Consider the following 56,846-nt stretch of genomic DNA (forward strand, 5'->3'; position numbering starts at 1 on the left):
TTGCGGAACGCGCGTTCCGCGCTTGCAGCCCCGCCAGATCAGAGCCGCCGATGTCCTCGAACGCCCGCACGGCCCGTCGTCTTCGCCACCTTCGCACCCTGCGCCGTTCGCGCGCGGTCTGGTTGTCGAGGCGGGTCTGGCGTCCACGCCTGATCTTCTGGGCCGGTGCGATCGCCATCGGTCTCGTCAGCGTCATCTTCGCCAAAGCGTCCGACGAGGCGCAGCGCGCCTTCACGGCCCTGGCGGGCGCGCCGGACGGGGGGGGCCTCATGCTGCGCGCGCTGCTGCCGCCGCTCGGCTTCGCGCTCTCGGCCTATTTGGCCGTTCGCTTCTTTCCCTTCACGCAAGGCAGCGGCATTCCCCAGGCGATCGCCGCACGGCACATGGAGCGGGACGACGAGCGCGGCCTCTTGCTGTCGCTGAAGGGCGCGGTCGGCAAGATCCTCTTGACCATCTTCGCGCTGTTCGTCGGCGGATCGGTCGGGCGCGAAGGGCCGACGGTTCAGGTCGGGGCGGCCATCATGCTGGCCGCCGGCCGCATCGGCGGCATGGCCCATGCGCGCGGCTTGATCCTCGCGGGCTCGGCCGCCGGCATCGCCGCCGCCTTCAATACGCCGCTGGCGGGCGTCGTCTTCGCCATCGAGGAAATGGGCCGTGGCTACGAGGCGCGCACCAATGCCCTCGTCATGTCGGCCGTCATCCTCGCGGGCCTCGCCTCGCTGGCTCTCACCGGCGACTATTCCTATTTCGGCGAGTTCACCGGCTCTGTGCAGGATGCGCGCGACTGGTTTCTGGTGCTGCTGTGCGGCGTGGTGGGCGGCGCGTTCGGGGCGCTGTTCAGCAAGGCGGCGCTCGGCCTCATGCGGCGGTTTCGCTTTTGGGCGCGGGGGCAACTGTGGCGTCTAGTGGCGGTGGCGGGCGCCTGCGGCCTCGGCGTCGCTCTGGTCGGCTTGCTGTCGGGCGGCACGACCTATGGCACGGGCTACGAGATCGCACGCGGCGCGATCGAAGGGCAGGGCGCCGATCCGTTCTACTTCGTGTGGAAGTTTCTCGCGACGCTCCTGTCCATGGCCTCCAGCATTCCGGGCGGCCTCTTCGCGCCCTCGCTGTCGGTTGGAGCCGGGCTCGGCGCTTCGCTCGGCCTGCTCGTCGGGACCAGCAGCATGGGGCTAGCGGCGACGCTCGGCATGGCCGGCTATTTCGCCGGCGTGGTGCAGGCACCCATGACGGCCTTCGTCATCATTCTGGAGATGACGGCGACGCGCGACAACGTCATGCCGCTTCTGGTGGCCTCCATGATCGGATTCGGCACGGCCCGCCTCATTTCCGGCGAACCGCTCTATCACACCCTGTCTCGCAACTTCGTCGCCGAGATCCTGCGGCGAAGCCGCGCCGCCGAGCAGGAGGCGGGGCAGGCAAAGAACGGCCGTGCAGGGTGAGATCAGAACGCGGCGGCACGGGAAATCGCCCAGCCGCCGTCTTGTTTCGTTCACAACTTGTTAACCATCTTCGCGCCAGTCTGACGCCCTATCTGCTCTCGGACGCGTTGCGCAGCATACGCCGTCGGTCGGGAAAGGACGCGAGATATGGTGAAGACGAGACTCTGGGTCGCGGCCGCTCTGGCGCTGGCGGGCCTGTGCGCGTCCCATGCTCCGGCCAACGCGCAGCAGGGCTATGGCGCTCAATACGAGGATTACGGGCCCGGCACCGAAAGCTTCGTGGACGAGAACGGCAATATCGTCACCGTGGATTCCTACGGCCGCGTCATCGCGGTGGAGCGCCCCCGCAGCGTGGAGCGCCGCCGCGACCGCGCCCCGCCGGGCGTCGAATATCAGGTGCCGCGCGGCAACGGTCTCCAGGCAGATCCCTATGCCGGTAATGGCAACGAATATGCCCGCGCCGAAGATCCCTATGCGCGGGGCGGCAACAATGGCTGGAACGACGGCCCGGTCGAGTTCGCGCCGCTGCCCGCGCCGGGCACGGACGGCTACGCGCCGCCGGACCAATCCATAAACGGCTCTCTCGCGCCCGATGGTAGCGGCTACGGCAACGTGCCGCCCGGCTCCGGCCTCGGGCACGAGGGCTCCACCATGATCGAGCGCCATCCCGCGCCCAAGGTGGTCGGCCCCAAGGGCAAGAACGCCAAGGCCGAGATCGCCGCGCTTCAGGTTCTGCTGAGCCGCGCCGGCATTTCGCCGGGCGTGATCGATGGTCGCCTCGGCTCCAACGTGGATAAGGCCGTCGCCGCCTATACCGAGAAGACCGGCCGCACGATCGACGCGACCGACGCGCGCGCCTTGATGGAAGAGCTGATGGAGACGGGCGGCCCGGCCGTCACCTCCTATACGATCACCAACGAGGACGTGGCAGGCCCCTATCTCGCCTCGATCCCCGAGGACTACGCGCACAAGGCCGCATTGCCGGCCATGTCCTATACGCGGGTCACGGAAATGCTCGGCGAGCGCTTCCACATGGACGAGGACTATCTGAAGGAGATCAATCCGGGCGCGGACTTCAACCGGCCGGGCACGATAATCAAGGTCATGGCCGTGGGTCCCGGCGTGACGGGCGAGGTGACGCGCATCATCGCCGACAAGGGCCGTGAGCAGGTCCGCGCCTATGACGCGAGCGGTCATCTCGTCGCCGCCTATCCCTCGTCGATCGGCTCGACCTCGACGCCTTCGCCCTCGGGCACGGTGGAGGTCAAGCGCATCGCCTTCAATCCGAACTACACCTACAATCCGAAGATCAACTTCAAGCAGGGCAACAACGACAAGATCCTGACCATTCCCCCCGGCCCCAACGGCCCGGTCGGCACGATCTGGATCGCCCTGTCGAAGCCGACCTACGGCATTCACGGCACGCCCGAGCCCTCCAAGATCGGCAAGACCAACAGCCATGGCTGCGTGCGACTGACGAACTGGGACGCGACGGAACTCGCCAAGATGGTGAAGCCCGGAACGGTGGTCGAGTTCATCGACTGACCGCAATGCCCTCGAAGACGATCCGAAGCCCCGCCCGAACAGGCGTGGCTTTTTCGTTTGCGGGATCGCGCGAACCCTCCTTTCGCTGGAACCCCGGCGTGGCCGCGCTCGTTGGAGGCGCGAGGTGGAGGGGGATTCCATGGGACTGACGATCATGCGGGCCGAGGCGCGCGGATGGGCCTTCGTGCGGACTCTTCGCGGGCTGGCTCTGGCGTTGGCGGCGGGTTCGATGCTGGGTGCTGCACCGGCGGCTCGGGCACAGGAAAAGCCGCCCGTTCCGTCGGCCGCCCCGGCTCGGGCGGGCACGCCGGCAACGATGAACTCGGGGAGCGCTGCGACGGGCGACCCGCGCGGCGATGCAGCGGCTCCCGCCGAGCCGAACCCCGCCACCGTGCCTATCCCGGAAGCCAGACCCGAACCCGCGCCGGCCGATACGGCTCCGACGGGTTCCGAGACGCCCGCGCCACAAGCGCCTGTGCCGGAGATCAGGCCCGACGCGCCGCCTTCCGAAAAAGCCAAGCCTGCCGAGCCCGGTGAAAAGACGCAGACTCCCGCCGAGGGCGCAAAACCCGCGCCTGGTGCCGACAAGCCTGCTGACCCCACAAAGGAGGCGCCCGCTGCGGAGCCGCAGCCTCAGCCGGCCTATGTGCCGCCGGACAAGGCGCGCACCGAGCCCGAGCCCGGCGCGCCCGCCGTTCCCGACATGGCGGTGACGCCGGCGCAGACCGTGGAGGCCGCCGCCGCTGTCGAGGATGCCGTCGCCTGCGAGAAGGAGTTGAAGGCGCGGGGCGCCGAGTTCACCGTGGGCGAGACGATCGCCGAGGGCGAATGCGGCGTCCTGCGTCCGGTTTCGCTGACAAAGCTCTCGTCGGGTGTCAAAGTCTCGCCGGGCACGACCTTTCTGTGCCGCACGGCGCTCGCGCTTGATATCTGGGTGAGCGAGGGCGTGGTGCCGGCCGCGAAGGAAGAGTTCGACGGGGCCAAGGTGAAGGCACTGGGCCACGCCTCGACCTATAGCTGCCGCGCGCGGGCGAGCGAGTCCCGCATCTCGGAGCACTCACGCGGCAGCGCCATCGACATCGCTACCTTCGAACTCGGCAACGGCAAGAGCGTGCCGGTGGAGGCGACGGAGCCCGGCACGGCGGAGGATCGCTTCGCCGCCAAGATCCGCCGCGCCGCCTGCGGCCCGTTCCGCACGGTGCTGGGGCCGGGAACGGACAATGACCACGGCACGCATCTTCATCTCGACATCGCCGCGCGGTCGCACGATTCGACCTACTGCCGATAGGATCTGGGGAAAGAAGGATCGGCAGCTGGCGCAACGATCGGTCTCGCACCCGGCTTTCCAGAATCCCTGTCGCCCTTATAGTCCCGCGCGGGGCTTGGCGCTCGAATCAGCCTGCGGGCGGAGCGCGGCGAGCCCAAGGGAAGGAAGCCAGTCATGACCTATATCGCGGACGAGAAGCGCTACGGCGCGATGAGTTACCGGCGCTGCGGCCGGTCGGGGATCGATCTGCCGGCCGTCTCGCTCGGCCTCTGGCAGAATTTCGGCGGGACGGATGTCTACGAGACGGGCCGCGCCATCCTGCGCCGCGCCTTCGACCGGGGCGTGACGCATTTCGACCTCGCCAACAATTACGGCCCGCCCTATGGCTCGGCGGAAGAGAATTTCGGTCGCTGGATGGAGCAGGACTTCCGGCCCTATCGCGACGAACTCATCATCTCGTCCAAGGCCGGCTGGGACATGTGGCCCGGCCCCTACGGCAATTTCGGCTCGCGCAAATATCTGATCGCCAGCCTCGACCAGAGCCTTAAGCGGATGGGGCTCGACTATGTCGATATCTTCTATCACCACCGTCCCGACCCCAAGACCCCGCTCGAAGAAACGATGGGCGCGCTCGACCAGATCGTGCGCTCGGGCAAGGCGCTTTATGTCGGCGTGTCCTCCTATTCGCCGGAGCTGACGCGCCGCGCCCATGCCATCCTAAAGGAGATGGGCACCCCGATGCTCATCCATCAGCCCTCCTATTCCATGCTCAACCGCTGGACCGAGGATGGGCTGCTCGACACGCTGACGGAGCTCGGCGTCGGCTGCATTGCCTTCTCGCCGCTGGCGCAGGGCTTGCTGACCAACAAATATCTGAACGGCGTGCCGCAGGATTCGCGCGCCGCCAAGGAAGGCTCCTTCTCCACCGGCCTTGTGACGGAAGAGAATATCGGGCGCATCCGCGCGCTGCACGCCATCGCCGAGCGGCGCGGGCAATCGCTGGCGCAGATGGCGATCGCCTGGGTCCTGCGCAACGAGCGCGTGACCTCGGCTTTGATCGGCGCGCGCACGGTGCAGCAGCTCGATTCCTCGCTCGACGCGCTCGCCAACACGAGCTTCTCGGCCGAAGAGCTGTCCGAGATCGACCGTCACGCGACGGAAGGCGGCATCGACCTCTGGCGCTCGCAATCCTCGATCAAGCCTCAGGAATAGGCGGCCGATCGCCTGAAACGAGAAAGGGCGGAGCCTCGCGGCTCCGCCCTTTTTTGATGCGCCGATGGAAGAGGTGTCAGCGGCCGGCGACGTGCATCTCAGCGGCGCTGTCCTTCAGGATGTTCTCGATGCGCTGGCGCTCCTTGGTGAAGGCCTCCAGCTGCTCGCCCGACAATTGCCGCCCATTGGGCAGGCGAATGCGCATGGGATCGACGCGCGTTCCGTTGACGCTCACTTCGTAATGGAGATGGTTGCCGGTGGAGAGACCGGTGGAGCCGACATAGCCGATGATCTGGCCCTGGCGCACCCGCGCCCCGGCGACCACCCCCTTGGCGATCTGGCTCTGGTGCGAATAGGAGGTCTCGTAGCCATTGGCGTGCTTGATGACGGTCTGCTGGCCGTTGCCGGTGGACCAGCCGGCGCGCACAACCGTTCCCGAGCCCGAGGCCAGAATGGGCGTGCCGCGCGGCGCGGCCCAGTCGACGCCCCAGTGCATGCGCGAATAGCCCAGAATGGGATGCCGGCGTGAGCCGAAGGGGGAGGTGAAGCGCCCGTTCGGGACGGGGTTGCGGAGCAAGAACTGTTTCGAGGAGCGGCCGTCCTCGTCGTAGTAGTCGGCCTGTCCGTCGTCGGGCGTGAAGAATCGATAGAAGCGCTTGGTGTCGCCGCCGAACTTGGCCTCGACATAGAGAATCTGGGAATCGGCCGTCGCGGTCTGCTTGCCCTCTTCGAGCGAATAGAGAATCGTCAGCCTGTCGTCTCGTTCGAGCCGCGCCTGGTAATCCACATCGGCGGCCAGAATGCGGATCAGCTTCTGGCAGAGCCGGTTGTCGAGCCCGTAGGCGAGACCGGCCTGATAGATGCCGTCATAGACGGTCGGCATGTTCTGGCGCAGCGGCGCTTCGGTGGCGTTCTCGTCGAAGGCCTCGGCCACCGATCGGCTGAGCGCCGGCTCGGGCGCCTGCCGGAACGCGCCATGATCGTCCAGCCCGACGGTCGCCAGATGTTTCGTGCCGCGATAGGCCGACAGGCGCACAATGCGCGAGCCGTCACCATCGGGCTCCAGCCCCAGGCGCAGCACCTCGCCGGCATCCAGCGCATGGCGACCGAGCAATTGCCCGAGGCTGGCGGCGGCTTCGTCCGCCTCTTCGTGGCCGCTGTCGTCCAGCGCGTCCTGGATGGAGCGCTCCTCGCGGAAGGGGACGATCTCCTCGAAATAGCGCGCGGAGCGCTCGCCCGCGCCCTCCGAGGCCGAGACAGAGACGTTCTCGCGAATGACGCGGAAGGCCGAGCCCGGCACATATTCGTCGGCATCCGACATGCCGCCGCCAAAGCGGCTGGCGTCGAAGGGCTGGATGGCCGCGACCTGCACCGGGGCGGCATTGCGCTTGGGCGCTGCGGCGCGCACCAGAAGCTCGGCTTCCTTGGTGCCGATATCGGCGAATTTGTCGGCCGGGGCGGCGAAGTCGAAGGCCTGCATGGAGACGTCCACGTCCGCCTCGACCTTGGCCTCGTAGATCTGGCCCGTCTCGGGCGGCGGGGCCGTGTCGGGCTCGTCGTCGTCGGCCAGTACCTTCATCGCGTCGAAGGCGGGATAGGAGCCGGTGGTGGGATGGCGCGCGCCCAGAAGCATGGAGGCATAGGCGAAGGGCATGGTGCGCAGCACTTCGCGCTTGCCGTCGCGGATCAAGGTCGGCACCTCGATCGTGGAGCGGTTGCGGTCGATCGGGATCGGGGTCGCGAAGACGCGCTCGCCCTTTTCCGAGAGATCGCTGACGGCAGCGGCCGCCACGCTCACCACGGCCGGGCGCACCAGAATATGGTGCCCGTCATGGGCGGCCGAGAGGGCGATGCCCATGAGCGCGGTGGAGGTGATGCCGGTCAGTAGCGTTCCCGCCAACCAGCGGGCCGAGACCTGACGGCGATCGGGCTTGCGCCTGCGGTCGGCGACCAGCGGCGGCTCATTGCCGAAGTCCGGTTTGGCGTAACGTTCGTGGTGCATTCACGTCCCGTCTGAACTGCGACCGGCTTCGAACCCGACTGAGGCGGTTTCGCGACGGCAAGAGCGCGCGGCTCATACCGGCTCTTTACTGTCGCATCCGGGCCACAGGTCCCCTGACGGTTGCAGATAGAGCGGATGGGGTCGGCTTCTGTCAACCTTTCGGCAAGGTTTGTGCGAACCGTCCACACGAGAAGACGCGAGCGAGCGCGTCGCGGAATTGTCGTGGAAGGGATTGGGAGCTAAACAAGTTGGCAGAGAATCCGGCGCGTTCTGCCGAAACTTCGTGCCATCCGCCTTGCGCCTGCGCATCCTGGACGACACATCAGAGACACAGCGCCGTTTTCGACTCACACCAACTTCGACGAATGGAACATCCGATGGCATCCAAGCTCGACCAACTTCGTGAGATGACCACCGTCGTCGCCGACACGGGCGACATTGAGGCGGTTCGCGAGCTTCGGCCGGTGGACTGCACGACCAATCCGACCATCGTTCTGAAGGCGCTCGGCACGCCCATGTTCGACGACGCCTTCGCCGAGGCGCTGAGCTGGGGCCAGTCCAAGGGCGGCGACGGCCGCTCCGTCGCCAATGCCGTGGCCGATCGCCTCGCGGTGTCCGTCGGCGCGGCTCTGGCCGAACTCGTGCCCGGCCGCGTTTCGACCGAAGTCGATGCCGATCTGTCCTTCGACGTGGAAGGCTCGGTGAACCGCGCCCGCCACATCATCGCCGACTACAAGGAGCGCGGCGTCGACCGGGAGAAAATCCTGATCAAGCTCGCCGCCACCTGGGAAGGCATCCGCGCCGCCGAAGTCCTTCAGAAGGAAGGCATCGACACCAATCTGACGCTGATCTTCTCGAAGGCCCAGGCTATTGCCTGCGCCGATGCCGGCGTCTTCCTGATCTCGCCCTTCGTCGGCCGCATCATGGACTGGTACGCCAAGTCCACCGGCAAGACCTACGGGCCTGAGGAAGATCCGGGCGTCCTGTCGGTCCGCTCGATCTACGACTACTACAAGTCCAACGGCATCAAGACCGTCGTCATGGGCGCTTCGTTCCGCAATGTCGGCGAGATCGAGGCTCTGGCGGGCTGCGACCGCCTGACCATCTCGCCGGCGCTGCTCAAGGAACTCGCGAACGACCAGGGCACGCTGGAGCGCAAGCTTTCGCCCGAGACGTTCAACAAGGTCGATCCGATCACGATGGACGAGCGCACCTTCCGTTGGGCGCTGAACGAGGACGCTATGGCGACCGAAAAGCTCGCCGAGGGCATCCGCTCCTTCGCCAAGGATCTGCGCGAGCTACGCAGCATCGTCGGCAAGCGCCTCGAAGGCGGCCCGGCGGCCGTCGCCGCGCAGTAAGCGCGACGTCTTCATCACGTGTCGAGCGGCGGCCTTCAGGCCGCCGTTTTCGTTTCCGGCGCAGGGATCAGAGGCAGAGCGTCAGGCCGAGGATCGGCCCGTAATTGACGATCGTCACCACCACGGCCGCCCAGGTCGCATGGAGCGCGGCCCAGCCGAGAAAAGCGTCGGCCTCGCCCGCTTTCTGCGCTCGCATTCGGCATAGCCACCAGAGGGCGCCGAGCGCTGCGAGATGCGCGAGCCAGAGCGCGATGAGAACTGCGCGAAGGGCGCTGACCGGACCTAGAGAAGCAGTGTCCCATCCAAAGGCGCAGCCGACCGACAGCGCGCCATAAAGCACGACAAAGGCCGAACTCCAGATCACGAAGCCCGCGACCAGCAGAATCAGCGAGGGAAGCCGCAGGGCAAGTTTCACAGCGCGGCCTCCCGCAGCGGCAGGAGGAAGGCCAGCGCCGCGATGAGCAGACAGGCCAGAAGCGTGGTTGCCGCCGTGTAGTCGTGCCAGAGCGCGCCGATGCGAAGGTCCCCGCTGCGCCGGGCCGAGACATAGCCGGCCTTGACGCGCCAGAACCCGAAGCCGGCGAAGACCACGCCGAGCCCGGCATGAACAGCGACATAGAAGAGCAAGGCCGAAACGCTGGCATAGGCCGCGTGGCTCGTCGGCGCGGGCAGGCTTTGCGCGATGGTCGCCAGCGCCAACCCGGCTGCGATGGCTTGGGCGGCGAGCGCCAGCGCCAGAAGCGCGAGAGAAGGCGCGCCGGTACGCGGGAGCGGGCGCAGCGCCAGCCGGCTGGCGGCGCTGGCGCCCAGCGCGGCGAGAGCGATCAAGGCGAGCCGCATGAATGGCGCGTCGAAGCCGCCAGCCGGCGGCCAGCCCGGCGCGACCAGCCAGAGAAACAGCGTGCCGAAGGCGAGCGAGGCGAAGATCGTGCCATTGGCCAGAAGCAGGAAGACCATGGCCCACCAGGACAAGGGCCGTTCGATTTCGGCCTGCGTCGGTAGCGACAGGCCGCGCCCGGCCGGGAGGGCACCGAGATCGGCCTTCGCGCCCGAAGCCGGCGTCCAGCCAAGGAACAGGCCGAGCACCAGAAGCGGCAGAAGGAGGGAAGCCCAGTAGAGCTTGAACAGAAGCGACAGGACGAACAGTCCGATCGCCGCCGCCGTCGCAAGCGGCAGGAATGTCGGCCTCGGCAGAATGGCGATGGCTTCGGGCCTGCCGGAATTCGTCGAGACCACCAGCGTTTCCTGCCACCCATTGCGGGGCGTCGCGAGATAACCTTGCCCGGCGGCGAGTTCCCGCCCGAGATCGGGCGCGTCGTGCAACGGGTCGCGCGAGGCGACCTCGGGCAAGGCGGCGAAGGCGTAGGAGGGCGGGGGTGTCGCGGTCGCCCATTCCAGCGTGCCGGCGCGCCAGGGGTTGCGCGGCGCGACACGCCCGAGGCGGAACTGGAACAGCATGTCCACCGCGAAGAGCGCGAAGCCCATGGTCATGACGAAGCCGCCCATCGAGGACACGAGATTGGGCAGGTCCCAGCCATAGCCGGTGTCGTAAGTGTAATAGCGCCGGGGCATCCCGTAGAGCCCGGTCAGGTGCATGATCAGGAAGGTCGCGTTGAAGCCGAGGAAGATCAGCCAGAAGGCGACGACGCCGACCTTGTAGACCGGCTCGCGCCCGGTGAAATGCGGCAGCCAGTAATAGGCGGCGGCGAGCATGGGGAAGATGAAGCCGCCGACCAGCACGTAATGCATATGGGCGACGACGAATTGCGTGTCGTGCACCTGCCAGTCGAAGGGCACGATGGCGAGCATGACGCCGGTCAGCCCGCCGCAGACGAAGACGAAGAAGAAGCCGAGAAGGTATAGCATCGGCACGGTGAGTTTCGGCCGGCCGGCCATCATCGTGCCGATCCAGAGAAAGATCTGAATGCCGGTCGGCACGGCGACGAGGACGCTCGCGGCCGAGAAGAAGCCCTGCGCCAGATGCGGAATGCCCACCGTGAACATGTGGTGGACCCAGAGGCCGAAGGAGAGAAAGCCCATGGCCGTGATCGACACGACGATCCAGGAATAGCCGAGGATCGCGCGGCCGACGAGAACCGGCAGGATGGTCGAGATGACGCCCGCCGCCGGCAGGAAGATGATGTAGACCTCCGGGTGACCGAAGAGCCAGAAGAGATGCTGCCAGAGAAGCGCATCGCCCCCGCGCGTCGGGTCGAAGAAGGGCAGGTCGAAGGCGCGCTCGGCCTCCAGCAGGATCGAGCCGAGAATCAGCGGCGGGAAGCCCACCAGCATCATGCCGGCGGTGACGAGAATGTACCAGGCAAAGAGCGGCATTCGGGCCAGACTCATGCCCGGCGCGCGCAGCTTCAGGATCGAGACGGTCAGCTCGATCGCCGCGCCCATGGCCGAAATCTCGACGAAGGTGATGCCGAGCAGCCAGACATCGACGTTGATGCCCGGCGAATAGGTGCCGGACGAGAGCGGCGTGTACATGAACCAGCCGGAATTGGGCGCATAGCCCGCCAGCATGGCGAGGATCAGGATCGATCCGCCGAAGACATAGCAATAGAAACCGAAGGCCGAGAGGCGGGGAAAGGCCATGTCCCGCGCGCCCAGCATCTTGGGCAAAAAATACATGGCCACGCCCTCGAACATCGGGATGGCGAAGAGAAACATCATCACCGTGCCATGCATGGTGAAGATCTGGCTGTAGAGTTCGGGGCCGACGAAGCCGCTATGGGCGGTGGCGAGCTGCGCGCGAATCAGCATGGCGAGCACGCCGCCAATGGCGAAGAAGGTGAAGGCCGCGATGATGAAGCGGCGGCCGATCACCGTGTGATTGACGGCTGAGAGCCGCCCCCATCCGGGCGGCGTGTGCCAGATGCGCTCCAGGGCGAGATGCAGCGCGGCCGGCGACAGCGGCGTGGCGGGGGCTTGCGTCGGCGTCGGGATCTCGCTCAAGGCGCGGGCTCCTGCGAGAGGGAGGGTGCGGGGGCCGCAGCGAGCGCCTGATCGAGCGCCGCTTCGAAATTTTCGGGCGGATGGGCGATCACGGAAAAGCTCATCTCGGCATGGCCCGTGCCGCAGAACTCGGCGCAGACGCCGCCATAGGTGCCCGGCCGGTCGGCCTGGAGGCGGATCACGTTCACATGGCCGGGAATGGCGTCGATCTTGCCGCCCAGACGCGGCACCCAGAAGGCGTGGATCACGTCCGTGCCGATCACCGCGACGTCGATCGGCTGGCCGGCCGGCACATGCAGCACAGTCTCCGTCGCGCCCTCGCGGCCGGGATAGCGGAACTCCCAGCGCCATTGATACGGCCGGGCTTCGACGCGCACGAGGCCGGGCGCGCCGGGATGGGCCAGAAGCCGCTCGCCCGTTGCGAGCGCGAAGACGAGAAGCGCGGTCAGAACGACGCCGGGAAAGGCGAGCCCGCCCCAGACGAGCCAGCGCTTGGGCGGGATGTCGCGGCCCCAGCCGGGCTTCAGGAAGGCGAAGGCGACGAGCGCCAGCACGAGAGCGAGAATGGCACTCGCGCCCGCGAGCATGACCCACCAGAGCGTCGCGGTGGACTGCGCGGCCGGCCCGGCCGGATCGAGAATGGACAGCTTGCCGGCGCAGCCCGAAAGCCCAAGTGAAAGGGCGAGGGGCGCGATCAAGCGTGCCGGCAGAGGCAGGATCGAGGAAACAATATGTCCGAGGCGAATTCGTCCACTCGATCCGGCGTCAGCCCCGTTATCAGCAAAGTGGCGGAAAAGGACATTTCGTCGGCCATCGCGGTCGCCGGGCATCCGGTTCACGCAATGGCCGTGCATTTTCCGATCGCGCTCGCCATCGCGACGCTCGGCAGCGACGTGTTCTACTGGTGGTCGGCCGATCCCTTCTGGGTTCGCTGCGGCCTCTGGGCGGCGGGCTTCGCCTTTCTGACGGGCATCGGCGCGGGGCTGGTCGGCACGATGGAGTTGATCTTCGTGCCCGGCATCCGCGCTCGGGCGGCCAGCTGGACCCACGCCATCGCGGCCATGACGCTGATTTCCGTGATGGGCATGAACTGGGGTCTCAGGTTGACGCAGCCGGACGCCGTTCTGCCGCTCGGTCTGTTCCTCTCGGTTCTGGGCGGCGCGCTGACCGGGCTGGCGGGCTGGCATGGGGGCAAGCTGATCCTGCATCATGGCGTTGGTATCATGGTGTCAGACGACGAATGAGATCGCGCCCGAACTCGCCCAGCGCGCCCGGCCGATGAAACAGATCGGGCACGAGGGCGAGATCGACGGCCGGCTTTGCAAGCACCAGCCAGAGAATGGCGAGCAACGTCACCGACAGGACGACGAGCGCGGACACCATGCGCCAGGCCCGAAAATGCTTCTCGTCTTCGAAAAGCGAGAGAATCACCAGTCCCGTCCAGACATGGAGCCCGGTTAGCACGCCGACGAACAGAAGCTTCAGCGCGAACCAGGCGGTGAAGACCTCGCGCAGGAGGATCAGCGCCGTGCCCGACGCGATGGCGAGAAACGCCGCCGGAGAGATCACGACGATATAGGCAAAGCGCGTGAAGGCGTGGAGCCGATGAAGCGGCGGCCCGTGACCCGCCGCCTCGCGCTGGTTCAACAGGACGGGCAGAAGCAGCAGCCCGCCGCACCAGATCACCAGCGCCGCGATATGAAGGCTCTTGGTCCAGACGAGGATCACGCCGCGCGCTCCTCGGTCCTTAAGTGCGTGGCGAGCGCCAGAAGCGCGGCGAGGAGATAGGGCAGGTTGGCGGGCACCCACATCAGGAGCCCGGCCAATTGCTGGTCCTCCAGCGCCGAAAGGCCATAGGGCAGGGTCGACAGGAAATGCAGGGCGTAGAGCGGGGCGGGCGCGAAGGTGATAAGCGCGCCGAGAAGGCCCATCTGCGCGACGATGCCGAGATGGATCAGGAGAACCCGCATCAAAGGCGCGCAGGGCGCCAGCAACCCGCGCCAGAGCCAAACGGCCGAGCCGAGCAGCGAGAGTTCCATCAGCCAGTAGATCGCGTCATGGCTGAGCGCGAGAGCATAGGGCGCGGGAGCGTGCCAGAGCCAGACCAGCACGACATGGACCAGCGCCAGCACGGAAAGGCCGGCCAGCGGAAAGGCTCGCCTTTGCGGCCAAGCAAGCGCCAGAAGCGGGGCGGCCAGCGAGATGAGCAGGAGGTGATGGACGACCCGCACCGAGAACAGCGCGGAGGACAGCGCGCAGAGCGGCGAGACGAAGGCGAGAAACAGCGAGGCGATCGCCAGACGATGCCAGAGACGGGCGGGACCGGAGCGCCCGCGTAATCGCCATTCGCCGCCGAAGTGCGCTGCGGCCAGAAGCGCCAGAACGATGGGGTCGAGATTCCAGGCCGACAGGAGATCGGCTGGCGCGGGCGGCGCGCCGCAATAGGGAATGGTCACGTCGGATGGTCCGGCCTTCGAGGGATCACTTCGCCAAGAGGGGCGGGGCTCAGTCTTTTCAAAGGGTAAGGCGCTGCACGCTCGCGGCAATGTCTGCCGACCCTTCGCAGTGCGCCTCGCGAAGCCGTGATCGAAGAGCGGGGTGTGGAAGCCGCAGCCGTTTGGCGCTGTGGGCGTGCAACGGAAGGTGCGGATTACCTTGTGAATGCAAAAGGCCGAGCCGCGTCGCGCTCAGCCTGTGGTGAACGGTGTCTCATCCCTCAGCCGCGCAGGCGTCTCGCACCGTTCTATGAAGTCGCACCGACGAACTGGCCGCGCTCGCCGGCTGCTCCGTGCCTTCTGGCTTCGCGGGAAGCGAGCGTTGCGACCACGTAGATTCGATGGCTTGGCCGGTTGCAGCGGCCAGCCCTGACAAGACGCGGGGCGGCTTCGGCACCGCCCCTTGCCTCATGCGGTGCGAGCGCGCCCGAGCGGGAAGGGCATGTAGCCGACGAAGCCCGTCAGCTTCCACTGACCATTGATGCGGCTCGCGAAATAGAGCGTCTGCCAGCTGAGGACCTCGACGCCGCCGCCTTCCAGCGCCAAAGTGCCGTCGAACTTCTTGTGCGCGACGGCACGGTCGCCCGAAATGTCGATGTCGCGCAGGTTCGTGGCGCGGAACAAGGCCTCGCGCACGGGCTCGGCATAGCGGGTGAGCTTGGCGGCCTCGGCCTGGCGCAGCCACTCGTCGCGGTAGGATTCCAGCGTCGGAAAGGCGAGACGCCAGGAATCGGGGATTTCGGACTTGTGCGCATGGAGGCCGAAGAAGCGGTCATGCGCGAAATCGCCATCCACCAGGGACCAGTCGGCGGCCAAAAACGCGTCGATGTCCCGCTCCACCAGCATCTGCCAAAGCGTGTGGCGGTCGGCATCGCCGGGCGGAAAGGGGTTCTCGGTCGAGAGCATCAAAGGTTCCTTGTCAGATGGGGGCGTCCGCGAAGGCGGCTGCGCGTCTTCACGAGGACACGGGCGGCATGGAGATCAATCTCCGATCGGCAGCGCCGGATCGGGCGCGGCATGGGCGTTGAGGTTCTGCCGGATGCGCCGCAGCCCTTCGAACATGCGGGGGCCGATCGCCTCGGCGGTGGAAAGGGCGAGAATGTCCACCAGCGCCAGAAGCGCGTAGCGGCTGGAACTCGGCTTGTAGAGATTGCCGTCCTCGACATTCTCGAAGGGCAGGAGCATGTCGCAGCCGCGCGCCAGCGGCGAGCCGGGGGCGGTGATGGCGAGGATCTCCGCGCCATAGGAGCGCGCGATGGCGCTGGCCTCCACGATGCTGCGCCCATGGCCGGAGACCGAGAGCGCCAGAACCGCCGTGCCGGGGCCGGCGACGCTGGCGAGCATCCGCTGCATCTGCCCGTCCGCCTCGGCCCGGATGTCGAGCCCCAGCCGGAACAGGCGGTTTTCCAGTTCCTTGGCCAGCATGGAGGAGGTGCCGCCCGAGCCGAGCGCCAGGATGCGCCGACTATTGGCAAGGCGCAGCGCCATGCGGGCCACCATGTCCCGATCAAGGGAGGCGCGGATACGCGAGAGGGCGGCCGAAGCCCCGTCATAGACCGCGTCGGCCGCATGGCCGGGCTCGCCCTGCGGCGGGCTCGTGTCCGCGTCGAGATAGAGGCCGCCGACGGCCAGCGCCTGCGCCAGCCGGAACTTGAAATCCGCCGTTCCCCGGCAGCCGAGCGCGCGGGCAAAGCGCGTGACCGTTGGCTCCGACGTGCCGCAGCGCTCCGCGATCTCCGCAATCGAGCCTGTCGAGGCGAGGCGCGTGTTGGTGAGGACGAAGGCGGCCAGCCGACGCTCCGTCTTGGTGCCGCTTTCCGTCATCGCGCGCAGCCGGGCGATGATGTCGAAGCCGGGCGCATGGGCGCTCGCACTCGGGGCCGACGACGGCTCCCGCGCGCCTTCGCGTGGCCTCACGCGGCGAGCGCCCGTTCCACGCGACGCCCGCTAGAGGCTTCGAAGAGATGGCAGTCATCCGGCGCGACGGCGAGCGGCAGGATTTCGCCCGGCTGTGCCACCACGCGCTCGGACAGGACGACGCGCACGGCCGTTTCGCCGATCGTGCCATATACATGGGTTTCCGCCCCGGTCGGCTCCACCACGCCGACCTTCAGCGGCAAGCCGCCGTCGCCCGTGCGGCGGAAGCGTTCCGGCCGGATACCGACGAGGAAGTCAGTGCCCTCGGTGGCAGGCGCGACGAGCGGCAGGGCAGGGCCGCCTGCGCCGAAGGCCATGTCGGCCAGCGCCAGTACCCCGTCACCGCCCCGCCGCGCGGGCAGGAGGTTCATGGGCGGCGAGCCGAGAAAGCCGGCGACGAAGATGTTGGCGGGCCGATCGTAAAGCTCCAGCGGCGCGCCGACCTGCTCGATCCGGCCCGCATTCATCACCACGATCCGATCCGCCATGGTCATGGCCTCGATCTGATCGTGCGTGACATAGACGATGGTGGAGCCGAGCGTCTGGTGCAGGGCCTTGATCTCGGTGCGCATCTGCATCCGCAGCTTGGCGTCGAGATTGGAGAGCGGCTCGTCGAACAGGAACAGGTCGGGCTCGCGCATGATGGCGCGGCCCATGGCGACGCGCTGGCGCTGGCCCCCCGAAAGCTGGGCCGGCTTGCGGTCGAGATAGGGGCCGAGATTGAGGATGTCGGCGGCCTTTTTCAGCCGGCTCTCCGTCTTGGCCGGCTCGTCACCGCGCACCTTCGGCCCGTAGAGGATGTTGTCGCGCACGCTCATATGCGGAAACAGCGCGTAGGATTGAAACACCATGGCGATGTTGCGCTTCTGCGGCGGCAGGTCGTTGGCCCGCTTGCCGCCGATGCGAAGCTCGCCGGAGGACACGGTGTCGAGGCCCGCGATCATGCGCAGCAGGGTTGACTTGCCACAGCCGGACGGGCCGACCAGCACGATGAATTCGCCGTCCCGCACCTCCAGATCGAGCCCGTGCAGGATGTCGAGCGGTCCGTAGCGTTTCTGGAGCGCGTGAAGGCTGAGTTCGGCCATGACGGTCCTTTCAGGAAATCGCGTCGACAAAGGGCGGGTTGCCGGCCGACAGGCCCGCGTCCACGGGAAGCGCTACGCCGGTGATGCCGGAACTGGCGGGCGAGGCGAGGAAGAACACGGACTCGGCCACCTCCGCGGGGGTCACCATGCGGCGCATGGGATAGAGCGGCGCGATGCGGCCGAGGAGATCGGGCTTCTCGGCGAAGCGGTGGTCCCAAGCCTGCGTGCGCACCGAGCCGGGGCAGACCGCATTGGCGCGCACCCCGTCCGGCCCCGCTTCCACGGCGATGGCCCGCATATAGGCCAGAAGCCCGGCCTTGGCGGCGGAATAGGCGGGGTTGCCATAGTGCCCGAGCGCATTCACCGACGAGACGAAGACGAAAGCCCCGGAGCCTCGCTGGCGCATGGCCGACAGGAGGGGCGTTGCGAGATCGCGTGTGCCGGTGAGATTGATGGCGAGTTCCCGCCGCCACGCCTCGTCATCCGTCGTTTCCAGCGTCTCGGCGCGCGTCCAGCCGGCATTGGAGACGAAGACATCCGGCACGCCGGCTTCCGCCATCACGCGCCGTGCCGCCTCGCGGCAGGCGGCGGGGTCGGCCAGATCGAAGCCGAGGCGCAGGACTACTGCGGGATGCTGAACGCCGGCCAGCGCCTCCTCGCTCAAATCGCACAAGATCAGCCGAGCGCCGGAGGCGGCGAAGCGCTCCACCAGCGCGCCGCCGATGCCGCCGCAGGCGCCCGTGATCAGAACGAGGGGAGAGGAGGAATCCGGCATGGAGGCTCACGGCAGGAAGCGGAACGAACGCGATGCTGTTCGCCAAAATGAAAAAAAGCAACGGGAAAAACTCAACGAACTGCCTAACGAATGGGCTTGCGAAAATTTTTTACATGGAGAACCATCACAGCGTTTCGTCATCGGCAGGGGAACCGAACGATCGGTCCGCGCCGCGAAGGAGGATCGGTTTCCCATGCGCATCGCATCTCGTTGGACCACGCGCGCCGCGCGCCTCGCTCTTTCCGGCGTCGCGCTTCTGGCCCTTTCGGCCGCAGCCGAGGCCGGCACCGTTCGCGTCACCGTGGCGGAATATTCCGCCAAGACCGGGCCCTATTTCGAGAAGGTCGCCAAAGACTTCGAAGCGGCCCATCCGGGCACCGACATCCAGATCGAGGTCGTGCCCTGGGACAGCCTCCAGCAGAAGCTGACCACCGACATTTCGGCCGGTACGAATTCCGACCTCTCCATCATCGGCACGCGCTGGCTGCTCGACTTCGTCAGCCAAGGCATTGCGGAGCCTCTCGACGGCTATATGGATCAGGCCTTCAAGGACCGGTTCATCCCGACCTTCCTCACTCCCTCGGTGATGGAGGGCAAGACCTACGGCCTGCCGATCGCGGCCTCCGCGCGCGCCATGTATTACAACAAGGACCTCTTCCAGAAGGCCGGCGTCGCCGAAGCGCCCAAGACTTGGGAACAGCTGGAAGACGCCGCCAAGAAAATCTCCGCGCTGGGCGACGGCGTCTATGGTTTCGGCCTGCAGGGCAAGGAGATCGAGACCGACGTCTATTACTATTACGGCATGTGGTCCTACGGATCGGAGATCGTGAAGGACGGCAAGTCCGGCCTGTCCTCGCCGCAAGCGGCCGAAGCCGCCAAGCTCTACAAGCGCATGATCGACGAGAAGGCGACCCAGCCGGGCGTCACCTCCTATTCGCGCGAGGACGTGCAGAACCTCTTCAAGCAGGGCAAGCTCGGCATGGTCATCACCGCGCCCTTCCTGTCCAACCAGATTCGCGACGAAGCGCCGAATCTGAAATACGGGGTCACCGCTATTCCCGCCGGCCCGACCGGCGACAAGGGCACCTATGGCGTGACCGATTCGATCATCATGTTCCAGAATTCCAAGAACAAGAAAGAGGCGTTCGAATTCCTCGACTACCTGTTCCAGACGCCGCAGCGCGTCGCCTTCACCGTCAACGAAGGCTTCCTGCCCGTCGAGAAGGAAGAAGCTGAGGATAAGCACTTCACCGACAGCGCCGATCTCAAGGTCTTCACCAGCCTCCTGCCGGACGCCCGCTTCGCGCCGGTCATCCCCGGCTGGGAAGAGATCGCCGACCTCACCACCAATGCCCTCCAGAGCATCTATCTCGGCAAGGAAGAGGTCAATCCCGCGCTGAAGGCCGCCGCCGAGAAGGCGGACGCGATCCTGAAGCAGTAGGCGTGTGAACGCGGGGGACGCCGTCCCCCGCACCCCCTACCAGGGGAAATGATTTCCCCTGGACCCCTCATTCTCTTGGCGCACATGTCCGAAGTTGGGGAGGGCCGCTGGTCCTCCCCAACTTCGGAAAAGAGGTTCCAAAAGAAAGGAAGGGTCCGGGAACTCGTTCCCGGGCGGGGCACGGGGCGGCAGCCCCGCCACTTTCATGCCCACAGCCTCAAGGATCGCCCATGACCGCCGAGCGGCCTGTCTTGCCTTATCTGATGATCGCGCCGAGCCTTTTGCTGGCGCTGGCGATCGTGGTGTGGCCGATCGTGGAATTGTCGGAGATCGCGAGCCACAGCGTCAATCGCTTCGGGCAGTTGCGCGATTTCGTGGGCCTCGCGAATTTCGAGGCGCTGTGGAACGACCCGAACTTCATCGCGAGCCTGTGGCGGACGCTGGTCTGGACGGTCTGTGTGGTGGGCGGCGCGCTGTTGACGGCGATTCCGGTGTCGCTGGTCTTGAACGAGGATTTTTATGGGCGCGGGCTGGCGCGGGTGCTGGTGATGCTGCCTTGGGCAGTGTCGCTGACCATGACGGCCATCGTCTGGCGCTGGGCGCTGTCGGGCGAAAGCGGCATGTTGAATTCGGCGCTGATGGGCTTGGGGATCATCGGCACCAACATTCAGTGGCTGGCGGATGCCTCGACCGCTTTCCCCATGCAGATCTTCATCGCCATCATCGTGACCGTGCCCTTCACGGTCACGATCCTGCTGGGCGGATTGTCGGCGATCCCGGACGATCTCTACGAGGCGGCGGCGCTGGAAGGGGCGGGGCGCTGGACGATGTTCCGCACCATCACGCTGCCCTTGCTGAAACCCTTCCTCAATATCGCGATGATCCTGAACACGATCTACGTGTTCAACTCCTTCCCGATCATCTGGGCGACGACGCAGGGTGGGCCGGCGAACTCGACCGATATTCTCGTGACCTATCTCTACAAGATGGGCTTCCGGCTGGGAAAGCTGGGCGAGGCCTCGGCCGTGTCGCTGGTGATGTTCGCGATCCTGCTCGTGTTCACGCTGATCTATGTCCGGCTGTCGATGCGGCGGGAGGCGTGAGATGGGCTCGAAGCTGAAACGCAGCCTCGTCTGCTGGCTGATCCTCCTGCCCTTCGTGGTGGCGGGCCTCTTTCCCTTCGCGGTCATGATCATCACCGCGCTGAAGACGCCGGACGAGGTGCTGAACCCGACCTGGTGGCCCACGCGGCTCGCCTTCGAAAACTTCGTGACCATGTGGCAGGCGACGAATTTCGGACCGGCGCTGTTGAATTCGGTGATCGTGTCCGTGGTCTCGACGCTGGTGGCGCTGGTCGTTTCCATTCCGGCGGCTTATGCGCTCGGCCGTTTCCGCTTTCGCGGGCAGGGGGCGTTTCGCGTGTTCCTGATCGTGACGCAGATGCTGTCGCCCATCGTGCTCGTCATCGGCCTCTTCCGCTTGGTGGCCTGGGCCGGGCTGATCGATAAGGTGAGCGCCGTCGCCTTCGTCTATGGCGCGTTCAACATCGCCTTCACGGTCTGGATGCTCCAGAGCTATTTCGCGACCATCCCGCGCGATCTGGAAGAGGCCTCCTGGATGGAGGGGGCGAGCCGCTGGCGCACGCTGGTCTCGGTCTTTCTCCCGCTCGCCGTGCCGGCCATCGTGGTGACGGCGATCTTCGCCTTCATCAACGCCTGGAACGAGTTCGTCATCGCGCTCACCATGCTGCGCACGCAGGAGAGCTACACGCTGCCGATCCAGATCTTCTCGCTGGTGGCCGGGCGCTACACCGTGGAATGGCACCATGTGATGGCGGCGACCTTCGTCGCGACCATTCCCGTGGCCATCGCCTTCGCCTGGCTGCAACGCTATCTCGTGCGCGGCCTGTCGGTCGGCGCGGTGAAGTGAGGGGACGAGCATGAGCGAGGCGAGCACCACCACCTTCATGCGGCGCGAAACGGACGAGGCGGCCGAGGTCGTTGCGCGCCTTCTGGAGCGCGAGGGCCGGGCCATCGCCGATCTCGGCGCGCGACTTCGCATGATGCCACCGGCCGCCATCGTCACGTCCGCGCGCGGCTCGTCGGACCATGCGGCGAGCTATCTCAAATATGCCGTCGAGATTTCCCTGGGATTGCCCGTGGCCTCGATCGGCCCCTCGGTCGCCTCGGTCTATGGCGCGCAACTGCGCCTGCCGGGCGGTGTCGTCTTCAGCGTCTCGCAATCGGGCCAGAGCCCGGACATTCTCGCCCTTCAGGCCAATGCGCGGCGGGGCGGGGCGCTGGCCGTCGCGCTTCTCAACCGAACGGACTCGCCCCTGGCCGAAGGCGCCGACATCGTGATCCCGCTCCATGCGGGTGAGGAAAAGAGCGTCGCGGCCACCAAGAGCTTCGTCGCGTCCGTCGCGGCGGCGGCCGCCATCACGGCCGTCTGGACCGGCGACGAGGCGTTGGAGTGCGCCGTGCGCGACCTGCCGGCCGCGATTTTGCGCAGCGCGCGGATGGACTGGACGCCGGCACTGGAGCGGCTCGTGACGGCCCGCTCGCTGTTCACGGTCGGGCGCGGCCCGGCCTTTGCGATCGCGCTGGAAGCGGCGCTGAAATGCAAGGAAACGGCGGGGCTTCATGCCGAGGCCTTCTCGGCTGCCGAGGTCGCGCATGGGCCGATGCAGATCGTCGGGCCGGATGTGCCCATTCTGGCCTTCGTGCCGGCGGACGCGGCCGAAGCCTCGAGCCTCGCCGCATTGGAGCGCTTGCGCGCTTTCGGGGGCGCGGTTTTCGCGGTGGGCGAAGGACACGACCTGCCCTCTGCCGCCACGGGCCATGGGCTCACCGATTCGATCCCGATGATTGTCGCCTTCTACGTCATGGCCGAGGCGCTGGCGCGCCGGCGCGGGTACGACCCGGATCGCCCCGCCAAGCTGCGCAAGGTGACGGAAACGCTGTGAGCGAGGGCGAGCCTGCCCAGCCTGGGCGAGTTCGCGGCCTGTGGGCCGACCACTTGGCTGCGGACAAGGCGCCCAACCCGGCGCGCCGGCTCGAAGTCTGCGTGGACGATCCGGCCGGCTTGGACGCGGCGCTGCGCGGCGGAGCGGACCGCATCGAGCTGTGTTCGGCGCTGGCGCTGGGCGGCCTGACGCCTTCGCTTGGCTTCATGCAGATGGCCGGCGCGTTGGCGTTGCCTGTCTATGCGATGATCCGCCCGCGCGCCGGGGATTTCTATTTCTCGCCTGCCGAGGCGGATCTGATGGAGCGCGAAATCGCGGCCGCGCGGGAGGCGGGGCTGGCGGGTGTCGTGCTGGGCGCGGGCCTGCCGGATGGGCGGCTCGATATTAGATTGCTGGAGCGTCTCCTGCGCGCGGCTGACGGGCTCGGAACGACGCTGCACCGCGCCTTCGATCTCGCCGGGCCGGATTTCGACGCGGCCCTGGATCACGCGATCGGCCTCGGTTTCGAGCGGGTTCTCACCTCAGGCGGCGCGCGCACCGCGCCCGACGGCCTGCCCGTCCTCGCCCGCCTGATGGAGCGAGCCGAGGGGCGCATCACCGTCATGCCGGGCTCAGGCATCACGGCCGCAACGTTGCCCGGTCTGATAGCAAGCCTGCCGATCACCGAGGTTCACGCGTCCTGTTCCAAGCCGTTGCCGGTTCGCAGTCCCGCAGCCGAGCGGCTGGGTTTTGCGAGCCCTACGGAGCGGCGCACCGACGAAGGGGCGGTGCGTGCGCTGAAGGCGCTGCTCGCAGGTTGAGATACTACGGGGCGATGTTTGGCTCGCCCGGTCGCCTCAGTTCAAGCGAGCCCCACCTTCCGCCGCAAACAGATGCAGATGGTCGGTGGCAAGGCGGATCGGGATGCGGTCGCCGGCGCGCAGCCGGCTGACGCCCGGCGTGAAGGCCTTCATCGAGACGCCGCCGAGATCGCAATGGACGATCGTGCCCATGCCCGTCGGCTCCACCAGTTCCACCGGGCATTCGAGGCCTGAGCCTTCGGCGACCAGCACGTGCTCGGGCCGGATGCCGAGCGTCACGGGCGTGCCGTCGGTGGCCGCCGTGGAGGCGGGAAGGGGCACCCGGCGGTTCTCGCCGAGGTCCAGAAAGGTCTCGCCGCCCGCACGCCGCACGCGGCCGTCGAGGAAGTTCATGGCGGGCGATCCGATGAAGCCGGCGACGAAGCGGTTAGCCGGGCGCTCGTAGAGATCGAGCGGCGAGCCGATCTGCTGGATTTCGCCCCCTTCCATGGCGACGATCCGGTCGGCCAGGGTCATGGCCTCGATCTGGTCGTGCGTGACATAGATTGACGTGGCGTTGAGCGACTGGTGCAGTTTCTTGATCTCGGCGCGCATGTGCTCGCGCAGGCGCGCGTCGAGATTGGACAGGGGCTCGTCGAAGAGGAACGCCTGCGGCTGGCGCACGATGGCGCGGCCCATGGCGACGCGCTGGCGCTGCCCGCCCGAGAGCGCCTTGGGGCGGCGGTCGATCAGCTTGGTCAGGCCGAGCTTGTCGGCCGCACCGGACACGGCCGAGGCGATGCGCTCCTTCGGCGTCTTCTTCAGGCGCAGGGCGTAGCTCATGTTTCCGGCGACGCTCATATGCGGATAGAGCGCGTAGGACTGAAACACCATCGCCAGATTCCGGTCCTTGGGCGCGAGTTCGTTGACGCGCTGGCCGGCGATGGCGATCTCGCCGTCCGTCACCTCTTCCAGACCCGCGATCATGCGCAGCAGGGTGGACTTGCCGCAGCCGGAGGGGCCGACCAGAACGATGAACTCGCCCGAACGGATGGACAGATCGACCGAGCGCAGGATGGTGAGCGGGCCATAGGCCTTGTAGACGGAGCGGATGTCGATGGCAGCCATGACGAGACCTTTCAGCCCTTGACCGCGCCGGCCGTCAGGCCCTGCACGAGGAAACGCTGGATGAGAAGGAAGAACAGGACGGCGGGGATGAGCGCGAGCACGCCGGCCGCCATCATCTGCCCGAAATCGACGCCGAACTTCGATACGAAGGACAGAAGCCCGACCGGGAAGGTGGAGGCGTCCACTTTCGACACGAGCATCAGCGCGAAGAGCAACTCGCTCCAGGCGGCGGTGAAGACGAAGCCGAGCGTCGCGGCCATGCCGGGCAGGGTGAGCGGCACGATGATCTCGCGGAAGGCCTGAAACCGGCTGGCCCCGTCGATCTGCGCGGCCTCTTCCAGATCCTTCGGAATGCCGTCGAAGAAGCTCTGCATCAGGAAGATGGCGAAGGGTACGTTGAAGGCGGTGTAGACGACGATCAGGCCGGTCAGCGAATTGGTGAGGCCGAGCGGCGAAAGCATCTTGAAGATCGGCGCGATCAGCATCACCAGCGGGAACATCTGCGTCACCAGCAGAAGCCCGGTCATCCAGAGCTTGCCGCGGAACTCGAAGCGCGAGAACGCATAGCCGCCGAAGGCCGCGATGACAGTCACGATTGCCGCCGTCGAAAGCGACACGATCAGGCTGTTGCGGAAGAAGAGCGGGAAGTTCGAGTTCTTCAGGACGAAGCGGAAATGCTCGAAGCTCGTGCGCGAGGGCCATAGGCGGACCCCTTCCGAATACATGAGGTCGTTCGGCGTCACCGAGACCTTCACCAGCCAGAAGAGCGGAAACAGCGCGAAGACGATGAAGGCGAGGAGCGCGAGGCGATGGGCGACGGTACTGAGCGAGAAGGCGCGGCGCATGGGGTTCAGCCCTTCCGCAGGAGCATCTGGCGCAGCGACACCAGCGCGAGGGAATAAAGGAGGAGAAGCGCCAAGAGCACCAGCGAGATCGCCGAGGCATAGCCGAAATCGAGCTTTCGGAAGGCGGTGGTGAAGATGTAGCTCGCCACGATCTGCGTCCGGTCGGCCGGGCCGCCGCCCGTCATGACGACGATCAGATCGGCGAAATTGGCGACCCAGACGGTGCGCAGGAGAATGGTGATCGCCATGGTCGGTGCCAGAAACGGCAGCGTGATCGAAAAGAACTGCTGCACCGGATTGGCCCCATCGATCGACGCGGCTTCATAGATATCGCGCGGGATCGACTGGAGAGCCGCCAGCATGGTGATGGCGAAGAAGGGAATGCCCCACCAGACATTGGCGATGATCGGCCCGATCAGCGCGAGCTGGGGGTCGGCCAGGATGTTGGTCGGCGCGTCCATGATGCCCAGCGCCACCAGCCAATGCGGGATCGGGCCAACCACGGGGTTGAAAAGCCAGGCCCAGTTGAGGCCGGACAGAAAGGTCGGCACCGCCCAGGGCAAGAAGCAGAGCGCCTGCGCGAGACCCCGGCCGGGGAAGGGCCGGTTCAGAAGCAGCGCCAGCGTCAGCCCGAGCACGAACTGGAGCAGCACGGAGACGGACGTCCAGACCAGCGTGTTGTTGAGCGCCAGCCAGAAATTGCGGTCGGTCCAGAGCGTGTTGAAATGCTTCAGGCCCACGAAGCCGCCGCTGAACGGGTTGAGCAGGCGCATGTCGCGAAAGGCGTAGGACACGCCGATCGCGAGCGGCACCAGCATCACGGCCAGGATCAGGATCAGCGCCGGCGCGCTGTAGAGATAGGGCTCGGCCCGCTGCAGGAAGCGCTGGCCCGGCGTGCGGCGGTCCCTCGGGGGGGCGAGGCTGGCGGCGGTGTGGGTCAAGTCTGGTCATCCCTTGGGGAGGGGTGAAGGAGGCGCGGCGGCGCGATGGCCGCCGCCGCGCGAGAGAAGGGAAACGGTCAGTTCTTGTTGGCCAGGAACTTCTGCTGGGCCGTGGTGAGGTAGTCGGCCCATTCCTTCGCCATCTCTTCGGGCGTGATCTCGCCCAAAAGCGCGCGCTGCGAGGAGGCGGGCACGAGGCTATCCTTGAAGAAGGCGAACTCTTCGAGATAGCTCGGCAGCGAGGTCGGGACGGTGTTGGCGTCCTTCAACTCGTCGAACCAGCCCTTGAACTTGTCGCCGGCATAGAACGGGTCTTTTTCGGCCGACTTCAGCGCCGGCAGCGCGCCGGTCTTCTTGTTCCAGGCGACATTGCCTTCGGTGCCTTCCAGCGTCTCGATCAGCTTCCAGGCGAGATCCTTGTGCTCGGAGGCCTGGAACATCGACCAGCCGGCATAGCCGATGACCGGGAAAGCCTTGCCGGCTTCGCCCTTGGGCAGCGGCACAACGCCGTAATCCTCAGGCTTCATGCGCTCGGAAATCGCGATCAGCGCGTCCGGGTCCTGGTTCAGCATCGCGCAGGTGCCGGAATAGAAGCCGGCCACCGTCTCGTTGAAGCCCCAGGAGATAGAGTCCTTCGGCGCGAGACCCTTCTTGTAATAGTCGATGTACCAAGCGAGCCCCTTCACCTTGTCCGGGTCGGCGAAGGTCGAGGTGCCGTCGTCCTTGAAGAAGGTGTTGTTGCCGGCGATGGCGTTCATGAACACCGTCCAGTCGTTCAGGCCGCCGCGCGCGCCGCGCAGGCAGTAGCCGTACTTGCCCGGCAGTTTGGAAACCTTCTCGGAGGCCGCCTGGAACTCGGCGATGGTCTTGGGCGGGCCTTCGACGCCGGCCTCGGCGAAGAGCTTCTTGTTGTAGAACATGGCGCCGAGATAGAAGCCGTAGGGCAGCATATAGGCGGTCTTGCCGTCCACCTGACGGCCGAACTCCAGCGCGCGCTCGTTCAGATCGGCCGTGCCGCTCCACTTGGCGAGATAGGGCTCGAGGTTTTCCAGCGCGCCGTTGTTGGCATAGAGCGCGACCCAGGTGTCCGGCATTTCCATGACATCGGGCGTTTCGCCGGCCGAGACCATGGTCGCGAACTTCTCGAAGGCTTCGCCCCAGGGCAGCGAGGTGATCTCGACCTTGGTGCCGGGATTGGCCTTCTCGAACTGGGCGACGATCTCCTTCAGCGTCTCGGTGCGTGAAGGGCTGGTGATCACTTCGGTGAGCTTCAGCGTCGTGTCGGCCATCGCCGTTCCGGTCAGGAGAAAGGAGGCGAGGGACGCGGTGAGGATGGTGCGTTTCATGTCTGCGATGTCTCCTGAGATAGCGGTTTCGATAGGGATCAGGCGGCGAGAGCGGCGGCGACGGCCGCGTCGAGATCGGCCTTCAGCGCGCCTGCGCCTTCGAGGCCGACATGGAGGCGCACGGAGCGCGGCGAGATGCCGAAGGCATGGCCGGAATTCGGCCCCTGGTTCTGCGACAGGACGACCTGCCCCGGCACGCAAAGGCTCTCATGCCCGCCCCAGGACACGCCGAGCTTGAACAGCCTCAGCGTGTCGGCAAAGCGCGGCACGTTCACGCCGTCCTTGAAGGTGAAGGAGAAGAGGCCGGATGTGCCCGTGAGCCCCGCCGGCAGCGCATTGGCGAGCGCGGGATGCTGGACGGAGTCCACGCAATCCATCGCCTTCAGGTGATGGGCGACGCTGAGCGCGTCCGCCTCATGCGCCTTCATGCGGATCGGCAGGGTGCGCAGGCCCCGGATCAGGAGCCAGGCGTCGAAGGGCGAGAGCTTGCCCCCAAGATAGGGATAGGTCTGCGCTCGGATTTCGCGGATCATCGCCTTGGAGCCGGCGACGACGCCCGCCACGACGTCCGAGTGGCCGCCGAGATATTTCGAGGCGGAATGGATGACGAGATCGACGCCCAGCGAAATCGGCCGCTGGAAGACCGGCGTCGCCCAGGAATTGTCGATCATGGTGAGGACGCCGTGCGCCTTAGCGAGCGCCGCCAGCGCGCCGACATCATGGGCTTCCATCACCCAGCTCGTCGGGCTTTCCATGTAGAAGAGCTTGGCGCCCGGCAGCGCCTTGGCGACGGCCTCCTCGTCGCGCCCATCGACATAGGTCACCTCGATGCGCATCCGCTTCAAGAGGATTTCGAAAAGGCGATAGGCGTCCGGGTAGACATGGCGCACCGCGACGATCCGGTCTCCCGGCTGCGCGAAGGCCAGAACCGTCGAGGAGATGGCCGCCATGCCGCTGGCAAAGCCCATCGCGTCTTCCGCGCCTTCCATGGCGGCCAGCTTTTCCTCGAACAGGCGCACGGTCGGGTTGAGGCCGCGCGTGTAGGTCGGGCGCACGCGCTGGCCGAGATAGGTCTCTTCCATCTCGGCGAAGGAGTTGAAGGTGAAGAGCGAGGTCTGCGCGATCGGCGGCACCACGGCGTCGAAGGCGTGGCGCTCGTCATGGGCCGCGATCAGCGAGAATGGGTCGAGCCCGGCGGCATCGGTCATTGCGACATGTCCTTGATGTCCTCCTCGACGATGTCGAGAATGGCGAGGGTCTTTTCCCGCGCGACGCCGGGATCGCGCGCGGCGATCGCGTCGAACATCTCGCGGTGAAGCGGAAAGGAGCGGCCGGCGAAATCCGGCCGGTCGAAGGGCTTGGTGAAGAAGCGCTCGAAGGCCTCGCGCATCTGCTCCAGAAGCTGGCGGAAGAGCGGGTTCTGGGCCGCGTCGTAGATCGACAGGTGGAAGAGAAGGTCTTCCGGCCCGGCCGTGCCGTTGAGCCGATGGACGCGCTCCATCTCGACCAGACGCTCGCTCATGCGGGCGAGATCATCCGCCGTGTGCCGGATGGCGGCCAGCGCGCTGGCTTCCGCTTCCAGCCCGCGCCGGATGTCGAGCGTCTGAAGCAGGGCTTCGCGCAGACCCGTCGCGGTGATCGACAGCGGCATGTGGATGGTGGCGGCCGAGATCGGACGCAGGAGATAGGAGCCGCTTCCCTTGCGGGTTTCCACAACACCCAGCGCCTGAAGCTGGCGCGCGGCCTCGCGAATGGTGGAGCGCCCGACCCCCAGCGCCTGCATCAGTTCGCGCTCGGCCGGCAGACGGTCACCGGCTTTGAGGCCCGACCCTTCCACGAAGCGGCCGAGCGCATCCAGCGTGTCGCGCAGCCGATCCATCGGGGGGAGGGGAAGAAGACCGTCCAAATCAGCCGTCCAAACGGAGGGTAATTGGTCTGACATCTTACGGCTTGAACGGGTCTGGTCAATCCTTATTCAAGGTCAAAGTTTGTGCAATGCAAAACAAAAAACGCCCCGAACATAAGTTCGAGGCGCTGGAAAGAGGCAGACTGGAGAGAGCGCGGATCAGTCGATCCGAACCATGGCCTTGATAACGCCGGCTGCCGGATCGAGAAGCCCGGCGAAACGCTCCGGCACTTCGGACAGCGACATGCCATGCGTCAGCAGCGCGTCGGAGGGCACGTCGCCCGCGCGCAGCGCCGCGACCACGGTCTCGAAGTCTTCGGGCGTGGCGTTGCGGCTGCCGAGCAGCGTCGTTTCGCGCTTGTGAAATTCCGGGTCGTTGAAGCTGATGTCGCTGGCGACGATCGAGACCAGCACATAGGCCCCGCCATGGCCGACCAGGCTGAAGCCGCGTTCCATGGCCTTGGGGCTGCCCGTCGCGTCGAACACCACGTCGAAGAAATCGCCTGAGGTCAGCTCCGACAGGCGCTCGCGGTCGCCCTCACCGGCCTTCACGGTCTCGGCGACGCCGAGATTCGCCCTAGCGAAGGCCAGGCGATCCTCGCGCGTGTCGAGCATGATGACGCGCGCGCCGCGCAGGCGGGCGAAGATCGCCACGGCGATGCCGATCGGCCCTGCGCCGACGACGAGCACGGCCTGACCGTTTTCGACCGCGCCGCGCCGGACGGCATGAGCGCCGATGGCCAGAAACTCCACCATCGCCGCCTGATCCAGCGAAATGCCCTCGGCCTTGCAGACGAAGCGCTCCGGCAGGCTCAGATATTCCGTCATGCCGCCGTCGCGATGAACGCCGAGCACCTGGATGCGCGAGCAGCAATTGGTCTTGCCCTTGCGGCAGGCATGGCACTCGCCGCAGGACAGATAGGGGATGATGTAGACCGCATCCCCGGTGGAAAGCGTCGAACCTTCCGGTGCTTCCTCCACCGTGCCGGCCAGCTCATGGCCCATGACGCGGGGATAGGCGAGATAGGGCTGGTTGCCGGAGAAGATGTGAAGGTCGGTGCCGCACACGCCGATGCGACGCACCCGCACCAGAACCTCGCCCTCGGCCCGCGCGGGCTTCTCGCGGGTCTCGGTGATCAGGCGGCCGGGCGTTTCGCAGGTGATCGTCAGCATGGCGGCGGGCTCGTTCGGAATGCGGGGAAGGGGAGGCGAAACGGCGCGTTAAAGCATTTCCCGCGAAAGCCGAGTCGGCTTTCGCGCCCGGACAATGCGAAAACAAAAATCTTAGAGCCTGTCTGGCGAACCTATGTTCGACGGAAAGGCTCTAGGCCGCGAGACCGGGAAGCGGCGTGCCCTCGGCCACGAGGCCGCGTTCGCGCAGCGCCTGCCAGAAGGCGGCCGGGATGTCGGCTTCGAACCACTCGACATTGGAGCGGATCTGCCGCGCGTTGCGAGCGCCCGACACGCAGGACACGACGGCCGGATGGGCCATGCCGAACTGGAGGGCGGCGGCCTGGATCGCGACGCCGAATTCCTCGGCCACCGAGCGCAGCGTCTGCACGCGGGCGATGATCTCCGCCGGCGCATCGCCGTAGTTGAAATTGTTGGTGCCGGCCAGAACGCCCGAGTTGAACGCGCCGGCCACGACGATGCGGGCACCGCGATCGAGGCACTTCTGAAGGAGGCCAAGGCTTTCCTGCTCAAGCAGCGTGTAGCGCCCCGCCAGCATGGAGACGTCGAGGTCGCACTCGTCCAGCGCTTCGCTAACGGCTTCCCATTCGTTGACGCCGAGGCCGAAGCCGCCGATGCGCCCGTCCTGCCGAAGTTCGCTCAGCGCCTTGAAGCCGCCGCCCTTGGTCAGCTGGTTCCAATGATGCTCGTGCTTCTCGCCATGCGTCACGCGGCCGATATCGTGCACGTAGAGAATGTCGAAGCGCACCATGCCGAGCCGCTGCTGGCTCGCGTCGAAGGAGCGCAGGATCGCGTCGTAGCTGTAGTCGTAGACCTGATGGAACGGGCAAGGGTTGACGTAGCCCTCGGCCTCCGCGCCGACATCGGCGTCCGGCACCATGAGCCGGCCGACCTTGGTGCTGATGGTGAAGTCGGAGCGCTGGCGCTCGTCCAGGATCGCGCCGAGGCGGCGCTCGGAGCGCGTGAACCCGTAGAAGGGCGCGGTGTCGAAATAGCGGATACCGGCGTCCCACGCCGCGTCGGCGGTGTCGCGCGCGTCGGCGAAGGGCATGAGCTTCAGGAGGTTGCCCATCTGCGCGCAGCCCAGGCCGAGGGCGGTGAGGCTGACCTTGCCGTTCGGCAGTTCGCGGCGATCCGTCGTCTTCATCACGTCAGGCTTTCGATCGAAGAGAAGAAAGGGTCCGCCGGCGGCATGGGGAGCCGCCGGCGGGAGATCGGCTTAGTAAAGAACGTTCTTGGCTTCCGGCTTGTCGATGTTCTCCTTGGTCACGAGCACGACGCCCGTGTCCTGGAACTTCTCGACCTTCTCTTTCTTGAGAAGCTTGGCGATGGTCTGGGTGCCGAGTTCGCCCATCTGGAACGAGCCCTGAACCGCGATGGCGGCGAGCGTGCCGTCCTTGACGAACTTCTGAAGGTCCTCGTTGCCGTCGAAGCCGATGCCGACGACCTTGCCGGCCTTGCCGGACTGTTCGAGCGCGCGGGCCATGCCGATGGCGGTCGGCTCGTTGGCGCCGAAAATGCCCTTGAGGTCCGGGTTCGAGGCGAGAACGTCCGTCGTCTGGTTCAGCGCGGTCGCCATCTGCGACTGCGAATAGAACGGGCCGACGATCTGAAGCTTCGAATGGGCCTTGATGTAGTCGATGAAGCCGCCCACGCGGCCGATCTCGGAGCCCGCGCCCGCGACATAGGACATGACGGCGATCTTGCCTTCGGTGCCGACCTTGGCGATCATTTCCTTGGCGCAGAGCTCACCGGCGGCCTTGTTGTCGGTCGCCAGGAACGATTGGTAGTACTGCTCGCCGCTCTTGGCGATCTGGCTGTCGATGAGGACGACCGGGATGCGCGCTTCCCAGGCCTTCTTGACGGCGGGCACCAGAGCGTCGGGGTCGGACGGGGCGAGAATGATGCCGGCGACCTGACGGTTCACGGCGTTCTCGACCATGTTCACTTCGTCGGCGATGGCCGATTCCGAAGCCGGGCCGTTGAAGGTCGTGGTGGTGCCTTCCGGCAGATCCTTCTTGGCGGCGTCGACACCCTTCTGGACGTTCTGCCAGAAGGTCGAGTTCACCGTCTTGACGATGACCGCGACTTCCTTCTCGGCCGCCTGGGCGGAGAAGGCGACGAGTGCGATGGCCGAGCCGGCGAGAATGGCGGCGAATTTGCGCATGAATGTTCCTCCCTTTGGGTTTTGGATAGAGCCCGGCGCGCGCTGCTTGGATCTCCCGCGTGCGCCGGGAATTCGTGCCTATCGGCGGTTGCGAAGCTGATCGATCCAGACGGTCGCCAGGATCACGAGGCCGATGATGATCTGCTGCGTGAAGGCCGAGACACCGTTCATGTTCAGGCCGTTGCGCAGGATGCCTATGACGAAGGCGCCGATCATGGTGCCGGAAATCGTGCCGACGCCGCCGATGAGCGAGGTGCCGCCGATCACGGCGCTGGCGATGGCGTCGAGTTCGTACATCACGCCTTCGTTCGGCTGGGCGGTGACGAGGCGGGACATCAGAACGCAGCCCGTGAGACCGGCCAGCGTGCCCGATAGCACATAGGTGAAGAGCGTGACGCGGGCGACGTTGACGCCCGAAAGCCGCGCGGCCTCCGCGTTGGAGCCGACCGAGTAGATGTGCCGGCCGAGCACCGTGCGGCGGAGCATGATGGCCACCGCGATGGCGATGACGATCATCAGGATCACGGGATAGGGAATGCCGGGGAAGGTGACGGACGGGAAGCCGTCGTCGCCGATCGACACCATCCGCAAAAACGCGCCATTGCCAAGCTCGCCGAAACTGTCGCCGAGCCCCGAGACGGCGCGCGCGCCGGTGATTTCGAGCGCGACGCCGCGCGCCACCATCATCATGCCGAGCGTGGCGATGAAGGGCGGCAGCTTGGCGCGGGTGATGGCTAGACCGTTGATCACGCCGCAGAGCGTGCCGACCAGAATGCCGAGCAGCATTCCGATCGGAACCGGCATTCCGAGTTCCTTCACCGCCAGCGCGGCGCAGACGCCGGCGAGCGCCAGGACCGAGCCGACCGACAGGTCGATGCCGCCCGTGATGATGACGCAGGTCGCGCCGATGCCGAGCAAGGCGATCGACGTCACCTGAAGCGCCACGGTCATGGCGTTGTTGACGGTGAGGAAGGCGTTGGACGTGGCGGAGAAGACGACGGCGAGGGCAAAAAGGCTGCCCAGCGCCGCGAACTTCTGGATCATGTCCTTCTGCCGATCGCTGAGGAGCGGCCCGCGGGTCTTGTCCTGGGGAATGGTGGTCATGGCGTCCTCAATGCGCAAGGCTGGGCGCGCGGCGGGCATGGCCCGAGGCGTAGTGCATGATCTCTTCCTGCGAGGTCTGCTTGGTTTCCAGAACGCCGGTGATGCGGCCCTCGTGGAACACGGCGACGCGATCGGTCAGGCCGAGGATTTCGGGAAGTTCGGACGAGATCAGGATGACGCCGATGCCCTGCGAGGCCAGTTCGTCCATGATCTTGTAGATCTGGAACTTAGCCCCGACATCGATGCCGCGTGTCGGCTCGTCGAAGAACAGGATGCGCGACTGGCGGAACAGCCACTTGCCGATGATGATCTTCTGCTGATTGCCGCCCGAGAGAAGCCGCGTCACCTGATGGACCGACGGCGTGCGGATGCTCAGGAGATCGACATAGCGCTGGGCGACCTTCTCTTCTTCCGGGAAGTCGATGAAGCCGCCCTTCGACACGCCGTCCAGATGCGCCAGAGTCATGTTGGCGGCGACCGGCATCTTCACAGCGAGCCCGTGGCTCTTGCGGTCTTCCGAGAGATAGGCGAGCCCTTCGCGGATCGCATCCTGAGGCGACTGGATCGAGACCTTGCGGCCGAAGAGTTCGACCGTACCCGAATCCAAGGGGTCGGCCCCGAAGATGGCGCGCGCGACTTCCGTGCGGCCCGCACCCATCAGTCCGGCGAAGCCAAGAATTTCGCCACGCCGCAGCGTGAAGTCGATATCGCGAAACACCCCGGCGCGGGTCAGTCCCTCGACGCGCATCAACACGTCCTCGGTCGGCACCGAGATACGGTCGGGGAACTTCTCTTCCAGCGAGCGGCCGACCATACGCGCGACGATGTCGTCCACCGTCAGGGAAGCGAAATCGTCGGTCGAGACATAGCGCCCGTCGCGCAGGATCGTGACGCGATCGACGATCTCGGCCATCTCGTCCAGGCGGTGCGAGATATAGACGATGCCGACGCCGGAGGCCTTCAGATCGCGGATCACGTCGAACAGAACCGCCGTCTCGCTTTCGGTGAGCGACGAGGTCGGCTCGTCCATGATGAGCACTTCGGCGTTCAGCGACAGGGCCTTGGCGATTTCCACCATCTGGCACTGCGCGACCGAGAGACCGCGCACCTGCGTGTCCGGGTCGAGCGAGAGGCCGAGGCGATCCAGGCAGGCGCGTGCATCGCGGCGCAACTTGGCGCGATCCACGAAGAGGCCGGCGACGCGTGGCTCGCGCGCCAGATAGATGTTTTCGGCGATCGACAGGTGCGGAACGAGGTTCAGCTCCTGATGGATGATGGCGATGCCGGCCGCTTCCGACTCCGTGGTCGAGGCGAAATGGCGCTCCTCGCCCTTGTAGATGATGCGGCCGGAGGTCGGCTGATACAGGCCGCTGATGATCTTCATCAGCGTGGACTTGCCGGCGCCATTTTCGCCGCACACGGCATGAACCTCGCCCCGACGCAGATCGAAGGAGACGCCGCCGAGCGCCTTCACGCCGGGAAATTCCTTGGTGATGTCCTGAAGCTGCAGAATGGTTTCGCCGGCCGGCGCCGCGCCGACGCCGTGACCTGCGCGCGCCATGGGGGCGCGGCCCGCCACGCCGGCGGGGCTGGAAGTCATGTCCTGCATTTTGGTCCTCCCGCCTCGCAAAGGAAGCGTCGCGCGGCCCGTGCCTCCCGGTCCGCCGTCAGGCCATCGGCCCGTTGGGAGTAGGGTTAGGCTGCTCTTTAAAATTGGTCAAGCCAGTTTTCGCTCTTCGGGAAATCCCGGTGGAGTTTTCGACGGAGAAGGCGACTGCCGGGTCGTGGCAGGCGTACGGCAGGGCCAAACGGCCTTTTCAGTCAGCCATGATCGGCGCTATGGTCAGGCCAATCTGGGAGGGATTGATGTCAGAAGCCATCAAGATCGTGGATGGGCGACGGCTCTATCAGCAAGTGGCCGATCAGATTCGCGGTCTGATCCGCGAGGGGCAGTTTCCGCCGGGCTCACGCCTTCCCGCCGAACGGGAATTGGCGGGCCAGCTGGGCGTATCGCGCCCTTCGTTGCGCGAGGCGCTGATCGCGCTGGAGATCGACGGCAGCGTCGAAATCCGTATGGGGTCGGGCGTTTATGTCTGCGCGCCGGGCGCGGCGGCGGACGAGCCGACGCGCCCGCTCGGCGAGAGCCCGTCCGAGCTGATGCGCGCGCGCGCCGCCGTGGAAAGCACGGTCGCCTTTCTGGCGGTCGGTCGCATGACGCCGGAGGCCCTGGCGCAGCTTCGGCGGGTTCTCGATGGTATGGCGGCGGATATCGAAGCCGGCCGCAAGCCGCTGGAGCAGGACCGGATGTTTCACCTCACCATCGCCGCGCAGACCGGCAATGCCGTTCTGGCGCGCATCGTGCGCGAACTCTTCGACGATCGCCACAGCCCGATTTCGGCGCAGCTCAGCGTGCGCTTCGAAACGCCGGAAACCTGGCGCGTAGCGCTCGCCGAGCACGAGACGATCCTCGATGCGCTGGCCTCGGGCGATCCGCTTCTGGCGCAATCGGCCATGCGGATGCATCTCGAAGCCTCGCGCGAGCGATGGACGCGGGATTAGAGGCTCCCGCGCCCGAAAGGCGTCAGCCCTGGCGGCAGGTCTGGCGCTGGGTGCCGAGGCCTTCGATGCCGAGTTCGATCACGTCGCCGGCCTTCAGGAAGACGTTGGGCTTCTGGCCGAGGCCGACGCCCGGAGGGGTGCCGGTGGAGATGATGTCGCCCGGCTGCAGGCTCATGAACTGCGACAGGTAGGAGACGAGATGGGCGACGCCGTAGACCATGGTGCGGCTCGAGCCGTCCTGGTAGCGATGGCCGTTCACCGTCAGCCACATGCCGAGATTCTGCGGGTCGGCCACTTCGTCCTTCGTCACCAGCCAGGGGCCGGTCGGGCCGAACGTGTCGCAGCTCTTGCCCTTGGTCCACTGGCCCTGGCGCTCGGTCTGGAAGGCGCGCTCCGACACGTCGTTGATGACGCAATAGCCGGCCACGTGATCCAGCGCCTCGGCTTCGGAGACGTATTTCGCGGTCTTGCCGATGACGACGCCCAGCTCGACTTCCCAATCGGTCTTCTCGGAGCCGCGCGGGATTTCGATGTCGTCGTTCGGGCCGACGATGGCCGAGGTCGCCTTCATGAAGATGATCGGCTCGGACGGCACGCTCGCGCCCGTCTCGGCCGCGTGGTCGGAATAGTTGAGGCCGATGCAGATGAACTTGCCGGTGCCCGCGACGCAGGCGCCAAGGCGCGGGTTGCCGTCCACGAGCGGCAGGGACGAGACGTCGAGCGCGGCGATCTCGGCCAGACCCTCGGGCGTCAGCCAGCGTCCGGCGAGGTCGCTCACATGGGCCGACAGGTCGCGAATGTGGCCGTCAGCGTCCAGAAGGCCGGGCTTTTCCGCGCCGGGCGCGCCGTGGCGAAGCAGTTTCATGGCAGTCTCCCTTTGAAAATCGTATCGCGATCAGACGTTGGACCAGCCGCCGTCCACCACGAGCGCCTGACCCGTCATGAAGCCGGACTCGTCGGAAGCGAGGAAGGTAGCGAGCTTGGCCATTTCCTCGGGCGTGCCGAGCCGGCCCATGGGCTGGCGCGCGATGAAGGCGGCCCGCGCCGTCTCGTAGTCGCCGAGCGCGCGCATCCGGTCGCCGAGCGATGGGCTTTCCACCGTGCCGGGGCAGATGCAGTTGCAGCGAATGCCCTTGGTCACGAAATCGGCGGCGACCGACTTGGTCAGGCCGACCACGGCGGCCTTGGTCGTGCCGTAGATGAAGCGGTTGGGCGCGGCGATGACGCTGGAGGCGACGGACGCCATGTTGACGATGGACGCGCCGCCCCGGTCGATCATCCCCGGCAGGAAGCCCTTGATGAGCCGGTACATGGAGCGCACGTTGAGCGCGACCGAGAAGTCGAAATCCTTTTCCTCGCATTCGAGGATCGTGCCGGCGTGGACATAGCCCGCGCAGTTGAACAGGATGTCGGGCGCGGGGTGCGCTGCGCAGAAGGCTTTCACGGCCTCGGCGTCGGTCACGTCGAGAACGCTGGTCTCGATCCCATGGGCCTTCAGCTCTTCGAGCGCGGCGGCGTTGATGTCGGTCGCCAGAACCTTGGCGCCCTCGGCCGCGAATTCCAGCGCCGCGGCGCGTCCCATTCCCTGCGCGGCGGCCGTCACCACCGCCGTCTTGCCTGCGAGCCGTCCGGCCATCGTTTCTCTCCTGCGTCTGGTGTTTCAAGGGTACATCACGGATGCGCGGGTAAATCAATCCTGCTGCAGCGCGAGGCCCTGTCCGATCCGGCCGGCGGCCTGGGTCAGCTCCGCGATCAGCGCGTCCGGCTCCCATGGGTTGAGGCGAATGCGCAGATAAGGGCAGGTGAGGGCCGCGATCGCGCCGCCCTCATGCGCTTCCGACACCGGCACGGAAAGATCCACCACCGCTTCCGTCGATCCGCTCGGGCGCGCCACATGGCCGGCCGCGCGAATGGCGGCGAGTTCCGGCTCCAGCGCGTCCAGATCGAAGGCGGGCTCCTCGCGGTGAATGTCGAGCAGCGTCCGGTGGCGGCGGCGCGCGCTCATGAAGGCGAGGAGGCAGCGGCCCGAACCGGTCAGCGTCAGGGGCTGGCGATAGCCGATGCGCACGGTGAAGCCGATATGGCTGGTGCTTTCCACGCGCGCGATCACCACCATCTGCGTTTCGCTCGGCACCGCCAGATGGCAGGCATAGCCCGTCGCATCCGAGAAGGCGTTCATGAAGGGCAGGGCGGTTTCCACCAGCGACCGGTTCACCGGGCGGTTGAGCCCGAGGCGAAACAGCCGGTCGGTGACGCGGAAGCGATCCTCGCTTTCGGTGCGCTCGATATAGAGCCGGTCCTGAAGCACGCTCACCATGCGAAAGATTTCGCCCTTGGTGCGGCCTACCCCGTCGCCGATCTGCTGCAGGGTCAGCGCCTCGCGCGAGGCCGACAGAAGCTCCAGAATATCCAGCCCTTTTTCCAGCGCGGGGGCGGTGTAGCGCCGCTCGCGATCGGGGCGGCCGGTGCCGTCATCGGCGTCCTCGTCTGCCATCCGCTCGCTCCCTGTCGCTTGACGATCCGTTTCACTCATGATTACCCATTTCATATCAGAAACCAAGAGCGCGTCCATTGGCCGGGCGCTCGGGAGGAACCATGGTTCAGGACTGGACGATCCAAACGCATCGCTCCTACGACATCCGCTTTCCGACGTCCCTGCAGAAGGACGGGTCGGACGCGATGAACCCGGACCCGGACTATTCGGCCGCCTATGTCGCCTTCGAGACCGATGGCGGGCCGGAAGGGCACGGCCTGACCTTCACGATCGGCCGGGGCAACGATCTCTGCCGCGCGGCGATCGATCTTCTCGCGCCCAAGCTCCACGGGCTGAAGCTCTCCGAGATCACCCAGAACATGGGCGAGTTCTGGCGCTTCGTGACGGGTGATTCGCAGCTGCGCTGGGTCGGCCCGGACAAGGGCGTCATGCATCTGGCGACGGGCGCCGTGGTCAACGCCGTCTGGGACCTCTACGCCAAGGCCGAAGGCAAGCCGGTCTGGCAGCTCGTGTCCGACATGCAGCCCGAGGAGATCGTCCGCCTCGTCGATTTCCGCTACCTGTCCAACGCGCTGACGCAAGCCGAAGCCCTGGAAATCCTGAAGCGCGCCAAGGACGGGCAGGCCGCCCGCCGCGAAAAGCTGATGGCACAGGGCTATCCCAGCTACACGACCTCGGCCGGCTGGCTCGGCTATGACGACGACAAGATCCGTCGCCTCTGCCGCGAGGGCATTGCCGAGGGCTGGTCGCATTTCAAACTCAAGGTCGGGCGTGATCTTGAGGATGACAAGCGCCGCTGCCGCATCCTGCGCGAGGAAATCGGCCCGGATCGGATGCTGATGATCGACGCCAACCAGATCTGGGAAGTCGGCGAGGCGATCGACTGGGTGAAGGAACTCGCCCAGTTCAATCCCTGGTTCATCGAGGAGCCGACCTCGCCCGACGACGTGCTGGGCCATCAGGCGATCCGGCGCGGCGTCGCCCCTGTCAAGGTCGCAACCGGCGAGATGTGCCAGAACCGCATTCTCTTCAAGCAGTTCCTCCAGGCGGAGGCGATCGACGTGGTGCAGATCGACGCCGCGCGCGTCGGCGGTCTCAACGAGAATCTGGCGATCATGCTGATGGCCGCCAAGTTCGGGAAGCCGGTCTGCCCTCATGCCGGCGGCGTCGGCCTGTGCGAATATGTTCAGCATCTCTCCATGATCGACTATCTCTCGATCTCGGGAAGATGGGACGGGCGAGTCGCCGAATATGTCGATCATCTGCACGAGCACTTCTTCGAGCCCTGCGATGTCCGTGGCGGCCGCTACTTCCCGCCCCAGGCGCCCGGCTTCTCCATCGAGATGAAGCCGGCGTCCATCGAAGCGCATCTGTTCCGTTCCTAAAGGGAAACGATCATGCTGAAGACACTCGACCCCATTCTGACGCCGGACCTCCTTTGGGTTTTGGCGGCCATGGGCCATGGCGACGACATCGCGCTGGTGGACGGCAACTTCCCGGCGGAATCCGTCGCGGCCGAAACCATCTCGGGCGAACTCGTCAATCTCGGCGCCGTGCCGATCGACCGCGCCGCGCGCGCGATTCTGAGCCTTCTGCCGCTCGACGGGTTCGTGGACGATCCCGTGCGCTGCATGGAAGTGGTCGGCAAGCCGGACGAGGTGCCCGAGCCGCGCGCGGCCGTGCGCGCCGAGATCGAGGCGGCCGGCGAGACCGTGCCGATCGTCGCGATCGAGCGCTATGCCTTCTATGAGGCGGCCAAGCAGAGCTTCGCCGTGGTGAAGGTCGCCGACCCGCGCTTCTACGGCTGCTTCCTTCTGCGCAAGGGCGTGATCGCTGGCGGGCGTCCGACCTACTGACCTGCCGCGCCGCTTGAAGCTTCGCGCCGCCTGACGAATCGCGCCGCTTGACGGAGCGACGGCAAAGTGGAATGACCTTTGTCAGCAAAAGTCATTTTCTTCGAAAAGGGCCGCTGCCTCTGGCGCGGCCCTTTTGCGTTCCCGGGAGGGTGCATGTCCGTCGTCTCAGAGGTTTCTCCCATCATCGTCCTGAACGGCGAGGACAATGTCGCCGTGGCGCGGCGGCCGGTGAAGGCTGGCGATCCGCTGCCGGGCGGTCTGCGCGCGGCCGTGGACATCGCGAGCGGCCACAAGGTGGCGCTGCGCGCCATCGCCGAAGGGCAGCCCGTCCTGAAATATGGTCAGGTGATCGGCACCGCCTCGCGCCGGATCGAGCCCGGCGAGCATGTCCACCTGCACAATCTCGCCATGCAGGAATCGCACGCCGACCATCACTTTGCCTCCGACGCGCGGGAGACGCCGCTGCTCCCGCAAGCCGAGCGCCGCACCTTCATGGGCTATGCGCGCGCGGACGGGCAGGTCGGAACGCGCAACTATATCGGCATCGTCTCCTCGGTGAACTGTTCGGCCACCGTGTCGCGCGCCATTGCCGACCACTTCAACAACAAGGGTGGGCTCGACGGCTTCCCCAATGTGGACGGCGTGGTCGCGCTGACGCATGGCCAGGGCTGCGCCGTTTCCGTCAAGACCGAGGGCTACGAGGTTCTGACGCGCACGCTTTCGGGCTATGCGCGGCACCCCAATTTCGGCGCCATCCTGATGATCGGCCTCGGCTGCGAGACCAACCAGATCTCGCTCATCACCGACAAATACGGCCTCACCGAAGGCCCGCTGCTGCGCACCATGACCATTCAGGACCTCGGCGGCACACGGCGCACGGTGGAGGAAGCGGCCTCCATCATCCGCGAGATGCTGCCGACCGTGAACGCCGCCGAGCGCACCGAGCAGCCTCTGTCGGGCCTCAAGCTCGCGCTCGAATGCGGCGGGTCGGACGGCTATAGCGGCATCTCGGCCAACCCGGCACTCGGCTACGCCTCGGACCTTCTGGTGCGCCATGGCGGCACGACATGCTTGGCCGAAACGCCCGAAATCTACGGCGCGGAGCATCTTCTCACCCGCCGCGCGGTGACGCCGGCCGTGGCCGAAAAGCTGATGGCGCGCATCGAATGGTGGCGCGGCTACACGGCGCGCCATGGGGCGGAGCTAAACAACAACCCCTCGCACGGCAACAAGGCCGGCGGCCTCACCACGATCCTCGAAAAGTCGCTGGGTGCGGTCGCCAAGGGCGGCACCATGCCGCTCGAAGCGGTTTATGAATATGCCGAGACGATCGACAAGCCGGGCTTCGTGTTCATGGACACGCCAGGATACGACCCCGTCGCCGTGACCGGGCAGATCGCGGGCGGCTGCAACATGCTGGTCTTCACCACCGGGCGCGGCTCCGTGTCGGGCTGGAAGCCGGTGCCGACCATCAAGGTTGCGACGAACACCGAGATGTTCGACCGGATGAAGGAGGACATGGACATCAATTGCGGCGGCATCGTCACCGGCGAGGAAACGATCGAGGAATCCGGCCAGCGCATGTTCGACTTCATCCTCGACGTCGCCTCGGGCAAGCAGACGCTGAGCGAAATCTACGACTACGGCGACAACGAGTTCGTGCCTTGGCAGATCGGCGCGATCACCTGAGCGAGCCCGAGATGAGGGGCGTGGCCGGAGACACAGGCGGAGCCGAGGCCGCCGCGCGCCGGCCCGCCTATCGACGCATCGTCGAGGCGCTGAGCGACAGTCTAGCGAGCGGCGCGCTGCCGGAGGGCGCCGTGTTGCTCGAAGGGCCGCTGGCCGCATTGTTCGGCTCCAGCCGCCAGCCCGTGCGCCAAGCCTTGAGCGAGTTGGAGCAGCAAGGGCTCGTGCGCCGCTTCGACGGGCGCGGCGTTCTGGCGGGCCAGGCGGGTGAGCCGCTGCGGCTCGATCTCTCGCGCGCTCAAGTCGGTGCCGATCGCACGGCCGAGGCGAGCGCCCGGCCGAGCGACGATCTGTATTACCAGATGGAGCGCGAGCTTCTGGAGCGCGCCATGTTCGGGCGCTTTCGCGTGAGCGAGCTGGCGCTGGCCCGGGCCTTTTCCATCGGCCGCCTGCCGGCGCGCGAGTTGCTTCTGCGCGCCAAGGCGGCGGGTCTCACCGAAAAGCGCGACGCGCATTGGTGGACGGTCCCGCTGGACGAGCGTCGCCTGGCCGACCTTTACGACCTGCGCCTTCTCCTGGAGCCCGCCGCGCTGCGTCTGGCGGCGGAGCGCCTGCCCGACCCCGTGCTTCAACAGGCGCAGGCGCGCCTCAGGGCGGCCGAGCGCCGGTTTCCGCGTCTGCTCAAGCGCGAGTTGGACATGCTGGAGGAAGACCTGCACGTCACGCTCCTGCGCTTCTGCCCCAATGGCGAGTTCGTGGAAGCGCTCGGGCGCGCGCGCGCTTCCTTCGTCTGCGGTAAGCATCTCCAGCAGTTTCTCTGCGGGCCGGGCACGACCGATCCGTTTCTGGGCGAACATGCCGCGATCCTCGGCGCGCTGGCGGCTGGCGACGGCTCGGTGGCCGCCGAGGCGCTGGCGGAGCATCTGGCCGCCTCGCGCGAAAAAGGCTGCGAGCGCTTGGCCACTCACCGCCGCAACGCCCGCCCGCCCGCGCTCGCCTATGTCGCGGATTGAAGCCGCCCGGCCCTTCGCCTTTTTCGAAACATCGCTCCCGCGGAACCCCTCGCGGGCACCGGAAACCGGCCTTAACCGGCTGGCGGGAATCGGACATTCGCTGTGCGCAAAGACAATTCGCTGCTCGTCGGCATTCTTCTCACGCTTCTGGCTGGCGCGCTGCTCGCCTGCATGGATGGGATCGGCAAGCGGCTGACACTGCTTCTGCCGGTGATCCAGGTCATCTGGTTTCGCTATTTCGTGCAGACCATTCTGGTCGGCGCCTATCTCTCCTGGCGCACCGGGACCGGCTTCCTGCGCACGCGCCATCCCGGGCTTCAGATCCTGCGCGGGCTCTGCCTGCTTGCCACGACCTTTCTTATGTACGAGGCGTTCAAGCGCGTGCCGCTGGCGGATGCGACGGCCATGCTCTTCTTCTCGCCGATCATGGTGACGCTCCTGTCCGTCCTGTTCCTGCGCGAGCGCATCGGGCCGCATCGCATCCTAGCGGTCCTCGTGGGCTTTGGGGGCATGCTCCTGATTCTCGGGCCGGGCTTCGGCCGGTTCGAGCCAGCGCTCGGGCTGGCGCTTCTGGCCTCCGTCTCCAATGCGCTGTTCCTGCTTCTGACGCGCCATCTGGCGGGGCGGGAGGATGCGGCGGCGACGCAGTTCAACACCACGGTCTCGGGCGCGGTGATCCTCTCCTTCGCCGTCGTGCCGAGCTGGCAGACGCCCGATGCGGGCACGGGTCTGCTTCTGGCCGCTATCGGGCTCTTCGGCACGCTCGGCCATTTCACGCTGGTGCGCGCCTTCGCTCACGCACCGGCCTCGCTCCTATCACCTTTCCTTTATTCGCAGGTGCTCATCGCCGGTCTTCTCAGCGTCGTGCTCTTCGGCGATCCGCTGCGCCCCAGCATGGTGGCCGGCACCGCGCTTCTGGTCGCGAGCGGCGTCTATATCTGGTGGCGCGAGAATCGCCGGCGGCTGGAGGCGATGGTCTAAAGCCCCGTCGCTGCACCTGGATTCGGGGCGATGACCTTGCGGCAGGTCGCGGCTTGGCCCGGCTCGGGGGCGAGCGACATCGCATTGCGGGCCGCTGCGGCCGCGCCTCTCTTCACGACAGTTTTGAGGCGGACGCCTCACCCATTGCGTCGCCCGGCGTAGACAGTGTGTCACGCTGGCGGGGATTTCGCAGCCGCGAAACCACCCGTAGGTTCGCCCCACTTCCGATCCCGGAACCTAAGGAAAACCTGATGTCGCTTCTGAAATCCGTCCTCACCGTTAGCGCTCTTCTCGTCGGTCTCGGCACGGCCTCCGCCCAGACGATCGGCGTGCCGGCCGGCACCTATGTCGCCGACCGCACCCACACCAACGTTCTCTGGTCGGTGAGCCATTTCGGCACGTCGAACTATATCGGCCGCTTCAGCGACATCAACGCCACGCTGACCCTCGACCCGACCGACCCGGACAAGTCCAAGCTCACCGCGACGATCAATCCGAAGTCGGTGGACACGAACTATCCGGCCAAGGACAAGGACTTCAACGCCGAGATCGCCGGTGAGATGTTCTTGGACGCCGCGAAGTTCGACACGATCAAGTTCGTCTCGACCAAGATCGAGACCACCGGCAAGGACACGGGCAAGGTGACGGGTGACCTGACCCTGCACGGCGTGACCAAGCCCGTCACGCTCGACGTCAAGCTGAACGCCGCCTTGAACCCGCACCCGATGTCGCAGAAGCCCGTCGTCGGCTTCTCGGCCACCGGCATGATCAAGCGCTCCGACTTTGGCATCAACGCGCTGGTCGGCCCGGTCAGCGACGACGTGAAGCTCACGATCGAGACCGAGTTCGTTCCGCAGTCGTAATCGGCTCTCCCCTTTCAAGACGATCCATCGAGGCCCGGCGCACCCCGCCGGGCCTTCTTTCTCTCCCGACATGAAAACAGGCTGACACCATGCGGACCGGATCGGACGGCGTGAAGGGCTACAATGCCGGCGCCATGCTCCTCCATTGGGCGATTGCGCTCGCCATTCTTTTCCAGCTCGCCGGCGGCTTCGTCATGATGCGGCTGAACCTCCTGCCCGATGGCAGCCGCTTTGCCTTCTTCCAATGGCATAAGACGGTCGGCCTCATGGTGCTGACGCTCACGCTGGCGCGCATCGCTTGGCGTCTGCTCAACCCGCCGCCGGCCCATGCGCCCATGGGCGCGATCGAGGCGGGCGCGGCTCACCTCGTCCATGGGCTTCTCTATGCGGTGATGCTGCTCGTGCCGCTGTCCGGCTGGCTCGTCGTCTCGGCCTCGCCGACCGCGATCCCGACGCTTCTATTCCTGTCCGAGCACCTGCCCTGGCCGAACCTGACGATCCCGGCCGGCTGGCGCGGGGAGGGGGGCGAGGCTTTGGCCGCGACGCTTCACACCTGGCTTGCCTATTCCACGCTGGCGCTTCTTGGTCTGCACGTTGCGGGCGCGCTGAAACACTCGGTCCTCGACCGGCAACCCTCGCTGTCGCGCATTCTTCCGGTCGGCCATCTGCCGCGCCAGTCCACCGCGCTTCTGGCCATTCCGCTGGCAGCGGGTCTGGCGGCGCTGTTTCTGGGCGGCGGCTTGGCCGTCGGGCAGAGCGAAGGCGCGGCGCCTTCTGTCCAGTCCGCTGCCGTGGCGAATGCCCCGGTTCCTGCCGCGCTTGGCGGCTGGGCAATCGATAAAGCCGCCTCCAGCTTCACCTACGAGGCGACCTTCTCCGGCAAGCCGATGACGGGCACGATCGGCGCGTGGAACGCCGACATCGCGTTCGACCCGGCTCATCTCGATCAAGCCTCCGCCCGGATCGACATCGACGCGGCCTCGATCACGGTCGGCGATCCGTTCGTGCGCTCCAGCGCGCCGGGGCCGGATGGCTTGGACGTGACGTCCCATCCGAATGTCACCGTCGCGCTCGACCGTTTCGCCATGACGGATGCCGGCTACATCGCCGAGGGCACCGCGACGATCAAGGGCAAGAGCGCGCCCATCTCCGTCCCGTTCACCTTCGAGCCCGGCGCGGACGGCACGGCGCATGTCGTGGGGTCCGCCAAGATCGATCGCCTCGCCTTCGATCTGGGCGCCAAGAACGATCCGGCCGCGCAATGGCTCGGCCGTGACATTCTCGTTCGCTTCGACCTGAAAGCCGCCCGCGCGCCCGCGCCGGCGGCCTGAAGGGATCAGGTGACGGTCGGCGCGAGCTTCACGTCGTCCGCCTGGAAGCGCTCCAACACGCTGAACAGGATGGCGCTGCGCGTCGAATAGGCCTGGCGGGGCGAGGCGACGAAGGCGAAGCAGTTGAAGTTCACCTTGCCGTCCGCGATCGAGTCGATGAACACGTTCGGCTTGGGGTCTTCCAGTACAGCCGGGTGCTCGTCGAAAATCTCCATGACCGCCTTGCGGATCGCCAGCGGATCGGCGGACGGATGCACTGAGAAGGCGATCTGCACACGGCCGACCGGGTCCGCCAGCGTCATGTTGCGGATCGGCTTGGTGATGAACTCGGAGTTCGGCACGATCAGCGTCGAGCGGTCGGGCAGCTGGATTTCGGTGGAGCGCACGCTGATGCGTCGGACATCCCCTTCGTCGGTGCCGATGCGCACGCTGTCTCCGAGCTTCACCGGCCGCTCGGCCAGAAGGATGAGGCCCGAGACGAAGTTCTGCGTGATCGCCTGAAGGCCGAAGCCGATGCCGACCGACAGCGCGCTGACGACCAGCGCGATACGCTCCAGCCCGATGCCGAGCGAGGTCAGGCCCCAGAAGCCGGCGAGAATGATGCCGGCATAGGAGACGATCATCGAGACGGAGTTGCGCGCGCCGGCATCCAGCTCCGTCGTCGGCAGATAGGTCTCGTTCAGCCAGCGCCGGACGAGGCGCATGGCGGCGATGCCCAGCGCCAGCGCGATCAACGCCCGCAGGACCGCGCCCGGCTCCAGCGTGAAGCCGCCGACCGTGATCATCAGAGGGTCGCCGAGCTGGCTGAAGATCGCATCCGTGCCCGGCCCGAAGGGCGCGAAGATCATGGCGAGCGCCAGCAGCACCACGCCGATGCGCAGAAGCGCCGACAGCGCCACGCCGAGCTGGCCGACGGTGGAGGGCTTGAGCCCCAGCGCCTCGTAGGCGGCGCGCCCGGTCCAGGCTTCGGGCGAGAAGATCGTGGTGCAGAGATCGTCCACCACGACCAGAAGCAGATAGGCCGAGGCGCAGACGACGGTGATCCAGACCGTCTGCCGCCCGATGAAGAGCGACAGGTTCACATAGCCCTGAAGCGCGGCGAGCACGCTGACGATCAGCGCCAGCCAGCAGACGAGCGTCGTCAGCGTCACGACGCTGCGCAGCGCCGTCGGCGTCGTGTTCTCGACCTGCGCGCGCCGCAGCCGGCGCAGCGTCAGCAGAACCGAGCCGATCAGGATCATATAGGCGACCGCGATGGCGAGATTGGCGGCGACGGTGGAGGAGGGGCTGGCACCGACGATGCGGTTGAAGGCGACCACCGTGATGCCGATCGTCACCAGGATCGCGGCGAGCGACGGGTAAGGCCGCAGTCGGGCCGCCGCGTCGTTGGAGAGTGGCAGGAGGCGCCAGGAGGGTTGGTCCACCAGAAGAAGCCCGCCGCCGAGCGACACGATGAACGCCCCGAAAGAGGCCGCGCCGATGAAGGAGGTCAGGAGCGCATCGGCTTCTTCGGTGAGAACGCCCGCCCAGCGCAGGCCCTGCCCGAACAGGAGAAAGCTGAGGCTCGCCGTCAGCGTGCCGACGAGGATGAACCAGAGCGCCAGCCCTGAGCGCCGCGCCCGCGTGCCCGGTGCCTGGGCAATGGCGAAGCGCCGACCGACCGCACGCAGCCGCCGCCGCACGGGATATAGGAGGACGAGGCTGACGCCGAGGCTGGCCGCGAAGACGAGCGCCCCCGATCCGCTGAAGCCCTCGGTGACGCCTTCCAGCGTGTCCCGCCCGAAGGACGTGGCGCGCAGGATGTCGAAGCGCATGGAGAGCGCGATCGAGTTCCAGAACCGGCCGGTGAGCGGCGAGGACACGCGCTCGAAGGTCGAGCGGTTGAATTCCTCGGCGAGCATCCGGTTGATCGTTTCGACCGAGTCGCGGGCGTTGGTGGCGAGAAGCCGGGCACGCTTGATCGCGGAGTCGAGATCGGTGCGCTCCTTTTTCAGCGCCTCGCGCTGGGCCTTGATGTCGGGCGCTTCCGTTTCGCTGGCTTCGCCAAGATCGGCGATGCGCTTGTCCATGGCGTCCAGCATGGGGGTCAGCGCCGTGACGGCCTGTTCGGCGGAGCCTTGGATCGCCAGAACGCGCTCGCGTAGCGCCGCGCGATCCTCGCTCGGCAGGGTCTGGGCGACGCTCGCCTTGGCGGCCTCGTAGTCCGCGCCCTTGGTGTCGAGATCGGCTATGATCTGCGCGCTCGTGGCATTGGCGCTGGGCGGGTCCTGCGCCTGCGCCGCGCCGGCGGCGAAGCAAACCATGGCCAGGATCAAAAGGAATCGGCGCACAAACCCTGTCATCAGCACTCTTCGACCTTTGCCCCCGTTCTCGTCATACCGTGTCATGGGCCGGCGTGGACCACAGCACTGTGGCATGGGAAGGACGCTGGCCTTCCCAATCGTCACTTTGGCCTTTGCGCGATTCCGGCAAAAGAAAAAAGGCCCATGCGGAGACAGGGGCCTTTCCTTGGTCATAGGGGCTGCGCGAAGCCTTAGCGGCTCATGCGCTCGAATCCGCCGCCGTCGAGATCCAGCGAGAAGCCGCCGCTGCTCGCCGGCTTGGCCGCCGCAAAGCCCGCCGCCTGCGCTTGAAGCGAATGGACGGGATTGGCGGCCGGGCCGCTCTCGAACAGAGCGTCATCGACGGATGCCAGTTTTACCGGTGCCTTGGCGTGGCGCGCGGGCTTGGACGCTGCGGCGGAGGCCGATGCGGCAGGCGCAGCCGTCGCCTTGGTCACCGTCGTGACCGGGGCTGCCGGCTTGCGCGCGGTCTTGCGCGCTTCGGTCTCGCGGTTGGTGGCTTCGATCTCCAGCGCTTCGGCCTGGATCAGCGCGTCGCGCTCGGCATCCGTCATGCGGAAGTAGCCCGCGCGCTCTTCGAGGCGACCCGCTTCCGAGGCCAGCTGCTCGGCCGTCGCGGTCATCTCGTTGGCCGCGCCCGCATTGGCCTGTGTGACCTGATCCAACTGCTGGATCGCCTGATTGATCTGTTCCACCCCAACCGACTGTTCGCGGCAGGCCGCCGAGATTTCCGAGACCAGTTCGGCCGTCTTTCTGATATCGGGCACCAGCTTCTCCAGACGCGAGCCGGCATCCTCGGCGACGATCAGTGTGCGCGAGGAAAGTTCGCCGATCTCGGTCGCCGCCGCCTGGCTGCGCTCGGCGAGCTTGCGCACTTCCGAGGCGACGACGGCGAAGCCCTTGCCGTGCTGCCCGGCGCGCGCCGCTTCGATGGCGGCGTTCAGCGCCAGAAGGTCCGTCTGACGGGCGATCTCCTGCACCACCGCGATCTTCTCGGCGATCTCGCGCATGGCCTTGGTGGACTGCGTCACCGCTTCGCCCGTCGTGCCGGCATGGGTCGCCGCCTGCGCTGCGATCTTCTCGGTGGTCGAAGCGTTGTCGGCATTCTGACGGATGTTGGCGGTCATCTCCTCGATCGCCGCCGAGGCCTGTTCGGAAGCTGCGGCCTGTTCGGTCGAGCCCGACGACAGCTTCTCGGCGGTGGACGCGGAGCGGGCGGAACCGGCCGCGACCAGCGAGGACGAAGCGCGCACGCCCGAGACGATCTCGGAGAGCTTGACCGTCATGTCGCTCATGGCGCGCTGGAGGTCGGCCAGCTCGTCGCGGCCCTTCACTTCGATACGCTGCGTCAGGTCGCCCGATCCGATGCGGCGCGCCAGATCCACGGCGCGCTGCATCGGGCGCACGATGGTAAAATGACTGACCAGCGCCACCGCCAGAAGGATCACGACGAAGATGGCGGAAAAGCCGATGGCCAAGAGCGTCAACTGCTCTCGCATGGGGCCGGCAATCGTGGCTTCGGGCACATCCACCACCGCGATCCAGGTCGTGTGCAGACCCGGAAGCTCGAAGGGGTAGAAGATACGGCGAACGACGTGGCCGTCGAGATCGGTGATGCCCGCGACGCTGTGCGGCTTCTTGTCCGCTATCGCGGCGTCGAGTTCGGTGCGGCCCAGCGTGTTGCGATAGGGCGTCGTCAGTCGGGCGGGGTCGGGATGCGACAGCCAGGTCCCATCGGCGCCCAGCAGCTTCACGTTGCCGGTTCCCAGCGGCTTGATGTCCTTCAGAAACTCCGCAATCTGGCTCACCTGGATGTCGAGACCCACGACGCCGATGAACTGGCCGGCCGAGAAGACGGGGTGCACGACACTGGCGAGCAGGTTCTTGTTGCCGGTGTCAGTTTCGATATAGGCCGGTGTCACGCCGGATGTGCCGCTATCGGCTGCGAGCGTCCACCAGGGTGCCTGATAATCTTCATCGAAGATCTGGAATGTCGGCATTGGCGTAGCGCCGCGATGCCACCACGGGGCGAAGATGCCGTTCTTGTTGGCCCCCTGCGCCATATTACTCTTCATCCGGTCCTGCTCGCCGTCGAACGCCTTGGGCGCTTCCAGAAACCAGGCGCCATAGGCGAGAGGGTTGGGCTCGAAGCTCAGGCGCAGCGCTTCGATGACATCCTTGCGCGTGATGTCCAGCCGGGCATGGCGCTCGCCGATGCCGCCGGCGGTGAGGCGCGCCGCCGTGTCGAGCCCGGCGATTCCGCTTTCGACGATCTTGGCCGCGCGTCCCGCCTCGCTGGTCATCAGCCGCTCGGCCGTCTCGTCCGACTGTGTCTGGGTCTCATAGGCCAGGAGCCCGGCCACTGGCAGTAGCGCCAGAAGGAGGCCGGCGCCGATCCCGCCGATGATCTTGGTTTTCAAACTTACGCGCGCGCGACGGAACATCAGATTCGGTCTCGTTTGTTGCACCGCGAAGGAGAAGCCACGCACGAACTTAATGCTCGGTTCGAAACCACCCCGCGTCGCCTTCGGCGCGGGGCTTCCTCTCATTGTGGTTATCCCCGTCTTTAGCCGGCGACGGAAACTGTCCAGACATAGAAGCGCGCTTCGCCGGGGCTCAGATGCTCGTTGCCCGGCTTGTCCGCGAACTCGCCATCCCAGCCCAGCGGCGGCGTGGTGCCGGCCCAGGGCTCGATGCACAGGAAGGGTGCGCCCTGCGGCTTCGACCAGACGCCTAGATCGCGGAAGCCCTGCCAGGAAACGCGAAGAGAGGGGGCTTCGGCACCCGGCGCCTCGAAACGCACCGCGCCCTCGCCAATGCCGCCGAAGACCAGCGCATCGCCCGCGAACAGCTCGGGGGAGAGTTCGAGCATCTCGCCCACGGCCGGAACCGACCGCTCGCCCTTCAGGAAGCCGCCCTCCAGCGCGCAGGCGCTCACAGGCGCCGCGCCTTCGAAGCGAAGCTCATGGGCCTCCTTCGCGATGCCCTCCGCCAGCGGCCAGCGAAAGGCGGGATGCGCGCCGACGGCATAGGGCAGGGACACCGTGCCGGGATTGCGCACGGTGGTGGTGACGGTCAGCGTGTCCTCGCTCACCTCGTAGGCAAGTTCCAGCTCGAAGGCGAAAGGGAAGCGCGCACGGCTCTCTTCGCTGTCGCGCAGCACGAGGCGCGCGCGCGTCTCGCCCTTCTCCAGCCATTCGAACCGGCTGTCGCGCGCGAAACCATGCTGCGTCAGCGGGTAGGACTGGCCATCGACGATCAGCCGGTCGCCCGGCAGGCGGCCGACGATGGGAAAGAGAACCGGCGCATGGCGCGGCCATTCCGGGCCGGCCTGCCAGAGAAATTCCCGGCCTTCGCGGTCACGAAGCGAGGTCAGTTCCGCGCCATCCTCCTTGATGCGGGCGGACAGGCCGATGGTGCCGATGCGATGCGGTTCCGACATGGAAAGCTCCGGGTGGGGACAGATCGCTCCCTTCTACCGGAACGGCGTTTCGTTTTCCCCTCCCGTTCAAACCGCGCTGCTGAAGCCCCGCTCGCCTTCGCTGCGAAAGCGATCGAACACGGCCGAGACCAGCCGCACGAAGGGGCGTCCCTTCTCGGTCAGGGCAATGACGTCATGGCGCATGTCCACGAGCCCCTGCAGGGCGAGCGGGCGCAGAAGCGCCAATTCTTCGGCATAGTGCCGCGCGCGCCGGCCGAGATCGACGCGGAAGTCGCACATGAGGCGCTCGATGATGCGGGCGCGCTCGCGGTCGTCCCCCTCGAAGGCATGGCCGCGTCGGGTCGGCAGTTCTCCCGCCAGGACCCTCGCCTTATAGGCTTCGATGCCGCTTTCGTTCTGCGCGAAGCCCCCGGCCAGACGCGAAATGGAGGACGCGCCGAAGCCGATCAGCACCTCCTGCGCATCGTCCGTATAGCCCTGGAAGTTGCGGTGGAGACGATGGGCGCGGGCGGCCGCCGCCAGCGGATCGCAGAACAGGGCGAAATGATCGATGCCGATGCTCTGGTAGCCATGGGCGAGGAAGCTCGCCGCCACCGCCTCCTGCTGGCGCACCCGCTCCGGCGCTCCCGGCAGAAGCGCGGCGTCGATCAGTCGCTGGTTGGCGCGGCGCGCGGGCAGATGCGCGTAGCCATAGCAGGCGACGCGATCGGGCCCGAGCAGGATGACCTCCCGGCACGTGCGCTTCAGGCTGTCCACGCTCTGTCGCGGCAGGCCATAGACGAGGTCGAAGTTCAACTTCGCGATGCCGGCACGGCGCAGCATGGCGACTGCCGCGCGCACGGTCTCGGCCGGCTGCACCCGGCCGATCGCCTGTTGAACCTCGGGGTCGAGATCCTGCACCCCGAGGCTCGCGCGGTTGACGCCTAGCACGGCGAGCCCGTCCACCAGCGCCTGATCCACGCGGCGCGGGTCGAGTTCCATCGCATGTTCGAACCCGGTTTCGAAATCGAAATGGCGCTCCAGCACGCGCAGGACCGAGGCCACGCCGGCGATGCCGAGGATCGAGGGCGTGCCGCCGCCCCAAGCGATGCGCGCGATGCGAAGCCGGGCGGGCAGATGGCGGGCGACGAGCGCGATCTCCGCTTCCAGGCCCGAGCGATAGCTGGCCACGACATCGTCCCGCAGCGCCGCCTTGGCGTGGCAGCCGCAATAATGGCAGATCTCCCGGCAATAGGGCACATGGAGATAGATCGAGACGGGCTGGCCCGCATCGCTCGCAGCGAGCCAGGCGGCCGTTTCCGCCGGGCCGATGGCCGACGAGAAGTCCGCCGCCGTGGGATAGGAGGTGTAGCGTGGCACGGTGAGGCTCGCGAGCTGTTCGGTGAGATCGTCGCTCATATCAGGCCCCATCCAGAGCCGTTCCGGGCCGCCCTTCGGGCTCGATCGCGAGGGCCGACAACCGGCGATCCTCCTTCATCTCGAACCACATGGCGTTGAGAATGGCGAAGGCGCAGGCGAGGCCGAGGCCCAGAACCCAGGAAAAATACCACATGGTGTCGGCTCCTCAGTAGGCGTTGGGATTGCGGCCGATGGACGTGGCCGTCACCGGCCCGCGCATCACGCGGTAGACCCAGGTCGTGTAGGCCAGGACGATCGGCAGGAAGACGAGCGTCGCGATCAGCATGACGAACAGTGTCAGATGGCTGGACGAGGCGTCCCAGACGGTGAGGCTGACGTTCGGGTCGAGATTGGAGGGCAGGAGGAACGGGAAGAGCGAGAGCCCGGCGGTGGAGACGATGCCGAACACGGCCGCCGCCGACGCCAGGATCGCCACCACGCCGCCGCGCTTCCCGAGCGCCAGCAAAGCCAGCGCCGAACCGAGGAAGCCAAGGGCCGGGGCGATCAGCATCCAGGGATGACGTGCGTAATTACCGATCCAGGCGCCCGTTTCGCTCACCACGCTCTTGGCCAGCGGATTGGAGGCCGCCGCGCCGATCTGCCGGCTGGTGACGACATAACCATCGAGTCCGAAGGCGACCCAGAGCCCACCAAGCGCGAAGAGCGCGAGCGTGGCGATGGCCGCCATGCGGCCATAGGACCGCGCCCGGTCGGAGACCTCGCCGAGGCAGCGGGCAGCGATGACGCTCGCGCCGAGCGTGATCACCATGGACACCGACACGAGACCGCAGAGAAGCGCGAAGGGGCGAAGCAAGCCGAAGACATTGCCGGTATAGTGCGGGCGCAGCGTCGCATCGAGGCCGAAGGGCACGCCGAGCAGGACATTGCCCACCGCGACGCCCATGATCAGCGCCGGCACGAAGCCGCCGACGAACAGCGCCCAGTCCCAGGTCTCGCGCCAGCGTGCGTCCTTCACCTTGCCCCGGAACTTGAAGCCCACGGGCCGCAGGATCAGCGCCAGCAGGATCACGATCATCGCGAGGTAGAAGCCGGAGAAGCTCGCCGCATAGAGCGCCGGCCAAGCGGCGAAGATCGCCCCGCCCCCTAAGATCAGCCAGACCTGATTGCCTTCCCAGGTCGGGCCGATGAGGTTGATGAGAATGCGCCGCTCCTCGTCAGATCGGGCGACGAAGGGCAGGAGCGCGCCGACGCCGAGATCGACGCCGTCCATGATCGCAAAGCCGATGAGAAGCGTGCCGAGGAGCACCCACCAGACCAGCCGGAGCGTTTCGTAGTCGAGGGGAAGTTGGGTCATGGGTTCAGCTTTCAGCGATGGTCGGGGAATGCGGCGGCGCCCTCGGGCACGAAGCGCGAGCCGCCCGCGCCGTCGATCCAGTCGGCTGCCGCCTTCGGGCCGGCCTTGATCGTCTTCAGCATGAGGAAGATCATGACGACGGCGAGCGTGGTGTAGAGCGTCAGGAAGAAGGCGAGGCTGATGGAGAGGTCCGTCAGCGTCAGGCCGGAGGCCGCGTAAAAGGTCGGCAGCACGCCTTCCACCACCCAGGGCTGGCGGCCATATTCGGCGATGAACCAGCCCGCCTCGATGGCGATCCAGGGCGTCGGCAGGGAGAGAAGCGCGATCCAGAGAAGGGCGCGATTGGTGCCGATCCGGTGCTTCGAGGCGCGCCAGAAGGCGGTGGCGAAGAAGGCGATCAGATAGAAGCCGATCACCACCATGAGGCGGAAGCTCCAGAAGAGCGGGGCCACGCCCGGCACCGTGTCGAAGGCGGCCTGCGTGATCTCTTCAGGCGTCGCGTTCACCACATCCTCGCGGTAGCGCTTGAGAAGCAGTGCGTAGCCGAGATCCTTCCAGGTGGCCGCGAAGGTCTCTCTCGCCTTGGCGTCGGACGGGTCGGCGCGCACGGCTTCCATCGCCGCATAGGCGATCTGGCCGTTGCGGATGCGCTGGCCGGCCGTCTGCACGAGCTCGAGAATGCCGGGAATTTCGCCTGAGATGGAGCGCGTGGCGATGAGGCCGAGCGCATAGGGCACCTGCACCTCGAAGGAATTTTCCTTGTCGCCCGGAATGGCGAAGAGGTTGAAACCGGCCGGCGCGGGCTCGGTATGCCACATGGCCTCCATGGCCGCGAGCTTCATCTTCTGATGCTCGGTCGCGGTGTAGCCGCTCTCGTCGCCGAGCACGACGACCGACAGGGCGGAGGCGAGGCCGAAGCTCGCCGCCACCGCGATCGAGCGCTTGGCGAGGTCGACATGCCGGCCGCGAAGCAGAAACCACGCGCTGATGCTGATCACGAACATTGCGCCCGTGACATAGCCGGCCGACACGGTGTGGACGAACTTCGCCTGCGCCACCGGGTTGAACACCACGGCCATGAAGTCCGTGATCTCCATGCGCATCGTCTCGGGATTGAAGGTCGAGCCGACCGGGTTCTGCATCCAGCCATTGGCGATCAGAATCCAGAGCGCGGAGAAATTGGCCCCGAGCGCCGTCAGCCAGGTCACTGCGAGATGCCCGACGCGCGACAGGCGATCCCAGCCGAAGAAGAAGAGGCCGATGAAGGTCGCTTCCAGAAAGAAGGCCATCAGGCCCTCGATCGCCAGCGGCGCGCCGAACACGTCGCCGACATAATGGCTGTAATAGCTCCAGTTCATGCCGAACTGGAATTCCATGACGATGCCCGTGGCGACGCCCATGGCGAAGTTGACGCCGAACAGCGTACCCCAGAACAGCGTCATGCGCCGCCAGACCTCGCGGCCGGTCATCACATAGACGCTCTCCATGACGGCCATCAGAACCGACAGGCCCAGCGTCAGGGGTACGAAAAGGAAATGGTACATCGCCGTCGCCGCGAACTGGAGTCGCGACAGGTCGACGACCGTCATGTCGATCATGGGTCTGCCCGCCTTTGGAAAGTGCCGGAACCGTCCGGTTCGCAATGAGGCCTAGACCCGGCGCGCCGGGCGCGCCTTGATTTGAATCAATGCCGCCGC

At 66.5% G+C, this 56,846-nt stretch carries 50 protein-coding genes; 19 read left to right on the top strand and 31 right to left on the bottom strand.

The window, feature by feature from the left end; translation table 11 throughout:
* Positions 1-50 precede the first annotated feature (50 nt).
* The 4 genes from NS365_RS16785 to mgrA all read left to right on the top strand — a co-directional run bounded on the left by NS365_RS16785 (position 51) and on the right by mgrA (position 5,463).
* Entirely contained in the window at positions 51-1,439 is a 1,389-nt protein-coding gene (locus NS365_RS16785; protein WP_058601455.1) for a chloride channel protein, read from the top strand.
* Between the two features lie 147 nt (positions 1,440-1,586).
* Positions 1,587-2,984, top strand: coding sequence for a L,D-transpeptidase family protein (locus tag NS365_RS16790; RefSeq protein ID WP_058601456.1), 1,398 nt, complete (start codon positions 1,587-1,589; stop codon positions 2,982-2,984).
* Positions 2,985-3,123: 139 nt separating this feature from the next.
* Entirely contained in the window at positions 3,124-4,272 is a 1,149-nt protein-coding gene (locus tag NS365_RS16795; protein WP_058601457.1) for an extensin family protein, read from the top strand.
* A gap of 153 nt (positions 4,273-4,425) precedes the next feature.
* Positions 4,426-5,463 carry an L-glyceraldehyde 3-phosphate reductase gene (gene mgrA / locus NS365_RS16800; RefSeq protein ID WP_058601458.1) on the top strand — a complete coding sequence of 346 codons (1,038 nt, stop codon included), beginning with the start codon at positions 4,426-4,428 and terminating at the stop codon, positions 5,461-5,463.
* 76 nt (positions 5,464-5,539) lie between these two features.
* Here mgrA and NS365_RS16805 read toward each other — a convergent pair whose 3' ends face one another.
* A complete protein-coding gene (locus NS365_RS16805; protein WP_058601459.1) occupies positions 5,540-7,465 on the bottom strand; it encodes a M23 family metallopeptidase in 1,926 nt (641 codons plus the stop codon).
* Positions 7,466-7,842: 377 nt separating this feature from the next.
* Here NS365_RS16805 and tal point away from each other — a divergent pair, with 377 nt between their 5' ends.
* A complete protein-coding gene (tal, locus tag NS365_RS16810; RefSeq protein ID WP_058601460.1) occupies positions 7,843-8,823 on the top strand; it encodes a transaldolase in 981 nt (326 codons plus the stop codon).
* 67 nt (positions 8,824-8,890) lie between these two features.
* Here tal and NS365_RS16815 read toward each other — a convergent pair whose 3' ends face one another.
* The 3 genes from NS365_RS16815 to coxB are packed head-to-tail and all read right to left on the bottom strand — an operon-like array spanning position 8,891 to position 12,482.
* Positions 8,891-9,238 (bottom strand): hypothetical protein, encoded by a 348-nt coding sequence (locus NS365_RS16815; protein WP_058601461.1) that lies wholly within the window; start codon positions 9,236-9,238, stop codon positions 8,891-8,893.
* Positions 9,235-11,775 carry a cytochrome c oxidase subunit I gene (gene ctaD / locus NS365_RS16820; RefSeq protein ID WP_153003830.1) on the bottom strand — a complete coding sequence of 847 codons (2,541 nt, stop codon included), beginning with the start codon at positions 11,773-11,775 and terminating at the stop codon, positions 9,235-9,237. The genes NS365_RS16815 and ctaD overlap by 4 nt, the downstream gene beginning before the upstream one ends.
* 5 nt (positions 11,776-11,780) lie before the next feature.
* A complete protein-coding gene (coxB, locus tag NS365_RS16825) occupies positions 11,781-12,482 on the bottom strand; it encodes a cytochrome c oxidase subunit II (RefSeq protein ID WP_058601463.1) in 702 nt (233 codons plus the stop codon).
* A gap of 33 nt (positions 12,483-12,515) precedes the next feature.
* On the opposite strand from coxB, the gene NS365_RS16830 reads away from it, so the two are divergent.
* Positions 12,516-13,028: a DUF2231 domain-containing protein gene (locus NS365_RS16830; RefSeq protein ID WP_058601464.1), complete on the top strand. Its 513-nt coding sequence runs from the start codon at positions 12,516-12,518 to the stop codon at positions 13,026-13,028.
* On the opposite strand, the gene NS365_RS16835 is transcribed toward NS365_RS16830, so the two are convergent.
* The 6 genes from NS365_RS16835 to NS365_RS16860 all read right to left on the bottom strand — a co-directional run bounded on the left by NS365_RS16835 (position 13,006) and on the right by NS365_RS16860 (position 18,056).
* Positions 13,006-13,512 (bottom strand): CopD family protein, encoded by a 507-nt coding sequence (locus NS365_RS16835; protein ID WP_244498478.1) that lies wholly within the window; start codon positions 13,510-13,512, stop codon positions 13,006-13,008. The two genes, NS365_RS16830 and NS365_RS16835, sit on opposite strands and share 23 nt — an antisense overlap.
* On the bottom strand, positions 13,509-14,240 hold the full coding sequence (locus NS365_RS16840) for a cytochrome c oxidase assembly protein (protein WP_058601465.1): 732 nt from the start codon (positions 14,238-14,240) through the stop codon (positions 13,509-13,511). Before NS365_RS16840 ends, NS365_RS16835 begins: the two co-directional genes overlap by 4 nt.
* A gap of 447 nt (positions 14,241-14,687) precedes the next feature.
* Entirely contained in the window at positions 14,688-15,185 is a 498-nt protein-coding gene (locus tag NS365_RS16845; protein ID WP_058601466.1) for a hypothetical protein, read from the bottom strand.
* A 75-nt stretch (positions 15,186-15,260) separates the two neighbouring features.
* The gene (locus tag NS365_RS16850) at positions 15,261-16,124 is read right to left on the bottom strand and encodes a MurR/RpiR family transcriptional regulator (protein WP_275477563.1); all 864 of its coding nucleotides are present in this window, start codon (positions 16,122-16,124) and stop codon (positions 15,261-15,263) included.
* Positions 16,125-16,192: 68 nt separating this feature from the next.
* On the bottom strand, positions 16,193-17,281 hold the full coding sequence (locus NS365_RS16855) for an ABC transporter ATP-binding protein (protein WP_058601467.1): 1,089 nt from the start codon (positions 17,279-17,281) through the stop codon (positions 16,193-16,195).
* Positions 17,282-17,291: 10 nt separating this feature from the next.
* Positions 17,292-18,056: an SDR family oxidoreductase gene (locus NS365_RS16860; protein ID WP_058601468.1), complete on the bottom strand. Its 765-nt coding sequence runs from the start codon at positions 18,054-18,056 to the stop codon at positions 17,292-17,294.
* 193 nt (positions 18,057-18,249) lie between these two features.
* Between NS365_RS16860 and NS365_RS16865 the strand changes: the two genes are divergently transcribed.
* From NS365_RS16865 to NS365_RS16885, 5 genes are all read left to right on the top strand, one after another.
* Complete coding sequence (locus tag NS365_RS16865) at positions 18,250-19,497, top strand: ABC transporter substrate-binding protein (protein ID WP_058601469.1); 1,248 nt, start codon at positions 18,250-18,252, stop codon at positions 19,495-19,497.
* 230 nt (positions 19,498-19,727) lie between these two features.
* Positions 19,728-20,600 carry a carbohydrate ABC transporter permease gene (locus NS365_RS16870; protein ID WP_058601470.1) on the top strand — a complete coding sequence of 291 codons (873 nt, stop codon included), beginning with the start codon at positions 19,728-19,730 and terminating at the stop codon, positions 20,598-20,600.
* Position 20,601: 1 nt separating this feature from the next.
* Complete coding sequence (locus NS365_RS16875; RefSeq protein WP_058601471.1) at positions 20,602-21,426, top strand: carbohydrate ABC transporter permease; 825 nt, start codon at positions 20,602-20,604, stop codon at positions 21,424-21,426.
* A 10-nt stretch (positions 21,427-21,436) separates the two neighbouring features.
* The gene (locus NS365_RS16880; protein ID WP_058601472.1) at positions 21,437-22,462 is read left to right on the top strand and encodes an SIS domain-containing protein; all 1,026 of its coding nucleotides are present in this window, start codon (positions 21,437-21,439) and stop codon (positions 22,460-22,462) included.
* A gap of 53 nt (positions 22,463-22,515) precedes the next feature.
* A complete protein-coding gene (locus NS365_RS16885) occupies positions 22,516-23,262 on the top strand; it encodes a copper homeostasis protein CutC (protein WP_058601551.1) in 747 nt (248 codons plus the stop codon).
* Between the two features lie 36 nt (positions 23,263-23,298).
* Here the strand turns inward: NS365_RS16885 and NS365_RS16890 are convergent, their stop codons facing one another.
* The 11 genes from NS365_RS16890 to NS365_RS16940 form a co-directional block, all read right to left on the bottom strand.
* Positions 23,299-24,369, bottom strand: coding sequence for an ABC transporter ATP-binding protein (locus NS365_RS16890; protein WP_058601473.1), 1,071 nt, complete (start codon positions 24,367-24,369; stop codon positions 23,299-23,301).
* Positions 24,370-24,380: 11 nt separating this feature from the next.
* Positions 24,381-25,214 (bottom strand): carbohydrate ABC transporter permease, encoded by an 834-nt coding sequence (locus tag NS365_RS16895; RefSeq protein WP_058601474.1) that lies wholly within the window; start codon positions 25,212-25,214, stop codon positions 24,381-24,383.
* A 5-nt stretch (positions 25,215-25,219) separates the two neighbouring features.
* Positions 25,220-26,155: a carbohydrate ABC transporter permease gene (locus NS365_RS16900; RefSeq protein WP_058601475.1), complete on the bottom strand. Its 936-nt coding sequence runs from the start codon at positions 26,153-26,155 to the stop codon at positions 25,220-25,222.
* A 77-nt stretch (positions 26,156-26,232) separates the two neighbouring features.
* A complete protein-coding gene (locus NS365_RS16905; protein ID WP_058601476.1) occupies positions 26,233-27,501 on the bottom strand; it encodes an ABC transporter substrate-binding protein in 1,269 nt (422 codons plus the stop codon).
* A gap of 38 nt (positions 27,502-27,539) precedes the next feature.
* Entirely contained in the window at positions 27,540-28,709 is a 1,170-nt protein-coding gene (locus NS365_RS16910; protein WP_058601477.1) for a PLP-dependent transferase, read from the bottom strand.
* Positions 28,706-29,380 carry a FadR/GntR family transcriptional regulator gene (locus NS365_RS16915; protein ID WP_082684671.1) on the bottom strand — a complete coding sequence of 225 codons (675 nt, stop codon included), beginning with the start codon at positions 29,378-29,380 and terminating at the stop codon, positions 28,706-28,708. The genes NS365_RS16910 and NS365_RS16915 overlap by 4 nt, the downstream gene beginning before the upstream one ends.
* A 186-nt stretch (positions 29,381-29,566) precedes the next feature.
* Entirely contained in the window at positions 29,567-30,580 is a 1,014-nt protein-coding gene (locus NS365_RS16920) for a zinc-binding alcohol dehydrogenase family protein (RefSeq protein WP_058601479.1), read from the bottom strand.
* A gap of 151 nt (positions 30,581-30,731) precedes the next feature.
* Complete coding sequence (locus NS365_RS16925) at positions 30,732-31,745, bottom strand: aldo/keto reductase (protein ID WP_058601480.1); 1,014 nt, start codon at positions 31,743-31,745, stop codon at positions 30,732-30,734.
* 72 nt (positions 31,746-31,817) lie between these two features.
* Positions 31,818-32,765 (bottom strand): ABC transporter substrate-binding protein, encoded by a 948-nt coding sequence (locus tag NS365_RS16930; protein ID WP_058601481.1) that lies wholly within the window; start codon positions 32,763-32,765, stop codon positions 31,818-31,820.
* Positions 32,766-32,843: 78 nt separating this feature from the next.
* Entirely contained in the window at positions 32,844-33,869 is a 1,026-nt protein-coding gene (locus NS365_RS16935) for an ABC transporter permease (RefSeq protein WP_058601552.1), read from the bottom strand.
* Between the two features lie 7 nt (positions 33,870-33,876).
* Positions 33,877-35,430, bottom strand: coding sequence for a sugar ABC transporter ATP-binding protein (locus NS365_RS16940; RefSeq protein WP_058601553.1), 1,554 nt, complete (start codon positions 35,428-35,430; stop codon positions 33,877-33,879).
* Positions 35,431-35,735: 305 nt separating this feature from the next.
* Between NS365_RS16940 and NS365_RS16945 the strand changes: the two genes are divergently transcribed.
* A complete protein-coding gene (locus NS365_RS16945; protein ID WP_058601482.1) occupies positions 35,736-36,428 on the top strand; it encodes a FadR/GntR family transcriptional regulator in 693 nt (230 codons plus the stop codon).
* Between the two features lie 22 nt (positions 36,429-36,450).
* On the opposite strand, the gene NS365_RS16950 is transcribed toward NS365_RS16945, so the two are convergent.
* Genes NS365_RS16950 through NS365_RS16960 form a run of 3 tightly spaced genes read right to left on the bottom strand, consistent with a single transcriptional unit; the run spans position 36,451 to position 38,922 of the window.
* Positions 36,451-37,293: a fumarylacetoacetate hydrolase family protein gene (locus NS365_RS16950; RefSeq protein WP_058601483.1), complete on the bottom strand. Its 843-nt coding sequence runs from the start codon at positions 37,291-37,293 to the stop codon at positions 36,451-36,453.
* A gap of 30 nt (positions 37,294-37,323) precedes the next feature.
* Entirely contained in the window at positions 37,324-38,064 is a 741-nt protein-coding gene (locus NS365_RS16955) for an SDR family oxidoreductase (protein ID WP_058601484.1), read from the bottom strand.
* A gap of 54 nt (positions 38,065-38,118) precedes the next feature.
* Positions 38,119-38,922, bottom strand: coding sequence for an IclR family transcriptional regulator (locus tag NS365_RS16960; protein WP_058601485.1), 804 nt, complete (start codon positions 38,920-38,922; stop codon positions 38,119-38,121).
* A gap of 101 nt (positions 38,923-39,023) precedes the next feature.
* On the opposite strand from NS365_RS16960, the gene NS365_RS16965 reads away from it, so the two are divergent.
* The 7 genes from NS365_RS16965 (at position 39,024) to NS365_RS16995 (ending at position 46,652) form a co-directional block, all read left to right on the top strand.
* Positions 39,024-40,307: an L-fuconate dehydratase gene (locus NS365_RS16965; protein WP_058601486.1), complete on the top strand. Its 1,284-nt coding sequence runs from the start codon at positions 39,024-39,026 to the stop codon at positions 40,305-40,307.
* A 12-nt stretch (positions 40,308-40,319) separates the two neighbouring features.
* The gene (locus NS365_RS16970) at positions 40,320-40,778 is read left to right on the top strand and encodes an RbsD/FucU family protein (protein WP_058601487.1); all 459 of its coding nucleotides are present in this window, start codon (positions 40,320-40,322) and stop codon (positions 40,776-40,778) included.
* Positions 40,779-40,931: 153 nt separating this feature from the next.
* Complete coding sequence (locus NS365_RS16975) at positions 40,932-42,467, top strand: UxaA family hydrolase (RefSeq protein ID WP_058601488.1); 1,536 nt, start codon at positions 40,932-40,934, stop codon at positions 42,465-42,467.
* 20 nt (positions 42,468-42,487) lie between these two features.
* Entirely contained in the window at positions 42,488-43,477 is a 990-nt protein-coding gene (locus tag NS365_RS16980) for a GntR family transcriptional regulator (RefSeq protein WP_244498479.1), read from the top strand.
* Between the two features lie 102 nt (positions 43,478-43,579).
* Positions 43,580-44,458 (top strand): DMT family transporter, encoded by an 879-nt coding sequence (locus tag NS365_RS16985; protein ID WP_058601490.1) that lies wholly within the window; start codon positions 43,580-43,582, stop codon positions 44,456-44,458.
* Positions 44,459-44,709: 251 nt separating this feature from the next.
* Positions 44,710-45,321, top strand: coding sequence for a YceI family protein (locus tag NS365_RS16990; RefSeq protein ID WP_058601491.1), 612 nt, complete (start codon positions 44,710-44,712; stop codon positions 45,319-45,321).
* 89 nt (positions 45,322-45,410) lie between these two features.
* Positions 45,411-46,652: a cytochrome b/b6 domain-containing protein gene (locus tag NS365_RS16995; protein ID WP_058601492.1), complete on the top strand. Its 1,242-nt coding sequence runs from the start codon at positions 45,411-45,413 to the stop codon at positions 46,650-46,652.
* A gap of 5 nt (positions 46,653-46,657) precedes the next feature.
* On the opposite strand, the gene NS365_RS17000 is transcribed toward NS365_RS16995, so the two are convergent.
* The 7 genes from NS365_RS17000 to NS365_RS17030 all read right to left on the bottom strand — a co-directional run bounded on the left by NS365_RS17000 (position 46,658) and on the right by NS365_RS17030 (position 56,747).
* The gene (locus NS365_RS17000; RefSeq protein WP_058601493.1) at positions 46,658-48,994 is read right to left on the bottom strand and encodes a DUF3772 domain-containing protein; all 2,337 of its coding nucleotides are present in this window, start codon (positions 48,992-48,994) and stop codon (positions 46,658-46,660) included.
* A 191-nt stretch (positions 48,995-49,185) separates the two neighbouring features.
* On the bottom strand, positions 49,186-51,414 hold the full coding sequence (locus NS365_RS17005) for a methyl-accepting chemotaxis protein (protein ID WP_244498480.1): 2,229 nt from the start codon (positions 51,412-51,414) through the stop codon (positions 49,186-49,188).
* A 146-nt stretch (positions 51,415-51,560) separates the two neighbouring features.
* Positions 51,561-52,436: an aldose 1-epimerase family protein gene (locus NS365_RS17010; protein ID WP_058601495.1), complete on the bottom strand. Its 876-nt coding sequence runs from the start codon at positions 52,434-52,436 to the stop codon at positions 51,561-51,563.
* A gap of 66 nt (positions 52,437-52,502) precedes the next feature.
* The gene (hemN, locus tag NS365_RS17015; RefSeq protein WP_058601496.1) at positions 52,503-53,834 is read right to left on the bottom strand and encodes an oxygen-independent coproporphyrinogen III oxidase; all 1,332 of its coding nucleotides are present in this window, start codon (positions 53,832-53,834) and stop codon (positions 52,503-52,505) included.
* Position 53,835: 1 nt separating this feature from the next.
* Positions 53,836-53,988: a cytochrome bd-I oxidase subunit CydX gene (gene cydX / locus NS365_RS17020; protein WP_058601497.1), complete on the bottom strand. Its 153-nt coding sequence runs from the start codon at positions 53,986-53,988 to the stop codon at positions 53,836-53,838.
* Between the two features lie 12 nt (positions 53,989-54,000).
* The gene (gene cydB, locus NS365_RS17025) at positions 54,001-55,149 is read right to left on the bottom strand and encodes a cytochrome d ubiquinol oxidase subunit II (RefSeq protein ID WP_058601498.1); all 1,149 of its coding nucleotides are present in this window, start codon (positions 55,147-55,149) and stop codon (positions 54,001-54,003) included.
* Positions 55,150-55,160: 11 nt separating this feature from the next.
* On the bottom strand, positions 55,161-56,747 hold the full coding sequence (locus NS365_RS17030) for a cytochrome ubiquinol oxidase subunit I (protein ID WP_058601499.1): 1,587 nt from the start codon (positions 56,745-56,747) through the stop codon (positions 55,161-55,163).
* Between the last annotated feature and the right edge of the window lie 99 nt (positions 56,748-56,846).

The sequence above is a fragment of the Aureimonas ureilytica genome (assembly GCF_001475935.1).
Taxonomy (GTDB): Bacteria; Pseudomonadota; Alphaproteobacteria; order Rhizobiales; family Rhizobiaceae; genus Aureimonas; species Aureimonas ureilytica_A.

What these genes read in the sequence shown, in the direction of transcription:
- NS365_RS16960 (WP_058601485.1), bottom strand. Translation starts at nt 38,922, where the DNA reads ATGGCAGACGAGGACGCCGATGACGGCACCGGCCGCCCCGATCGCGAG.
- NS365_RS16915 (WP_082684671.1), bottom strand. Translation starts at nt 29,380, where the DNA reads ATGGATCGGCTGCGCGACACGCTGGATGCGCTCGGCCGCTTCGTGGAA.
- NS365_RS16795 (WP_058601457.1), top strand. Translation starts at nt 3,124, where the DNA reads ATGGGACTGACGATCATGCGGGCCGAGGCGCGCGGATGGGCCTTCGTG.
- NS365_RS16785 (WP_058601455.1), top strand. Translation starts at nt 51, where the DNA reads ATGTCCTCGAACGCCCGCACGGCCCGTCGTCTTCGCCACCTTCGCACC.
- NS365_RS16905 (WP_058601476.1), bottom strand. Translation starts at nt 27,501, where the DNA reads ATGAAACGCACCATCCTCACCGCGTCCCTCGCCTCCTTTCTCCTGACC.
- NS365_RS16855 (WP_058601467.1), bottom strand. Translation starts at nt 17,281, where the DNA reads ATGGCCGAACTCAGCCTTCACGCGCTCCAGAAACGCTACGGACCGCTC.
- NS365_RS16845 (WP_058601466.1), bottom strand. Translation starts at nt 15,185, where the DNA reads ATGCTCTCGACCGAGAACCCCTTTCCGCCCGGCGATGCCGACCGCCAC.
- NS365_RS16790 (WP_058601456.1), top strand. Translation starts at nt 1,587, where the DNA reads ATGGTGAAGACGAGACTCTGGGTCGCGGCCGCTCTGGCGCTGGCGGGC.
- NS365_RS16975 (WP_058601488.1), top strand. Translation starts at nt 40,932, where the DNA reads ATGTCCGTCGTCTCAGAGGTTTCTCCCATCATCGTCCTGAACGGCGAG.
- NS365_RS16970 (WP_058601487.1), top strand. Translation starts at nt 40,320, where the DNA reads ATGCTGAAGACACTCGACCCCATTCTGACGCCGGACCTCCTTTGGGTT.
- NS365_RS17010 (WP_058601495.1), bottom strand. Translation starts at nt 52,436, where the DNA reads ATGTCGGAACCGCATCGCATCGGCACCATCGGCCTGTCCGCCCGCATC.
- NS365_RS16925 (WP_058601480.1), bottom strand. Translation starts at nt 31,745, where the DNA reads ATGAAGACGACGGATCGCCGCGAACTGCCGAACGGCAAGGTCAGCCTC.
- NS365_RS16865 (WP_058601469.1), top strand. Translation starts at nt 18,250, where the DNA reads ATGCGCATCGCATCTCGTTGGACCACGCGCGCCGCGCGCCTCGCTCTT.
- hemN (WP_058601496.1), bottom strand. Translation starts at nt 53,834, where the DNA reads ATGAGCGACGATCTCACCGAACAGCTCGCGAGCCTCACCGTGCCACGC.
- NS365_RS17000 (WP_058601493.1), bottom strand. Translation starts at nt 48,994, where the DNA reads ATGACAGGGTTTGTGCGCCGATTCCTTTTGATCCTGGCCATGGTTTGC.
- tal (WP_058601460.1), top strand. Translation starts at nt 7,843, where the DNA reads ATGGCATCCAAGCTCGACCAACTTCGTGAGATGACCACCGTCGTCGCC.
- NS365_RS16870 (WP_058601470.1), top strand. Translation starts at nt 19,728, where the DNA reads ATGACCGCCGAGCGGCCTGTCTTGCCTTATCTGATGATCGCGCCGAGC.
- NS365_RS16830 (WP_058601464.1), top strand. Translation starts at nt 12,516, where the DNA reads ATGTCCGAGGCGAATTCGTCCACTCGATCCGGCGTCAGCCCCGTTATC.
- NS365_RS16860 (WP_058601468.1), bottom strand. Translation starts at nt 18,056, where the DNA reads ATGCCGGATTCCTCCTCTCCCCTCGTTCTGATCACGGGCGCCTGCGGC.
- NS365_RS16895 (WP_058601474.1), bottom strand. Translation starts at nt 25,214, where the DNA reads ATGCGCCGCGCCTTCTCGCTCAGTACCGTCGCCCATCGCCTCGCGCTC.
- NS365_RS16950 (WP_058601483.1), bottom strand. Translation starts at nt 37,293, where the DNA reads ATGAAACTGCTTCGCCACGGCGCGCCCGGCGCGGAAAAGCCCGGCCTT.
- NS365_RS16955 (WP_058601484.1), bottom strand. Translation starts at nt 38,064, where the DNA reads ATGGCCGGACGGCTCGCAGGCAAGACGGCGGTGGTGACGGCCGCCGCG.
- NS365_RS16990 (WP_058601491.1), top strand. Translation starts at nt 44,710, where the DNA reads ATGTCGCTTCTGAAATCCGTCCTCACCGTTAGCGCTCTTCTCGTCGGT.
- NS365_RS17030 (WP_058601499.1), bottom strand. Translation starts at nt 56,747, where the DNA reads ATGATCGACATGACGGTCGTCGACCTGTCGCGACTCCAGTTCGCGGCG.
- NS365_RS16940 (WP_058601553.1), bottom strand. Translation starts at nt 35,430, where the DNA reads ATGGCGCGCGCAGGTCACGGCGTCGGCGCGGCGCCGGCCGGCGAAACC.
- NS365_RS16890 (WP_058601473.1), bottom strand. Translation starts at nt 24,369, where the DNA reads ATGGCTGCCATCGACATCCGCTCCGTCTACAAGGCCTATGGCCCGCTC.
- NS365_RS16875 (WP_058601471.1), top strand. Translation starts at nt 20,602, where the DNA reads ATGGGCTCGAAGCTGAAACGCAGCCTCGTCTGCTGGCTGATCCTCCTG.
- cydX (WP_058601497.1), bottom strand. Translation starts at nt 53,988, where the DNA reads ATGTGGTATTTTTCCTGGGTTCTGGGCCTCGGCCTCGCCTGCGCCTTC.
- cydB (WP_058601498.1), bottom strand. Translation starts at nt 55,149, where the DNA reads ATGACCCAACTTCCCCTCGACTACGAAACGCTCCGGCTGGTCTGGTGG.
- NS365_RS16995 (WP_058601492.1), top strand. Translation starts at nt 45,411, where the DNA reads ATGCGGACCGGATCGGACGGCGTGAAGGGCTACAATGCCGGCGCCATG.
- NS365_RS16910 (WP_058601477.1), bottom strand. Translation starts at nt 28,709, where the DNA reads ATGACCGATGCCGCCGGGCTCGACCCATTCTCGCTGATCGCGGCCCAT.
- NS365_RS16965 (WP_058601486.1), top strand. Translation starts at nt 39,024, where the DNA reads ATGGTTCAGGACTGGACGATCCAAACGCATCGCTCCTACGACATCCGC.
- NS365_RS16935 (WP_058601552.1), bottom strand. Translation starts at nt 33,869, where the DNA reads ATGACCACCATTCCCCAGGACAAGACCCGCGGGCCGCTCCTCAGCGAT.
- mgrA (WP_058601458.1), top strand. Translation starts at nt 4,426, where the DNA reads ATGACCTATATCGCGGACGAGAAGCGCTACGGCGCGATGAGTTACCGG.
- NS365_RS16930 (WP_058601481.1), bottom strand. Translation starts at nt 32,765, where the DNA reads ATGCGCAAATTCGCCGCCATTCTCGCCGGCTCGGCCATCGCACTCGTC.
- NS365_RS16880 (WP_058601472.1), top strand. Translation starts at nt 21,437, where the DNA reads ATGAGCGAGGCGAGCACCACCACCTTCATGCGGCGCGAAACGGACGAG.
- NS365_RS16945 (WP_058601482.1), top strand. Translation starts at nt 35,736, where the DNA reads ATGTCAGAAGCCATCAAGATCGTGGATGGGCGACGGCTCTATCAGCAA.
- NS365_RS16920 (WP_058601479.1), bottom strand. Translation starts at nt 30,580, where the DNA reads ATGCTGACGATCACCTGCGAAACGCCCGGCCGCCTGATCACCGAGACC.
- NS365_RS16805 (WP_058601459.1), bottom strand. Translation starts at nt 7,465, where the DNA reads ATGCACCACGAACGTTACGCCAAACCGGACTTCGGCAATGAGCCGCCG.